The sequence below is a fragment of the Actinoplanes sp. NPDC020271 genome (genome assembly GCF_044388125.1).
Taxonomy (GTDB): Bacteria; Actinomycetota; Actinomycetes; order Mycobacteriales; family Micromonosporaceae; genus Actinoplanes.
Genome location: NZ_JBIRWQ010000008.1, coordinates 276,779 through 321,053, shown reverse-complemented (window position 1 = coordinate 321,053; position 44,275 = coordinate 276,779). Strand labels below are relative to the sequence as shown.

Below are 44,275 nucleotides of genomic sequence, written 5' to 3'. Positions count from 1 at the left end.
ACCTGCGCACCCCGCGCGAGACCCGTGTCTGTTACCGTCCACCCATCGCCCTCGCGGCATAAAACCCTGGTGTCCGATCCCGGGGTGGAACCTCAGTGAGCCTCTTCGTTGCCCACTGCTACCCCCGGAAGCACAAGCCGTTTCCAAGATCGACAATTCCCATCGAGTCCGCCGACCCGGCTTCACCTGCCGTCCCGACCGAAACCCCCCACTGCCCGTCACGCTCCGCGAGAGCCAACCCCCACGACGCCTTAACCGCGCGGGCCATTCCACGTTTGACAGCGTCATCCCCGGCGTTCCACATCTCGGCCACCGTCTGCCCCGTGGGCGCGTAGTCGTAACGGTCGGCAACGATCACGAATCCCTCGATACGCGCCTTGATCCTTTTGCGCTCCGCCACCAACCTGTCCAGCTCGTCATCGTCTTCAGTAGCGGAAAGCCGAGCCTGTATCTTACGAAGCCCCGCCTGCAACTCGTCCAGCTCATGCGCGTTTCCCGCCACCCGCTGAAACGCGAGAATGTCAGTCGTGTCGTTGGCGAAGATGCCCGAAACGACGTCCACGATCGGTTGAGCGTCGATGCCCTTGAACGCGCCGCAAGCCACGCGCCGCTTGCCCTGGCCACCACAACGAAGCTTGGGCGTGCGCGGCTTCGGCACCCGAGGCTTACCCGTGCGCGCATCCTTCGCTGGCGTCATGCCGGCATTGAGGAAGATCTTCCCTGCGCATCCAGGGCAATCGAGGATGCCGGAGATCCAGTTAGCTGGCGACGCGACGGGCCGACCGCCCTTGTTCGTGCGGCTCTCGGTCAGGTTCGCGTCCAACACCTTGTTCGCGCGCCACCACAGCGCGGACTCGACAACCGCCTCAACCTGGTGCGCCCACGTCTCGGTCTGACCCTCATGCGTGTAAGAGCACTCGATCACTCCCGTGTGGTTGGGCGCGAACCGGATGAGGTTCTTGATTGAGTTCGGGTAAAGGTCGTACGCGCGCCCGACCGCGGCAAGTGACTCGTTGCTGGCGACACGCTTGTAGATGTCCACCACGGCCCCAGGGTTCTCGCACCACGCCTGCTTGGCATACCGAACACCCTTCGTCGCCCAGAACGCGGGCAGCGGCCCATGATGCGCCTTGTTGTCGCGGATCATCATGATGCCGCGATACGTATTACTCTTAACCTCCTTGGATTTCGCAGCGTTCATGTACTGCGCCGCGAGCGTCACGATTCGACCCGCGAAGTCCGTCTGTCCGAACTGCGGCTCACTGATCGAAATGATGTCGCCTCCAGCGGCCCGGATGGCCAGCAGGATCTCAGCCTGAGCGTCCAGGTCCTCCCGTCGGTCAAGCCGGGACGACTCGGTAACCATCAACGTCGAGTAGTCGCCACGTTCAATCTCCGCAATCGCCTCGCGCAACGCTGGCTCCTGCGTCCCATGGCTCGCCGAGTAGCCATGCAGCCGAAACCAGCGGACGATCGTGATACCACGCCGTGCGGCATCAGCCGTGATCACCTTGATCTGAGACGCCTCATCCTGACTACCGGTGCTGACTCGTACGAATCCTGCTCCAAGTGCCACGCGTCGATCCCTTCAGGAAACCAATCACGTGTGCATACTACCCAATATTGATTGACCATTTCCGCAGTACGTCGTTGAGCGCCGACCTGGCGATCGTCTCGCCTTACCTGCGCACGCGCCAGACGGCCGAACTGGCCCTGGACGGTCTCGGCGACCCGCTGGTCGTCGACGAGCGGCTGCGCGACCGTGAACTGGGCATCCTCGACCTGCTGACCAACGCCGGCGTGCACGCCCGCCACCCGGAGGAGGCGCTGCGCCGCTCCCACCAGGGCAAGTACTACTACCGTCCGCCGGGCGGCGAGAGCTGGGCCGACGTGCTGCTGCGCCTGCGCGCGCTGCTGCGGGAGGTGCGCGAGGACCACCCGGGCGGCCGCGTGCTGCTCTTCGCCCACGAGGCCACGGTCTGGCTGGTCCGTTCGCTGGCCGAGAGCGTGCCGGAGCCGGAGCTGATGACGCTCGCGCGCGCCGAGGCGATCACGAACTGCTCGATCAGTTCGTGGTCCGGCGACGGCGGACGCCTGGTTCCGGAGCGTTTCAATGACGCCGGGCACCTCGAGGACCACGGTGCTCCCGCGACCGAACAGGAGGAAGTCCGTGCCGAACCGGCCTGACGAACGTGTCATCACCCCGCAGGTGCTGCGCGACTGGCCGCTGCCCGACCCGGGTGACAGCAAGCTGTCCCGCGGCACGGTCCTGGTGATCGGCGGTTCCCGCTTCAACCCGGGCGCCGTGCTGCTGGCCGGGGAGGCGGCACTGCGCGCGGGTGCCGGGCGGCTGCAACTGGCGGTCACCGACGAGACCGCGATCCCGCTGAGCATCGCCGTGCCCGAGGCGAAGGTGGTCGGCTTCCCGTCCGGCGGATCGCTGCCCGGCCAGGTGACCGAGCTCGCGGCGGACGCCGACGTGATCCTGATCGGTCCGGGGCTGGACGACATCGGGGAGACCACCGAGCTGATGCGTCAGGTGCTCGGCGTGGCGGACGCGGACACGGGGGTGGTGCTCGACGCGTACGCGCTGGGGGCTCTGAGCAAGGACCCGGGGCTGCTGCCGCGCACGCGCGCCGTCCTCACCCCGAACATCACCGAGGCCGGCCACCTGCTGGGGCGCGAGCCGGGCGACGACCTGGCCGGGGCCAGCCGCGCGCTGGCTGATCGTTATCGGGCGGTCGTCTCGCTCTACGGCCGGATCGCCGACCCGGACGGCCGGGTGTGGCGGGAGGAGAGCGGCGACGCCGGGCTCGGCACCTCGGGCAGCGGCGACGTGCGCGCCGGAATCGTCGCCGGCCTGCTCGGACGCGGTGCCGAGCCGGCCCAGGCGGCGTGCTGGGCGGCCTACGCGCACGCGGTCAGCGGTCAGCGCCTGATCCCGCGCCGGGGACGCACCGGCTTCCTCGCGCGCGAGCTGGTCGACCAGGTCGCGGACACCCTGGCGACGGTGTGAGGGAAACGGATTACCCGCATCCCACGAACATATTCCGGCCACTCGAATACATCGGCAAAAAAGCTCCGAACTCATTTTCTCCGACCATTCGAATGCTCTACTGAATGGGTCCGAACCCGAATACGGAAGAAGTGGGAAAATGAGTAGGTCGAAAGTATTGGCGCTGGTAGTCGGTCTGTGCACGCTGGCCGGACCGACCCCGGCGGCCAATGCCGCACCCCAGCCGCCGCGCGATTTCGACACGATCGGGTACTTCCCCGCGCCGCGCGACTGCCAGTGGGTCGGCGAAACCGGGCGCCAGCAGCGCCAATGGGCACGATTCGACTGTGACCGGGCCGGCGGCGCGTATCGCGGGCTGTGGCAGCTCACCGTCCAGCGCTACGGCGCGACCCGGTGGCCGGGCGGCCCCGGACGCCCCGACTGGCCGCACGGCCCCGGCCCGCGTCCGCGCTGACCAGAAACAGTCGAAGACGTGGACGAGTAGCGCGAGGGGGATATCGGCACGCACCGGGCTTCCACTCCGCCCGGCCGCGGCCCGATCCGCCATCGACGCCGTCGCGGCCTGAACACCCCGCCGGTCCTCGGCCGGCTGCCACAGGCGCCGCACCGCCCTCGATGCACCTCTGACGCCCGGCCGGCCGCTCCCGCTGGGCGTCAGGGGTGCCCAACCTGCAGGCACACCTGGGAACCAACCGACCGCTCGTCGCCGGCACTCGCGATCAGTCGATCAGAGGGCGATCAGGCCGGCCGGGGTGGTCCGGAAACCACACTGGTCCAGGTAGAAGTGCTCCAGGTGCGGCTCGAAGTCGACGTGCAGCCACTCGCAGCCGGCGTCACGGGCCGCGGCGGCGGCAGCTCGCACCAGAGCGGTGCCGATCCCCCGGCCCTGCAGGTCCGGGTCGACGGCGGTGTCGAGGATGAACGCGTGCGCCCCGCCGTCCCAGCACACCTGGACGAAACCGGTCAGCCGCGAGCCGTCGAACGCGCCGATCCAGGTGAGCGCGTGCCGTTCCAGGCGCTGCGCCCATGGCCGGACGGCCGCGGGGTCCCCGCCGAACGCGCGGGCGTGCAGCGCGCTCAGCTCACGGTCGTCGACCGGGAAACGCGGAACGAGTTCCATCAGGCGGCGCCCCGGGGGGCGTACATGATGATGGCGACCCCGGCCAGGCAGATGCCGGCGCCGATGAGATCCCACCGATCCGGGCGGAACTTGTCCACGATCACGCCCCAGGCGAGCGAGCCGGCGACGAAGATCCCGCCGTACGCGGCGAGGATGCGCCCGAAGTTCGCATCCGGTTGCAGGGTGGCGACGAACCCGTAGGCGCCGAGCGCGATCACGCCGGCGGCGACCCACCACAGCCCGCGGTTCTCCCGCCAGCCCTGCCAGATGAGCCACGCCCCGCCGATCTCGGCGAGCGCCGCGAGGGCGAAGAGCAGCAACGAGCGTACGACGATCACGCGCCGAACCTACCGTCCGGCCGGTGTCCGCCGGTCAACTGACCACCGTCGCACCGATCGGGCCGGGGCGTCGAGCCGTCGCAATTCATCACAGGCGGGGATTCCTCACCGATCGGCAACAGTGACGGCGACCGATGCCCTCGCGGCCCGTCGGCGGCGAGACTGGGCGGCCCCGTACTCCTGGAGGTCCGGATGTCCCGACCCTTCGCCGCCTCGATCCTCAGCTCGATCATGATTCTCGGCCTGGCCGCCCCCGCCCGCGCCGCCACCGCGCCGGACCGGGCCACCGTGCTGGCGTCGTTCACCCAGCCCACCGTGACCAGCTACAACGCCTGGAACGCGGCTCGCCGGGACCGCGCGAAGTGGGCGTCGTACCACTTCGACTGGGGCACCGACTACTGCTCGGTCAGCCCGGACCGGCCCTTCGGGTTCGACTTCCGGCTCGCCTGCCGGCGGCACGATTTCGGGTACGGCAACTACAAGCTCGCCGGCACGTTCAGCGCGAACAAGAAGCGACTCGACGTCGCCCTCTACGAGGACCTCAAGCGCAAGTGCACCACGTATCCGGCCGCGTCCCGGCCGGTCTGCTACTCCCTGGCCTGGACCTACTATCAGGCGGTGTCGTTTTTCGGCAGTCTCTACGGCATTGATCCGGAGGCCGCCGTGGCCGCCGCCGGGACCGTATCCTGAGGCGGCCCCGACGAGACGGAGAGCCATGGCAGACGACACCGGTGCGCTGCTGGGAGCGGTCGCCACCGGCGACGAGAAAGCCTTCACCCGGCTCTACGACCTCGTCGCACCCCGCGTGTTCGGCCTGGTCAGGCGCGTCCTGCGGGATCCCGCGCAGGCCGAGGAGGTCGCCCAGGAGGTGCTGGTGGAGATCTGGCGCACCGCGGCCCGTTTCGACCCGGCGCGCGGCACGCCCACCGGCTGGATCCTCACGATCGCGCACCGCCGGGCCGTCGACCGGGCCCGCGCCGAGCAGGCCGCGACCGACCGCATCCGATCAGTCGGCGCCGCGTCGCTGGACACGCCTTACGACGCGGTCGCCGACGAGGTCACGGGACGTCTCGAGCGTGAACAGGTCCGCGACTGCCTCGACGGGCTCACCGATCTGCAGCGGCAGGCGGTGACGCTCGCGTACTACCGGGGGCATTCGTACCCGCGGGTGTCACAGCTGCTCGGCGTACCGTTGTCGACGGTCAAGACCCGGATGCGCGACGGTCTGATCCGCCTACGCGACTGCCTGGACGTGGAGGTCGCGGCGTGAACCCGGACATCCACTCGCTCGTCGGGGCGTACGCGCTGGACGCCCTCGACGACCTCGAACGCGCCGCCTTCGACCGCCACCTGCGCGACTGCGAACCCTGCCGGATCGAAGCCGACGAGCTGCGCGAAACGGCAACCCGGCTCGCCGCCGACGCCTGGTCGGTGCCGCCGCCGTCCCTGCGCGACGCCGTCCTGGCCACCGTCGCGGAAACCCGTCAACTCGGTCCGGCCGCCGCGCGGCCCGCCCGCCGCACGCCCCGCCGCCTCTGGTGGGTCGCCGCGGCCGCCGCTGTGCTCGCGGCGGTCGGCGCGGGCACGGTCGTCTGGGCCATTCAAGATCAGCGCGTACGTCGTGAACAGACGCTCGCCGCGATCCTCACCGCCCCGGACGTCACCTGGCACGAACAGTCCCTGCTGAGCGGAGGCCGGGTCCGGGTGGCCACGTCCACCAGCCGCGACGCCGGCGTGATCATGCTGGACGCCGAGCGGGCGCCCGCCGCGGGCAAGGTCTACCAGCTGTGGACGATCCGGTCGGGGGTGCCGGTGTCGGCGGGAGCCCTGGGTGCGGGCCAGTCCGTGTCGACCCAGGTGGTGAACGATCTGCCGACCGCGAACGCGGTGGGGGTGACCGTCGAGCAGGCGCCGGCCGCCGAGACTCCGTCGACGCCGCTGGAAGCCCAGGTCGACCTCACCTGACCCGGCGCTGTTGCCGGCCGGCTCTCCCCGTTGTCGTCCGGCCTGGATGACAACGGTGGGAACCAGCCGGGGCGCGCGCCGGAACGCCTGGGGGCCGGGGATGCGGGGGTCGCGTCGGACCTGTGGTCGTTCGGGGCGATGCTGTACGCCGCGGCGGAGGGCCGCCCACCGTTCGCCCGCGGTGACGCGGCCGCGTCACCGCGGGCGCTGCTGTCCGACCCGCCGGCTCCGCCCCGGCTGGCCGGGCCGTTGACGCCGCTGATCCTGACGTTGCTCGACAAGGATCCGGCCCGCCGACCGTCCGCCGCGGACGTGGAGTCCCGCCTGCGGGCGCTCCTCCGGCCTCGCCGCACCCGGCTGGTCCTGGCCTCGCTCGCCGCCGCAGCCCTCGCCACCACGGTGACCGTTGTCGTTCAGCACGACGACCGACGCCTCCGGTCCACGATGCCGGCCGCCATGCCTCCCGCCTCCGTCCCGGCGTCACCCACGCCGGCCACGATCCGTCACGAACGCCGAGCTCTGATCCCCGCCGCCGACCAGCACTCCTATCTGCTCCGCTGGCGCGTCGCCGGCCCGGACTGGTTCTCGACGGTCGCCGTCCAGCGCGGCCTCGTCGACCGTTTTCGTTCAGTAGCCTGACGCCGGGATCGCAACGTCGACGGCGAGGATCCGGCCGGTTCGCCGGGCGGCGTTGGCGTCGATGTTCTCGAAGCCCTGCCACTCCGTCGCCAGCGCGAACAGCGTGTGGCCGTCAGGGCCGCCGAGCGCGCACGAGAAGATCGGCCGGTCGAACTCGACACGATCCAGAATCACCCCGTTTTCCCGTACGCGGATGAGCGCCCCCGCCGCGGCATCCGGCCCGCCGCCCATCATCTGGATGTCGGGTGACCCGCACCAGACCGCGCCCTCGGCGTCGATGCAGATGCCGTCCGGTCCGACGCCGGACGCCCAGACCCGGCGGTTGACGAGCGAGCCGTCGGGGGCGATGTCGAACGCGGTGATCCGGTGCGCGAACGATTCGCCGACCAGCAGTGTCCCACCGTCCGGGGTGATCACCATGCCGTTGGCGAACTGGAGATCGGTGGCGACGATGCGGGTGGTCTCGTCGGGCGCGATGTGCGCGATCACGCCCGGCCTGGGGGCGGGGGCACCGCCGGTGAGGTCGAACTCGAAGCCGTTCACGTAGACGTCGCCGACGGCGGTGACCACGATCTCGCTCCAGCCGTGGGATGCGACCTCGGCCAGGCGGCCGTACGACGTACCGCCGGGAAGGGTCAGGTCGTCGCCGGTGATGATCAGGCGGCCGTCGGGCAGCCAGTCGAACGACCAGCCGTAGCCGGGCGGCGCGTCGGACACCTTCTCGGTCCGGCCGTCCATGCCGACCGCCACTATTTCGGCCGACGCCCAGTGGGCGACCCAGAGCCGTCCGTCGTGCCAGCGGCCGGATTCGAGCATCGTGAAGCCATCGGCGAGCAGGCGCGGTTCGGCTGTCATACCCCGGATCGTGCCGACTGCGACGGGCTCACGCCACCCCGGTCACAGCTCGTCACGCGGGACGGACATCGGATGGCGCTGGTCGTCGCGGGCGGCGAGGCCTTCGACGGCCCGCCGGTACTGCTGCGGGGTGATCTCCGCGCGGATCAACTGGCTGACCAGAACCCCTTCCAGACTGTCGGGCCGGGTCTGCCCGGCGACGGCCGGATCACCGGCGGGTTCCGGGGTCGCAGTTCTCGTGGAGGGCCAGACCGCCCACACCCCGACGGCGAGCGCGGCCACCCACAGCAGGATCACGATGGCCATCATCGCCGCCTCCCTCACACCGTCGACGTCATTCTCGTCGCCGTGGGACCGCACCCGGCAGGGCCTTTGGTCCCACGCCCGCGGGTGTACCCCCTGCCCGACCATTCTCACGCCGCCGCGGCGCGAGCGACAGGTCCGAAGTGATCGATCACGGAACAAAATCGGTGTATGCATGTACGGGTGACGATCCGGGTGGCGATGTGGTCGGGGCCGCGGAACATCTCGACGGCGATGATGCGTAGTTTCGGCGCGCGGGCGGACACCGTGGTGGTCGACGAGCCGCTCTATGCGTACTACCTCGACGTGACCGGGATCGATCACCCGGGGCGGGAGGCGGTGCTGGCGAGTCAGCCGCGCCGGTGGCAGGACGTGGCGGCGCAGTTGACCGGCCCGCTGCCCGGTGACCCGGCCGTGCAGTACCAGAAGCACATGACGCACCATCTGCTGCCGGGCATCGGCCGGGAGTGGCTGGGCGCCCTCACGCACGCGTTCCTGATCCGGGATCCGGCGCACGTGGTCGCCTCCTACGCGCGGGTCCGGGGTGAGCCGACCCTGGAGGATCTGGGGTTCCCGCAGCAGGCGGAGATCTTCGCGACGTTCGGCGGGCCGGTCGTCGACTCCGCGGACGTGCTGCGTGACCCGGCCGGGACGCTCGGCCGGCTCTGCGCGGAACTGGGTTTCGCCTTCGATCCGGCGATGCTCGCCTGGGCGCCGGGTCCACGCGCGACCGACGGGGTCTGGGCGCCTTTCTGGTACGACGCGGTCAACGCGTCCAGCGGTTTCGCCGCCTATGATCCACGGCCGGCCGTCGTCCCGGACCGCCTCGTGCACCTGGTCGAGGCGGCCCGGCCGTACTACGCCGAACTAGCCCGGCACCGCCTCCGGTAGCACGCGGACCCCGTTGGCCGCCGCGTGCTCCTGGTAACGGCGGGCGATCCGTTGCGTCAACTCCCCCACTTGACCGTTTCCGATCGTCCGCCCGTCGATCGTGGTGACGGCGGCGATCTCGCCCATCGTGCCGGTGCAGAACACCTCGCCGGCGGTGTACGTCTCGGTCAGCGACACGTCCCGCACGACCGCCGGGATGCCGTCGGCCGCGGCCAGTTCCAGAACTGTCTGCCGGGTGATCCCTTCCGGGCACGCGCCCGTCGTCGGTGTCACCAGCCCACCGTCCACCACCGCGAACAGGTGGGTCGCGTTGGTCTCCGCGACGAAGCCGCGCCGGTCGAGCATCAGGGCGTCGTCGGCGCCGGCCACGTTCGCCTCGATCTTGGCGAGGATCGAGTTGAGCAGGTTGTTGTGGTGGATCTTGGGGTCGAGCACGTCCGGGCCGGGGCGGCGCACGCTGGACGTGACCAGGGTCAGCCCGCCGGTGTCGTAGACCGGTGGCTTGTGCTCCGCCAGCACGATCAAAGTCGGACCGTCGACGTTCAGTCGCGGGTCCATGCCGCTGGTCACCTTGCGGCCACGGGTCAGGGTCAGTCGGATGTGCACCCCGTCGTACATCAGATTGGCCTTCAAGGTGTTCTGGATGGCCTCGATGATCTCCTCGTCGGAGGGGATCACGCCGAAGCCGAGGGCGGTCGCCGAGCGGCGCAGGCGGGCCAGGTGCGCGCCGAGCCCGAAGATCGCGCCGCGGTAGAGCCGCAGGCCTTCCCAGACCGCGTCGCCACCCTGGACCACCGAGTCGAAGGGCGAGATGCCCGGCTCGTCCCGGTGCAGGAGCTTGCCGTTCACCCAGTAGCGCAGATCGGCGTTGCGCTCGTCGTATCGCTGGAGCATGTCTAAGTTCTATCCGGTGATCGACACTCATGGCACGCCCTCGCAGGGGTTCCCGCACACCGTCACGTCACTCTCCGCTGATCTGCGCACGCTCGGGCTCGCCGCCGGCCACACCGTTCTGGTGCACTCGTCGGTCCGCTCGGTCGGTTTCGTCGCCGGTCAGGTCCAGGCCATCGTGCAGGCACTGCTGAACGTTCTCGGCCAGGAGGGCACCCTGGTCGTGCCGACGCACACCTCGTTCAACTCGGACCCGGAGCACTGGCGCAACCCACCGGTCCCCGCGTCCTGGTGGCCGACGATCAAGAGCCGGTTTCCCGGGTACGACGTGAGCCGCACGCCCAGCCGGCACATGGGCATCCTCCCGGAGGTGGTCCGCACCTGGCCAGGCGCACGACGCAGTGATCATCCGCAGGTGTCGTTCGCCGCGCTCGGCACCCACGCGGAGACGGTCACCGCGAATCACTCTCTCGAGGACGGGCTCGGCGACGGGTCACCGCTCGGCGCGATCTACCGCCTGAACGGCAAGGTGCTCCTGATCGGCTGCGGACACGAACGCAACACGTCTATGCACCTCGCCGAATGCCGCCAGCCGCACCCGCCGCGGTCGGAGAACGGCGCCGCCATCCGCGACGGCGACGCGGGGTCACGCTGGGTGACCTGGATCGACGCGATCGCCGACGCCTCCGACTTCGGTCTGATCGGCGCCGAGTACGAGACGACCGGAGCCGTCACGATCGGCACCGTCGGCAATGCCACCGCCCGCCTGATGTCCCAACCGGCGGTCGTCGACTTCGCCACCGCATGGATCGCCACCCATCGAGCGGGGTAGGTCAACCGGCCCGACGCGTCCTCCGATCCGCACCGGACCGTCAGGCGGGAACACGAAGCCGCCGCCCGAGATCTCGAGCGGCGGCTTCGTCGTGTCTCAATTGTCCGATGGGCAGTGCTCGTCGCAGTCGCCGAGCGGAATCAGCAGGTCCGCGCTGTCCCGTTCCGGCGGCCAGAACGCGTCGAAGCTCACCGCGATCCAGTCATCGGTCGGAACGCGATCGAAGTCCAGGCGGTACGTCGCGTAATACTGCAACTCCTTGGTGACGCTCCGCTCCCCCGCCGGAACCGGATTCCAGTACTGCACGGCAAGGACGTAACGATCATCACCCGTGCCGGAGAACTCCATCTCGGCCGGTTGCCGTGGGATGCTGATCCATCGGTCGAGTACGATCCCCTCCGGATCAGGCTGATCGAGCGAAGGCGTACCCTCGGTGATCTGCACTTCCGCGAGGCGGTGAGGAAGCTCGCTCGGCTCGAACGGCTTGTCCTCCAGGGTCAGGCCGGTCTGCCACGGCTCGCCCTCGCGGGTCGGCGGCGGAGAGACGACCTGCAGCCGGCGATAGAGGGCCGGGGCCGGGTTGGTCGTCGACAGTTCGACCTTGGCATACGGACGGTCGAGAGGAGCCCCAACCGCGAACCGGAGACCGTGAACACACGCACCGGCCAGCTCAAAGGCCGCCTCACTGACTCCAATACCCGACATGACTGAGTCATCTCCCTGACCGACTATCAACTGCCGACGACAACGGTTGACCGAACGTCGAGAATCGAAGGGTGGCCATACCAGGCATGGCCGACCATCCTCCTCGTCCCGCACCGAGGATCGCGGACGACTTGGCCGCGACCTGGCGGTCGTATCTGCCAGAGCATGCCATCGATCTTCTTCGGACCGTTGAAACTGTCGGCAATCCGCCGATGATCCAACGGGCGGACGCGGTGGTTCTCTTCGCCGATGTCGCCGGTTTCACCACGATGGCGGAGAGCCTGGCGGGGTCAGGAAGCTACGGCACCGAACGCCTCACCTCGGTGATCAACCGCTGGTTCGCAGTCACGGCGGAAGCCATCACCAACGCCGGGGGTAGCGTGGCCGACTTTGCCGGCGACGCGCTGGTCGGCATCTTCCGGCACACTTCGGAGAATGCCCCGGCCGTCGCTCGCCGGGCGATCCACTGCGCTGAACTGATCCGGGAGGCCACTTCGTCGGTGATCCCGGTTCCGACGCCGAACGGCCGGCGAACTCTCGCCATCCGGGTTGGGCTGGCGACGGGGCCGCTGCGCCTGATGGTCCTGGGCAACCCTGCGATCCGGCTCCAACATCTGGTCGCAGGTCCCGCCCTGGACAGCGCGGTCGCTGCCCTTCACCGCGCCGACCGGGGTGAGATCGTCGTCGACCAGGGACTTCTGGACATCGCTGCGCACAGCGCGCCACCTCTGTCCGTACCGCCGGAGGAGTCGATCGCGGACATCGAGAAGCTCCTTACTCCCTTTCTTCATCCGGCGATCCGGGCACGCCTGAGATCAGGGCGGGCCGAACTGGTCAATGAGCTCCGCAAGGTGACTACGGCGTTCGTCCGTCTGCCGGACCTCGCCGTGGACGATCCGACGACGATCGAGGCTCTGCAGCAGTACCTTCATGCAGGCGTGGCGATCATAGATCGATACGGCGGGCATCTTCGTCATCTGATGGCGGACGACAAGGGAACCGTCCTGGTGGCCGTATTCGGAACCCCCGTAAGTCACGAGGACGACGAGGAACGCGCGCTGCGGTGTTGCCTGGAGCTTCTGGCTCTGCCCGGCGGACCGTATCGCGGTGGCGTGTCCACCGGTCAGGTGTACTGCGGCGAAGTGGGATCAGACATCCGTCGCGAGTACGCCGTCGTCGGGGACACGGTCAACCTGGCCGCCCGCTTGATGCAGGCCGCTCCGCCCGGGCATCTCATCATCGATCAGGCCACCAACGATCGGGTCCGTGACATCGTCCTTGACGGACGTCCCGCCGCAGTCAGCGCGAAGGGTAAAGCGCGGCCGGTACCAGTCTGGATTGTCCGCGAGGTGCGAGAGGTCGGACCTCCGGCGACCCGGGCCGCGTCGCTCCCGGGACCGCTGGTCGGCCGGGATCCGGAGCTGGGTCTCTTGGAAGCCTTCGCGCAGCACGTACGGACGGGAAGAGGACAATTCATCTGGTTGCACGGAGAGGCCGGCATCGGCAAGACACGACTCGCCGACGAAGTCTGCCGAGTGACTCGAGAACTGGGCTTCGTTGAGCACACTGGCGGTTGCCGATCACAGGGTCGGAGCACCAGCTACCTGGTCTGGCGTTCCATCTGGCGAGAATTGCTGAGAATCGACCGGGACCTGCCGATCCTCGCTCAGCGAACGGAGCTCACCGAGCGCGCGGCACGCTACGGGGGTTCCGGCCAGCGAGCACCTCTGCTCGCCGCCGTGATCAACCTGCCCATGCCCGACAGCGATCTCACGGCTCAGCTGGAACCCGCCGGGCGGGAAGAACTACTGCGCTCCACATTGCTTGCCTGTTTGCGCGACCACACTGCCGGCAACCCGTTGATCTTGAGGCTGGAGGACTGCCACTGGATCGATCCTGCATCGCTGGCACTGCTCGAATACCTGATCCACCACATCGAGGACCTGCCGGTGCTGGTGGTGGCAACCTCGCGAGAGCCCATGCCGCAGAGGCTGCACGGCCCGGACCATGTTGCTGATCTACGTCTGGATCAGATGTCCAGAAATGATGCCGAGCAACTCGCCGCACTGCGCTTACGCGAGCGATACGGCAAGGACGTCGGGATCTCGTCCGAGGTACTCCAGCAGATCTCGGATCAGGCCGGCGGTAACGCGTTCTACATCGAGGAGTTGGTCAGCTACCTGCACGGTCGCGCCATCGACCCGAGCGACCCTCGGGAGCTGGCTGCCGTGCGAGTGCCAGACAGCCTGCAGCGACTGGTCATGGCCCGAATCGACCAGCTGAGCGACGACGAGAAGGCGACCATCAAGGTGGCAAGCGTGATCGGCCGGCGGTTCCAGCCGTCGTGGATCACGACGGTGTACCCGGCAGCCGGAACGAGCGCTCAAGTGGCCGATCATCTCGACCGGCTCCAGGCTCTGGATCTGACGCCTCGCGTGCTCACCGAGGCTGAGCCCGAATACGAGTTCAAGCATCCGGTTACTCAGGAAGCCGCCTATCAGAGCATCACCTACGACACCCGGTCCGCGCTGCACGAACGCATCGGCCGGTTCATCGAGGAGGTCTTCGCCGACCGCCTCTCCCAGTACGTCGATGTGCTCGCTCACCACTACGCGAGGACGGAGCAGGCGGACAAGCAACGCACCTGGTTCCGTGCCGCCGGCGATCGCGCCAAGGAGATCTTCGCCAACGAGACGGCGACCTTCTACTACGGCTTGTTGCTCCCGCTGCTGACACAAGCAGAGAGTGCGGAGCTGCATGTCGAGATCGGCACCGTGAACCAGCACACCGGGCAGTGGGCCGAGGCCGAGGATCACTACCTCCAGGCGATGCGGCTCGCGCGGGTCACCGGACGGCGGGACGTCCTGGCCAGTGCGCAGCGCCAACTCGGAGACCTGCTGTTGTACACGCGCTCCGACGAGGAACCGGTCGCCTGGTTGCAGCGTGCCCTCGCCGAGTTCGAACGGCTTGGTGACTTACCGGGGCAGGCTCGGACGATGGATCGGATCACCTTCGCGTTGTATCGCCAAGGCTCCTACGCCGAGGCTCTCACCATGGCCGAGCAGCATCTCACCATGGCCCAGGACCGCAGCGATCTCGCGGCCATGAGCGTCGCTCTCGGTCACATCGGCCTGGTGTACATCAATCTGGGTCGGCTTGACGAGGCGCGGGACATCTTGCGACGAGCGCTGACGACTGCCGAGGAGGCAGGTGACCGGCAGAGCATGCTTCTGAGCTCCGCGAACCTCGGACTTGCGTTGATGAGAGGGTCCGATCACGCACAGTCCGTGGCGTCCTACCGATACGCGCTCGAGGTCGCACGCGATATCGGCGCGGGGCACACGGGCACCATCATCGTGGGCAACATGGGTGAGGTCTACCGATTCCAAGGCGATTTCCAGCGTGCCAGGATCTGCGCTGTTCACGCGCTTCGCGTCGGGGCCGAACTCGGCGATTATCTGATCGTCGCCGACCAGCTCTCCAACCTGGGCGCGATCGCCGACGCACAAGGGGACGCCGAGGAGGCGAAACATCTGCTGGAACGCGCTGTCGCACTGGCCCGCCGGCTCAGCGCTCCTTACTACCTGTGCAACTGGCTGCACCGAATGGCGAAGCTTCGCCTGTCCGCGGGGTGGGCCGATGAGGCCGAGAGGCTCAACGCGGAGGCGTTGCGGATCGCTGAGGAGCACGACGAGCAGGATGCCCGGGTGAGCGCCTACATCCTCTCCGTCCGCCTTCAGGCACGGGCCGGGCGGCTCGATCCGCGCGAGGCCACTGACCTGCTACGGAAGGCCTCGGAGGACTGGAATGAGCCGCACGAGGTCGCCTCTCTGCTGGACGCCGTCCATCAGCTCGACCCACGGGACGAGGATGCCCGGACGACCGCGGCCGGAATCTACCGGAAGCTGTACGAACGGGCACCGAGCGTCGAGTACCGTCGCGCCTATCAGCGACTGACCGGCGAGCTGTTGCCACCGGGACCGCCGCTGCCGGAGCTGCCGGACTGGATCGCTGCTGAAAGTGGTGGTGACCTCGACGAGCTGTTGCGGCGGATTGACCGCTCGGAGCCGGAGCCCCGAGCGGCCTGACGGTGTCAGCCGCCGACGATGGTGTCGCCGGCCAGGAGGTGGAGGGTTCGCCGGGACGGGGCGAACGCGTACACCGCGCCGGTCGTCGTGACGAAGCCGCCGAAGGCTGCGGCGGGGATGCCGCGGACCACGTCGGGGGCCAGGGTTTCCGACGCGACCTGCGAGTTGGCGCCGAGGATCGGGTCGAGGCCGTCGACTCCGGGCGTGGACCGGCCGTACGCGGAAAGGGTTGTGGCCGGGAAACCCGGGTTGGTGGCCCACCGGCGCTGCACGTATTCGAACTGGTCCTCGATGCTGGCCATGTACGCGTTGAACAGCATGCCGCGTTCCTGACCGTCGTCGGACGCATCGCGCTGCAGGCGGCAGCCGAACGGGATGCCGCGGCGCAGCATCTTGTGGCCGCGGTCGCGGAAGACGCCGTCCTCGCGCGGGTTGACCTTGCGGATGTGGGCGTAGCGCGGGGTGCGGGTGCCGTCGTCGTCGCCGTGGTAGGTGAACTCGTTGAGTTCGCCGTCGTGGACGGGCGCGGCGAGCGGGCGGCCGTCGAGGTGCCGGCCGAGGGCGCGGGCGGCGGCGTCCTCCCGGTTGTCGTCGAGCGTCGCCATGTGCTCCCACCAGCCGGCGACGTCCTGCCGCAGGCGCCGGAAGACCTGGAACGACCCGTCCCGCATCCACGGCGCGGGGGTGGGCCGCGGCGTCCAGGACGGCGGCCGCCGCTCCCCCGGGTAGCCGAGGACGAACTCGCCGGGGGCGATGACCGCGGCGCCGGGCCGGACGGTTTCCGGGAAGCCGCGCACACCGGGCTGGGAGATGCCGTCGGCGAACCCGAAGTGCTCGATGCGCTTGCCCTCGTCGTTGCGCAGCACGTCGCCCCACTGGACGAGCAGGACTTCGAGGCCGTGCCGGGCGGCTTCACGGACCTCGCCCGCGACCGCGTCCTGCAGCGTACCCGCGTCGTGCGCGGCGACGGTGAGCAGCGCGTCGACCGGGCGCCCGGGGCCGCCGACCACCCACTGCGACGGGTCGCCGGGGCCGAGGTCGCCGAGCAGTGCCGGGGCGGTGGTGACCGCGCCGGCGTCGTCGAGGCGGGTGCCGAGCGGCCCCTGCCAGAACGCGGTGTGCCCGACCAGGTCGCCGGAGACCTCCGGGTGCAGCAGGACCAGGCCGGACGCGGTGAATCCCACGTTCAGCAGCGTGCCCGGGGTCGCGCCGTCCACCGCGGGGCGGCCCTGTGGCACGTCGTCGTGGCCGGTGGCGCGGGTGGCCGCCGCGGCCAGCCAGGCCCGCGCGCCGCCCCGGTCGCTGCGGAAGGACAGGAAGAGAAAGGCCTGGTGGTCGCCACGGAACGGCCGCAGGACGTTGCCCTGGATCTGCGAGGTGTCGGACAGCGGGGATGCCATCGTCGGAACGTCTCCTGCTTCGGTTCGAGGGGTCGCGCAGTAATTGCCTTCGGACGATCCACCGTGGCGGCTGATCCGGCACCCCTCCTGTCAAGAATCCGATCAAGAACACCAATCAAGATCAAATTCTTGCTTGGGTACGGGCACAGCGGCGCCTACGGGCCCGCACGGTTCCCGCGGATCCGGCCGCATTCCGGGTCCCTGCGACGACGGCACGGTTCAGTTCATCGGCATCACGCGTCCCGCCGCTGGAGGGTGATCGCCCCGGCGAGCAGCGCGGCGAAGGTCCACAGCGCCAGCACACCGAGTCCCTTCCACGGGCCGATCAGCGGGTCGGACGCCGTGGACTGGACCGCTAGACCTGCGCTGACCGGCGCATACTTCACCAGGCGGTCGTGCCAGGTCGGGTCGGTGATCACGGCGACGACGACGGGCACGGCGTAGAGCAGGGCGAGCACCGTGCCGATCGCGGCGGCCGGGCTGCGGACGGCGGTGGCCAGGCCCAGGCTCAGCAGCGCGATCAGCACCAGATAGAGCACCGCGCCGACGGCCGGCCGCAGCGTGGCGTGGTATCCGGGGAGCAGCGCCTCCCCGGCCAGGACCGAGCCGGCCACCGCCACAGCCGCGGCGGCGGCCACCGCGACGGCGACCACGACCGCCTTGCCGAGCAGGACCGGGAACCGCCGGGGCACGGCGGCCAGGGTCACGCTGATCATGCCGGTGCTGTACTCGTTGCCGACCACCAGCACCGCGAGGATCGCCACCACCGTGTGCCCGAGCTGGACGCCGGTCAGGGCCACATCCGCGCCGCAGGCCGCCCCGGAGCAGGCGGCGGCGACGGTCGCGCTGAGCCCGGCGGTGGCCGCGACGAGGGTGAGCAGCAGGCCCGCCGTGCCCGGCGACGTGCGCAGCTTCGTCCACTCGGCATGCAACGCCCTCATGCGTCCCTCCGGTGCAGGAACACCGCGGCGGCCCCGAGGATCAGGGCGGTCCAGCCGAGCAGGACGGCGAGACCGGCCCACGGTGCGAGCGGGAAGTAGCCGACGGACGGCGCATACAGATCGTCGACCTGCGGATACTGCTTGACCGCCTGCTGCAACGCGAACGCCGCGGCCGGGGTGAAGGTCAGCAACCGGCGGGCCGCCTCGACCGGAAGCACGGTCACGGCCAGCAGATACGGCAGGACGATGATGACGATGGCGACGGTCACGGCGGTCACGCTGCGTTTGAAGAGGGCGCCGAGACCGAGTGCCAGCACCGCGGAGACCGCGAGCAGCGCGCCCGTCCCGGCCACGACCCGCAGCTCGGTCTGCGGGGAGCTGTCCAGGAGCGCGACTCCGTTGTCACGCAGGATCCGCTGACCGAAAACGACCACGATGGCGGCCGCGACAACACCGACGCCGAATGCGACGCCACCGATCACGGCAGCCTTCGCGGCGAGCACCCGCAGGCGGTGTGGACTCGCGGCGAAGGTGGTGCGGATCAGGCCGCGCCGGTATTCCGTGCTCATCGCGACGGCGCCGAGCACGACCACGACGATCAGGCCGGTGAACGTCCCGACCAGGGTCTGCGTCACCGACACCCCGGCCCCCGCCGGCCCGACGTCGCCGGAGCCGGAGACCCGGAACCCGGAACCCTGCCGGGCCGGCTCGGGCAGATCCGCCCAGTCCGGCCGGCCGCCGACCCAATCGGTGTGCCAGGCCGAGCCGGCCCAGCCGTCACCCGCGGTGAGCTGCTCGAACGTGCCGGTCGCCTGACTCGGGCCGCCCTGGGAGCCGTTGAGCAGCCCCTCGTGCATCTCCGTGCTGAACTGCGGGGCGGTGACGAACAGGCCCACCTCGGCGGTGGCCGGCAACCCGGCGAGGCGGGCGGAGCCGGCATCCGTCCAGGTGACGCCGTCGGCCGAGGCTGCGGTCGTGACGGTCGCCCCCGTACGGGAAAGGCGGAGCCATGGTGTCGCGGTGACCGCCGGACCCTGCTCGTCGTGCGTGTAATCCCACTGCGTGCGAACCCCGTGCGAGCCGGTGAGCAGGACGGCCGCGTATGTCGATCCGGGTGTGACCCCGGATTTGATCATCAGACCGGCCTTGGCCCAGGGGGCGAGCCCGGGGCGGTCGGCGCCCGGACCGTCGAAGATCGACCCGGTCAGCGACGCCACCCGGACGGTGACGCTCCCGTCGCCGGTCAGCGGCTGGTGCACGAACGTGAAGTGGTCGTTCACCTGCTCACCGCCGGGACCGATGGTGGGGGTGCACGCGGAGGCCGGCCCATGTTTCCCGCACGACCCGGACATGCCCGGCGCCAGCCCCAGCAGCATGATCAACCCGCCCGCGGCGACCAGCCCGAGAACCCAGCCACGCACGGTGCGAAATTTCGTCCACTCGGCATGCAGCGCGCTCATCGCGGATCCTCCGCGCGGTAGTCGACGGCGTCGCGGGTCAGCTCCAGATAGGCGTCCTCGAGGGTGGCGCGGTGGGCGGCGAGCTCGGAGAACGCCACGTTGTGCCGCTGCAGGACGCCGGCGATCGACTCCGCCGGCAGGCCGGCGATCGAGAGGCCGCCGTCGCCGGTGGGCACGACCGCTGCGCCGGCGGCGGCAAGGATTTCCGGCGCCTCCGGCGCTTGCGTGCGTACGGTGATGCGGCCGCCGGACGCCGAATCCAGCAGCTCGGCCACGGTCGCGTCGGCGATCACCCGGCCGCGTCCGATCACGACCACGTGATCGGCGGTGCCCTGCAACTCCCCCATCAGGTGACTGGAGACCAGCACGGCGCGGCCCTGGGCGGCCAGTGATCGCAGGAAGTCGCGCATCCAGATGATGCCCTCGGGGTCCATCCCGTTGAACGGCTCGTCCAGCATCAGCCCCGGCGGGTCGCCGAGCAGCGCGGCCGCGATGCCGAGTCGCTGTCGCATGCCCAGCGAGAAGCCGCCGGCGCGGCGCCGGGCGACGTCGCCGAGCCCGGTCCGTTCCAGCACCTCGTCGACGCGGCGGGCGCCGAGCCCCTGCGAGTGGGCGAGCCACAGCAGATGGTTGCGGGCCGTGCGGCTGGGCTGCAGCGCGCCGGCATCGAGCAGCGAACCCAGGTGCCGCATCGGATCGGCCAGCACCCGATACCTCTTACCCTGCACGAGGGCCTCGCCGGCGTCGGGCGCGTCGAGACCGAGGATGACGCGCATGGTGGTGGACTTGCCGGCGCCGTTGGGCCCGACGAAGCCGGTGACCTGGCCGGCCCGCACGTCGAAGGTCATGCCGTCCAGCGCGACGGCGCTGCCGTACCGCTTTCGCACTCCGCTCACGGAAATCATGGCTGCCGTTCTACGCGGCGGGCGGTGTCAGCAAGGTATCGACGGCTGACACCTGTTTGACACCTTCGTGCTGGCATCGTGGTGGCATGCGAGTTTTGGTGGTCGAGGACTACGCACTGCTGACCGAGACGATCGGGAAGGGGCTGCGCCTCGAGGGCATGGCCGTAGACCTGGCGTTCGACGGTGACCAGGCCCTCGACCGGCTGGCCGTGAACCGGTACGACGTGGTCGTGCTGGACCGCGACCTGCCGGGCACACACGGCGACGAGGTCTGCCGGCGGATCGTCACCGACCACCAGAGCAGTCGCGTGCTGATGCTCACCGCGTCCGGCACCCTTCAGGACCGGATCGAGGGCCTGAGCCTGGGCGCCGACGACTATCTGCCGAAACCGTTCGAGTTCCCGGAGCTGGTCGCGCGGATCCGGGCGCTCGCCCGCCGCCCGACCACACTGGTGCCACCGGTGCTGCGCTCGGGTGACCTGATGGTGGACAGTGCGATGCGGGTCGCGGTCCGCGGCGGGCGCCGGCTCGACCTGAGCCCGAAGGAGTTCGGTGTCCTCGAGTGCCTGCTCGCGGCCGGCACCCGCCCGGTCCCGGCGGAAGAGCTGCTGGAGCGGGTGTGGGACGAGGCGGCCAACCCGTTCACCACGACGGTGAAGACGACCGTCCGGCGGCTGCGGGCCAAGCTCGGCAACCCGCCGATCGTGCAGACCGTCCGCGAGGGCGGCTACCGGATCAGTACGCCATGAGACTGCGGACGCGGCTGATGCTGCTCTACTCGGTGCCGTTCTTCGTGGTCGGGTCGCTGCTGGTGACCGTGCCGCTGCTCGGCGCGCGGCAGTCGTCGCCGGTCGGCAGCGGGCCGGATCCCCACCCGCGGCCGGAGATCACCGCGTTCCCGGTCGGCACCTGGTTGCTCGCCCTGGCCGGGCTGGTGCTGATCTCGGCCGGGCTGGGCTGGATGGTGTCGGGTCGGTTCCTGCGCCCGCTGCGGGTGATGACCGAGACCGCGCGGGACATCTCGGCGACCAATCTGCACCGCCGGCTGAGTGTCCCGCGGCGCGGCCGGGACGAGCTGGCCGAGCTGGCGGCGACGCTGGACCAGCTGTTCGAGCGGCTGGAGGCGTCGTTCACCTCACAACGGCACTTCGTGGCGAACGCGTCGCACGAGCTACGCACGCCGCTGACCGCGGAGAAGGCGCTGCTCCAGGTTGCGCTCGCCGACCCGGCGGCCTCGGTGGAGTCGCTGCGCGAGGCGTGCCGGCAGGTGCTGGCGCTCAGCGACACTCAGGAGCGGCTGATCGCGGCCCTGTTCGCGCTGGCCAACGGTCAGCAGGGGGTGGAGCGGCCGACCGAGCTGGACCTGGCCGAGATCGCCGGGTCGGTCCTGGCCGGGCGGTCGGCCGACGGGGTGACCGTGCGGTCCGCACTGACGCCGTCGCCGGTCCGGGGCGATCCGCAGCTGGCCGAGAGCCTCATCGCCAACCTGGTGGAGAACGCGTTGCAGCACAACGTGCCGGGCGGCTGGGTCGAGGTGATCACCGAGCCGTTCGATCCCAGTCTCATCGCCCCGGGCGTCTACGCGGTCAACCGGCGCGCCCCGGGCGGCCGGCTCGACGGGCGGATCATCGTGCGCAACACCGGCCCGGTGATTCCGCCGGACGAGTTGGACCGGCTGTTCGAGCCGTTCCAGCGGATGCGCCCCGCCCGCCTGCACCACGGCGACGGGCACGGGCTCGGGCTGGCCATCGTGCAGGCCATCGCGGACGTCCACGGTGCACAGGTCGACGCGTGGACCCGGCCGGAAGGGGGGTTGGACGTCACGATCACATTCCGAGCAGACGCGTTCCCACGCAGCTGACGCCACGAACAAGCGGGCAGGCCGCAACGCGGGCGCGACGCGAGCAACGCGGGCGGGCGGTGGCTGGGCGGGCGCGACGCGGACAACGCGGGCGGGCGGTGGCTGGGCGGGCGCGACGCGGACAACGCGGGCGGGCGGTGGCTGGGCGGGCGCGACGCGGACAACGCGGGCGCGACGGCAGGTTGCGTAGGCGGCTGCGACGACCCGGGCGGGCGGTGGCCGGGCGGGCGGCGGCCGGGCGGGCGCCGCGCGGCCGGGTGGCGGGAGAAAGGGCCGGGTCAGGAGGTGTGTTCGGCTCGGATGAGGGCCTGGGCGGCGGCGACGGCTCGGGCGGCGGTGGTGTCGATCGACAGGGCGCCCCGGTTGAAGAAGCCGTCGGTGAACAGCGACGTGTACCCGTGCGCGACCGCGATGATCGCCTCCACCAGGGCGACCGCTTGCTGGTAGGACGGCACGTCGGCGGTGAACGCCAGGTCCAGCACGGTTTCCATCAGCGCGCGCGTATGCTCGCGGCGGTCGTCGTCCGGGACGGTGTACAACTCCTGGGCGTAGATGACGTGCAGGCCCGCGCCGGTGGTCACGACGTACCGGAAATAGGCTCCTGCGACTGACGCCAGCCGGGCGGCCGGGTCGTCGCCGGCGGCGTCGGCGGCGGTGAGGATCGCCGCGCGCAGGTGGCGGGCGGCGGCGGCGGAGACGGCGGAGAGCAGGTGGTCACGGTCGGGAAAGTGCCGGTACGGCGCGGCGGAGCTGACGCCCAGCCGGCGGGCGACCGCGGCCACCGAGAAGCGGCGCAACCCGACCTCGGCGAGCTGCTCGAAACTGGCGGTGATGAGGGCTGCTCGCAGGTCACCGTGGTGGTAACCCCGATCCCGCTCGCCCATGCCGACCCCTCACCCCGGTGTAAGTTGCCTCTTACATTACCAAGCGGCAAACATCAGCCAGCACCGCGACGGGACCACCCGGCCGGACATCGATGAGGTTTGGCAACCGCACCTAGACTGGCCGTGCGGTCGGGGCACAGTGGCCCCGTGCACCACCCGCATCTCGGTGGAGGTGCATGTCGATTGCCTCAGCCCCTTCGGCCCGGCGACAAGGAGCGTCTGCACACCATCACGGCCGGCGTCCTGGCCCTGGTGATCGCCGGCGTCGCTCAGTACGTTCTTCAGCGCGCCGACAACACGGCGCTGCTGCTGTTCTCCGCGATGATCCTGGCCGGGGTCAGCCTCTGGTCGCTTGCCTTCCTCTCGTCCATCGCCTGGCTGGTCGGCGGATGTGTCCTGCTGGTCAAGAAGATGCCGAGGCGGGCGAAGATCTTCGTGGCCGCGGGGATGGGTGTCGTCCTGCTCGCCGGCGCGGCGGTCACCTTCGTCCGGCTGTCCGGCGACAATTCCTGCCCGCAGGCCTTGGAGCTGCGCATTCTCGCCTCGCCGGACGGCCTGCAGGTGGCCGGTGAGCTGGCGCAGGCGTACGCCCGGTTCACCGCCCACGACGCCGGCGGCTGCCCGGCGGTGTTCCCGTTCGTGTACGCCGCCAGCACCCCGGCGGTCAGCGGCGCCCTGGCCCGCAAGTGGTCCGACACCAACCAGGAGCGCCCGCTCGAACAGATCGGCCCGCGCCCGGACGTCTGGTTGCCCGATTCGATGCTCGACGTGCGCCAGGTCCGTGACATCGTCGTCAAGGGCACCCTCCCGACCCCGTTGCAGCAGGTCACCTCGATCGCGTCGTCGCCGATCGTGCTGGCCGGCACGGATGTCGCCGCGATGCCGCACACGGACGCCGATCAACTGCCGAAGCTGGTGTCGGCGCTGCTGGCCCGGCGGCTGCCCGGCCCGTCGCTGTCGGCGGCCGATCCGGTCGCGTCGACGGCGGGACTGCTGGCCGCCGACGTCTACCTGCGTGACGCCGAGGGCGAGATGGTCACCCCGGACGAGGCCCGCAAGCGGGAGCAGATCGTCTCGGAGTCCACCACCTCGGTCACCGACGAGGTCAGCCTGCTGTGCGGTTTCCAGCGGGAGAAGAAGGTGCCGGCCGCCGTGCTGGTGAGCTTGCGGTCGTGGCAGCGGTTCGCGACCGGCCGGGCGCTGGGCGGTGGCTGCCCGGCCGCGGTCGCCCCGGTGCCGGATGCGCCGGATCCGGTGGTGGTCACGTCCGCCCCGGCGCTGGACCATCCGTTCGTCCAGTTCACCTGGTCCCGTGGTCCGCAGTTGCGGGCGGTCGAGCGGTTCCGCGACTGGCTGCGCAGCGAGGACGCCGGCGCGGTGCTGCACGGTTCGGGTCTGGGCCAGCCGCTGGCCGCCTGCTCCGAGCTGGACCGCAACGCCTGCCTGCCCGATGAGCCGCGCCGCACGCTGAACCTCTACGAGCAGGCCAAACGCCCGGGGCGGGTGCTCCTGGCGGTGGACACGTCCGGGTCGATGGGCCAACCGGCCGGGTCCGCGGCCACGAGCCGGTTCACGGTGGCGGCCCGGGGTGTGGGCGAGGCGCTCGGTCAGCTCGGCCCGGAGGACGAGTTCGGGTTGTGGGCGTTCCCGATCAGTGGCGGACGTAAGTCGTACGAGCTGGTGGGTGTCGCGGCCGGGTCGGCGCAGCATCGGACCGCTGTCGTCGACGCGCTGCGGGCGGTGAAGCCGAGCGGGTCGACGCCGCTCTACGCCACGGTCGTCGCCGGGCTGGGGGCGCTGTCCGGGGCGGTCGACGACACGCGCGTGCAGGCACTGGTGGTGCTGACCGACGGCGAGGACACCAGCACCACCCCGGGCCTGGACGCCACGCTGGAGCAGGTGACGCGCGCGGCCGGGACGAACGTCCGGCTGTACGTGATCGCCACCGGTGAGGCTCGCTGTGAGGGGCCGTTGTACCAGCTGGTCCGCGCCGGGCGCGGCCAGTGCCTGGCCGCCGGTCCGGAGGAGGTTCCCGAAACCATGGCTCAGCTCTTCGAGACCCTGTGGAGCGGACGTTGACAGAGAACGACAACCCGCGCAGCTGGTGGCCGCGGCGGTCACCGTGGCGTTCGCTCGCCTGGTTCACCTCCGGGGTGCTCATCATGGTCGCCGCGACGAGCGCCCGCGAGCTGCTCGACGATCCGCCGGGTCCCGCGGCGCAGACCGGGCCGGCCGAGCTGGTGATCTACTCCGGGGTGGACGAGAGCACCGGTGGGCAGCGGCAGAAGCTGATCGAGGAGTGGAACGGCCTGCACCCGGACACGCCGGCGCGGCTGGTGAGCCTGTCGCGCAGCGCGGACGCGCAGCACAGCGAGATGCGCGCGACGGCCCAGTCCGACACCCCGGACGCCGACATCTACAACCTGGACACCACGTGGACGGCGGCGTTCGCCTCGGCCGGTTTCATCCTGCCGCTGGCACCGACGACCGACACGAACGGTTTCCTGGCCGCGCCGCTGGAGACGTGCAAGTTCGGCGGCAAGTTGTGGGCGCTGCCGTTCAACACCGACGCCGGGCTGCTCTACTACCGCACGGAGGTGCCGGCCAGCGCGCTGCCGTCGGCGTTGCCGCCGAGTGCGAACGACGTGCGGGCGCTCAGCGGTGCGGTCCGCGGCATCGAGGCGGGGTTCGTCACGCCGCTGGACAGCTACGAGGGGTTGACGGTCAGCGCGCTGGAGGCCATCTGGGCCGAGGGCGGCGAAGTCTACGACGCGAAGAACGACCTGGTCGTGATCGACAGCCAGAGAACCCGGGCGGCGCTGCGCAAACTGGCCCAGTCGATGCAGCCGGTCGACGGGGTCGCGCCGGCCGTCCACCCGCAGGCGTTGCGGTTGCGGGAGGACACCAGCCGGGAGACGTTCCGCGCCGGCAAGGTCGCGTTGATGCGCAACTGGCCGGTCGCCTACAGTCAGCTGCGAGCCGGCGACCAACCCATGACCGATTTCGGCGTACGGACCCTGCCCGGCCCCAGCGTGCTCGGCGGACAGAACCTCGCCGTGGCCAGCAGCACCGACAACCCGGCGGCGGCGCAACAGTTGATCGCGTTTCTGACCAGCGAGGACAGTGAGCTGCGCCTGTTCCGTGACGGCGGGCTGGCCGCCACCCGCACGGCGGCTTACACGAACCCGTCGGTCCTGAGCCGGCAGCCGTACGCGCCGATTCTGAAGCAGGCGCTGGACAATGCGCGGCCACGGCCCGAGACCACCCACTACGAGCTGTTCAGCAGCACGTTCCAGGAGATCGTCGCGCAGACGCTCAGTAACGGGGGCACTCTGCCCGACGACGCGGTGGCGCGGTTGACCAAGGCGCTGCAGGGGCGGCTCGACTGAGCGGGCGCTGATCGGCCGTACGCGCAGCTCGGGTTTTGTTAGCTTTCAATTGAGAACCATGCATGTTTCGATCTGATGGCACGCCGGACGTCACGCCCCCCAGCGAGGGCGTCCGGTTCCGCAGTTCATCCCCTCCGAAAGGAAGCTGCGCCATGAGATCCTTGTACAAGGCCGCGGTCGTCGCGACGATCGCCACGGTCGGCCTCGCCCTGGTGGCCGCCCCGGCGTCGGCGGCGACGGTCGTCGTCAGCACCGTGACCGACCTGTCCAACGCGATCAAGAACGCCACCGCCGGCACGGTCATCCAGGTCCGCGGCGGCACCTACTATCCGACGGCGACGCTGCAGTCGACGGCGAACGGGACCTCCGGCTCGCCGATCACGCTCACCGCGTACGGATCGGAAACGGTCAAGATCAGTGGGACCAGCCTCCCCAGCGGCTCCTGGATCTTCAAGCTGACCGCCGACTACTGGAACGTCTCCAACCTCACCTTCCAGAACTCGCCGGACAGTGCCGTGGTCTGCCAGTCCTGCACCGGCACCAGCTGGAACAACATCAAGACGATCAACGGCGGTGACTCCGGCTTCACCCTGACCGGGGACGGGACCTCGAACAACACGGTGCGGAACCTCGACTCGTACGGCAATTACGACGCCGCCGAACACGGGGAGAACGCCGACGGGGTGGCGATCAAATTCGGCTCCGGCACCGGGAACCTGGTCACCGGCGCCCGGCTCTACAACAACTCCGACGACGGGATCGACCTGTGGTCGTTCTCCTCACCGGTGACGATCGAGCACACCTGGTCGTTCGGCAACGGCAAGAACCGCTGGAGCGACTCGGCCTTCGCCGGTGACGGCAACGGCTACAAGCTGGGCGGTGACGGCGAGACCGTGGCCCACGTCGTCAACAACTCCGCGGCCTGGGACAACACCGGCAACGGCTTCACCGAGAACTCCAACAAGGGCGCGATCGTCATCAACCGGACCACGGCCTACGCCAACGGCAACTGGGGCTACTACTTCGCGACCAGCTCGGCCAAACTCGGCAAGAACCTCGCCGTCGGCAACGGCAGCGGCCTGGTGTCGAAGGGCTCCTCGGTCACCTCGTCCGGCAACAACTGGGACAGCGGCATCAGCACACCGTCGTTCGTCTCGACCAACGCCACGACCTGCTACAACGCGCGCAGTTCGAGCGGCACGCTGCCGGCCACCACGTTCCTGACGACCGGCAGCAGCACGATCGGCGCCACGATGAACTGAGCACCCCCCCGGCGACCGCGCCCACGACGAGCGGTCGCCGGGGACCGAGAACAATCACCATCAAGAACTTCATGTCCTACCTCCGCCGTGGTCCATCGCCGCCGCTCCCGCGGGGACCCTCCCGGGCCCCGCAGGGCCGCGGGCGGCCCAGAACGCGAGACCCGGCAGGGCGGCCTCCGTGGCGGGTCGGGCTCAGGGCACAAAACCCGTTGGCGGAGCCGTTTCGACTTCGGTAGCCTCTCGGAAGCCGTGCCATCGCGAGGAGGTGAGACCCATGACGCTGTACGCACGTGGGTGCTCCCCACTGTCCTCACGGCAAGGCGGTTGACGTAGGAACCGCCGGGAGCGCCTGACCCTCATGGCACTCCCGAAAGGCATTCCCGTGCAACCTCTGCGATTCACCTCGAAGACCTCGTCGGACGGTGTCGTCGAACAGGAGTTCGTTCTCGACGGCATCACCGGGGTGCTGTGGTCCCCGGAACGCCACACTGACCGCGCGTCCCTGGTGCTGATGGGTCACGGTGGTGGCCTGCACAAGAAGACTCCGGGCCTCGTCGCGCGGGCCCATGAGTCCGTGACGAGCTGGGGCTTCACCGTCGTTGCCATCGATGCGCCCGGGCACGGCGGCCGTGAGCGTACGGCCGAGGACGAGCAGGCGCGTGCCGAGATCCGCCAGGCCGTGACGGCGGGCGACACCGATCGGTTCGCCTCGGTGAGCATGCGCTACATGGACTCGCTGGCGGAACGCGGCGTACCGGAGTGGCAGGCGGTCCTGGACGCGTTGCAGGACGTGCCGGAGATCGGCACCGACGCGCCGATCGGTTACGGCGGTGGCATGTCGCTGGGCAGCGCCATCGGGGTGCCGCTGGTGGCGGCCGAACCTCGGATCACCGCTGCCGTCTTCGGTGGCGGGTTCTTCGTATCCGAGGCAGTGCTCGATGCGGCGAGACGGATCACCGTTCCGATCCAGTTCTTGCTCCCGCTGGACGAAGAGTACGTGGATCGCCGGTCCGTCCTGGCGTTGTTCGACGCCTTCGCGTCGGAGGACAAGACGTTGCTCGCCAACCCGGGCACGCATCGCGCGATGCGGTGGGTGGGCGTCGACAAGGAGTTCCTGGCCCGGCAGTTCAGCCGGATCGGCACCGCCCCGGTGTGACCCGACCGGCACCGGCGCCCGGTGGTACACCGGACGCCGGTGCCGATGTCGCTCGCACGCCGGTCGCAAGTCCCGCAGGCCGGATTCCGCGGGCCGGGCGGCTGGTCACGGCCGCGGCGCGCCCGTGCATCAGGCTGACGCACAGGGCCCGCGCAACGGCCGGCCGAGGGCTCAGCCGAGGCGGAATCGCTGGGCGGTGCTGCCGTTGCAGTCCCAGATCTGCAGCAGGTCACCGGCCTGCTGTTTGTTGCCGGTGTCGTCGAGGCAGCGCCCGGACTGCGCGTTGTACAGGGTGCCGTCGCCGCGGCTGACCCACTTCTGCGAGCCGCTGCCGTTGCAGTCGAACAGCTGGACCGCGGTGCCGTTGGCGGTTCCGGCGTTGCTGACGTCGAGGCACTTGCCGAACACCCGGATGCTCGCGTCCCCCGGCGTGGACCAGCGCTGGGCGTCGGTGCCGTTGCAGGTGAACAGTTGCGCCGCGGAGGCCGAGGACGGGTCGGCGTCGACGATGTCGGCGCACAGCCCACCGGGCCCGGTGACCGGGCCGGGCGGCAGCTGCCACACCTGTCCGTCGGTGCCGGCACAGTCGTAGAGCTGCAGCTGCACGGCCCCGGGCGTGCGGTTGGAGTCGGGCACGTCCAGGCAGCGCCCGGACGCCGGGTTGAGCAGGCTGCCGTCGGCCCGGCGGGTCCATTGCTGGCCGGTGGCGCCGGTGCAGGCCGCGATGGTGACCGCCGCGGCGTTGCCGGTCCCGGCCGCGGTCAGGCAGCGGCTGAGCACCCGAACGGTGTTGTCGCCGGCGTATCCGACCTGCTGGGCCGCGCTGTGGTTGCAGGTGTAGACCTGCACCGGCCGGCCGTCGGCAGCCACTCCCCCGCGCACGTCCAGGCACAGCCCGCCGACGCCGAGGACCTCACCGGTGGCCGGGTTGTCGGCGGCCGAGCCGCTCAGCGTGACGGTGTGCGCCGAGCCCGCCGCGAGGCTCGCCGTGGTGACGGTGACGGTCCGGCTGTTCCGGTTGTACGCCCACGCCGTCTCCGGCACCTGCACCCCGTCGACCAGGACCGCGGCCGGAGCTGCGCTGTTGGTGACCCGCAGTGTCCAGGCCCGGGCCGCCGGCGCGCCGGGGAAGCTGCCGCCGGTGGCGCCGACGGTGAACGTGCGACTGCCGTCGGCCCAGGACAACGGGGTGTTCGTGGACGGGCCGCTGCCCTCACCGGCGTCGGCGTACAGGGAGAACGTCCCGTCGGCGCCGGCCGCGACCGTGACGGTGAGCTCGGTGGCGACGCTGTCCTTCTGGCTGTGCACGTAGTCGGTGCGGGCCGGCACCAGGCCACCCGATTTCACGAGCACCGGCATCCGGGACAGCGGTGCGCTCATCGTGACGGTGGTCGGCCCGGTCCAGGTGGCGCCGGTGAACCAGTCGGTCCACGTGCCCGGCGGCACCCACACCGACACCGAGCCGCTCGGCGACACGATCGGCGCCACCAGCAGGTTGTCGCCGTAGAGGTACTCCCCGCCCGCGGTGTAGGCGGCTTCCTGCGCCGGATATTCGAGGTACATCGGTCGTACGATCGGAAGGCCGTTCTGACCGGCCTGACGCGCCGTCGTGTAGGTGTAGGGCACCAGCGCCTCCCGCAGCCGCAGGAACTTCTGCGCGCTGGCCTGGGCCGCTCCCGGGTAGTCCCACGGCAGCCGGTCGCCGTGGTCGGAGTGCATCCGGTCGACCGGCTGGAACGCGCCGAACTGCATCCACCGCGCGTACAGGTCGTCGGCGAGGTGCCCACCGTGGAAGCCGCCCAGGTCGTGGGTGACGTTGGACAGGCCCGCGGCTGCTTCGGCGGCGGTGAAGCCCACCTCGTAGGCCAGGGTCTCCCACGTCGAGTAGGTGTCGCCGGTGAACGCCAGGGTGTTGCGCCGTTCCGACCAGGGGCCGAGCGCGAAGTTGCTGGCGTCGAGGCTGCCGTGCTCGGTCCCGCCGATCCGGCTGAACGCGAAACCGCGCAGCCCGCGGGCGGTGTCGTGGTCGGCGTAGGCCTGGTTGACCAGGTTGTCCGGGGCGACGTGCGGGTTCGACGCGATGGACGAGCCGCAGCCGCCGCAGTAGTCCAGCCACCAGTTGCGGACGCCCTGCTGCTCGAACGGGGTGTGCAGGCTCTGATAGGCGCTCAGGTGCGCGGGATTCGACCAGTCGAAGTAGTGGGTGTGCCCGTCCGACTGCACCGGCAGCCCGCCGGCCGCCGCGTTCGCCGCCGGGAAACGCGGGTCGGTGGCGTCGATCTCCGGGTGGACGTTGAAGCTGGTGTCGAGGTTCATCTGCTTCGTCCACGTCAGGAACGCCTGCGGGTCGGGGAACAGGTCGGTGTTCCAGTTCCAGCCGTCCCACTCCACCGGCTTCTTCCAGTCGGTGTCCACCACCAGCCAGTCCAGCGGTGTGAAGGTGCGGCGGAACGCCGGCAGCAACGTGTTCTGGTAGTCCGAAGTGCGGTAACCCCAGAATCGTGAGAACCAGACGCCGTACGCGGTCTGGGGCAGCAGATCCGCCGGCCCGGTCAGCGCGTTGAGGTCGCTCAGCGCCTGCTTGTAGTTCTGCCCGTATCCGAAGAAGTAGCCGTCCTGATAGGGCTGGGTCCCGTGCCCAGGCCGGTCGCTGACCGTGTGGTTCGCGCTCAGCAACGCGGTCCGGGTGTCGTCGAGCAGGTACCAGCCGCCTCGGTTGAGCACGCCCGGGTGCAGCGCGTTCGCATCGGGCAGCCCGTTCGGCAGGTTGTCCAGCGAGCGGTACCAGCCGCCCAGCTGGCTCGCCGGACCCGCCCCGTACCCGGTGGTGCGCAGGTCCGTGGCCGCTCCCGGGTAGGTCGTGCTCCCGCTCGGCAGGACGGCGAGGCTGTCGACGTTGACCCGCCCCGAGTCGGCGGCGTCCCGGGCCACGTCGATCGTGTTCACCCCCGCCCGCAGGGTCACCGTGACCGAACCGGTCGACCAGGTGTCCCACGAGCCGGTCGGCGGCAGGCTGAACCGCGCGCCGGTCGTGCCGTTGACGTGCGCGGTCAGCGTCCGGGTGGTGGACTGGTTGTCGCTGCCGACGGCGTTGGCGTATCGCACGGCGAGCCGCCACGTGCCGGCCGTGGGCACGTCCACGTCGTACCGTACGCCGCTGCCGGTGCTCTCGAACCCGCCGGCGAACCCGGTGCCGGTGTGGCCCGGATGGTCGTACGCCGGGGTCACCCCACCGGTGAACAGCGCGTTCTCTCCCTCGCAGGCGGTCGAGGCCGGGCAGTAGGACGGATAGACCGGGCGTGCCGTGGCACCCGTGGCGGTGATCGCCACGCTCAGGTTGGCCGGGGTGAACGGGCCGCTGTTCTGCTTGTACCGCAGGGTCAGCGCACTGGTCCGGACCTCCCGGAAGCCGTCGGCGGTCACCGACGTGGTCCAGGCGGGCGGTGTGAACGAGCGATTGACCGCGTTGAACGTCGTCGCATCGGTGAAAGCGCCGTCACCGGCGTACTGCATGCGGATCAGCGTCGGGGTCAGCACCTCGAACCGCGCGGCGCCGTCGGTGACCGCCGCGGCCGTGACCGCGGTCGCGGGTGCCGCAGGGGCCACGACCGCGATCGTGGCGACCAGTGCCAGGCCGAGCATCGAAGTCCGCATGCCCGCATCAAATCACCGTCGTCGATATTTGTAAATAATGCTTACGGCTGGGCGGCCGGCCCGAAAAAGATCACGTCTTCCTTGCGGTCCGGCAAGTACTTTCCGCATTGGAAAGTACTTGCTACTTTCTAAAGTAGAAAGTACATTCGAGGAGGCCGAGATGGACACTGATCCCACACCGGACGAGGCACGCGAGGCTCTGCTGCAGGTGGAACGCCGCCGGGCACAGACCGCGGCGGCGGCCGGCTGGCCACGCTGGTCCTGGATCGCGGCCGGAGCCCTGATCGTGGCGTACGGGGTGCTGGCCGACCAGCAGCCGGACTTCCTGCGGAACTGGGGCAGCGTGCTGGTCCTCGTCCTGCTGCTGCTCGCGGCGCTCACCACCACCCGGCGCGGCTCGGCCCTGATCGGGCGGCCGGTGCGGTCCCGGACCCGGCTGGACACCACCACCGCCCTCTGGGGCCTGGCAATTCTGGTCACCGTGGTCGGCGGCGGGACCCTCGCGAGCGTCACGGATGTGCCGCACGTCGCGCTCTGGTTCGGCATCGCGGCCGGGATCCTGCTGGCCGCCGGCGGCCCCTGGTGGCAGCACCGGGTGCTGACCCGCGGGGCACGCCGGTGACCGAGCCACAGCTGGACCCGGTCTTGCTGGAGCCGACCCGGCTGGCCATCCTGGCGCTGCTGGCCGGCACCGAGTGGGCCGAGTTCTCGTTCGTCCGCGACGCCGTCGAGGTCAGCGACTCGGTCCTGTCCAAGCGGATCTCGGCGCTGGCCGACGGCGGGTACGTCGAGGTCCGCAAGGGCTATGTCGGCAAGCGCCCGCGGACCTGGATCAACCTGTCCGCGACCGGCCGGTCAACACTGAGCCGGCACATCGCCGCCCTGCAGGAGATCGCCACCCGGGCCGCCCGGCCCTCCCCGCCGGCCGGAGACGGGGTCACCCGGCAGGGGTGATTCCCCGGGCTCCCCGGGGCTGAGACTCTGGCCCGGCCGGAACGGCCCGAGGGGAAGAGGCTCACATGAACGGTTGGCTGCTGTAGGGGCTCTTCCTTCCCCTGCTGCTGGTGGTCGCGGGCATCATCACCCTCCGGCGCAAGCGCAACGGTCCGCGCTGAGATGCGCGCCGGCCTCGGGGCTCCGAGAGCCTGAAGCTGGCCGGCTTCTGGACCGGCCCGGTCGACGGCGTGTGGGCCGACGAGCTGAGCGCGCCCCTGACGTCGTTCCCGAGGGCGCTGGGCGTGGAGCCGGCCAAAACCGTGGACGCCGCGACGGTCGCCGCCGTCGACCGGCCCCGCAGCTGCGCTCCGCCAGCCGGTCACCTCGCCGAGCGGCTGAGGGGGGATTCGCCGGTTCCGGGCCCTTGCTCGCGTGTAAGTTGACTCTTACATTACGGGGTGAGAGACCTCTTACATGAAACTGGGGACCGCATGACCATCCGGCTCGGCTATCAGATCCCGAATTTCACCTACCCGGGAGTCCCGGACGAGCAGCTGTTCGACACGGTCGCGGCGCAGGCCAAGGAGGCCGAGGCCGCCGGCTTCGACACCGTTCTGGTGATGGACCATTTCTACCAGTTGCCCGGTATCGGCACGCCGGACCAGAACATGCTGGAGTCCTACACGACGCTGGCGGCGCTCTCCGCCGTCACGTCGACGATCCAGCTGTCGACGCTGGTCACCGGTGTGACGTACCGTAATCCGGCCTTTCTCGCCAAGACCGTGACCACCCTCGACGTGGTCTCCAAGGGCCGTGCCGTCCTCGGCATCGGAGCCGGCTGGTTCGAACGGGAACACCACGACCTGGGCTTCGAGTTCGGGACGTTCGGGCAGCGCTTCGAGCGGCTCGAGGAGGCCCTGAACATCATCACGCCGATGCTCAAGGGCGAGCCGGCGACGTTCGAGGGCAAGTGGTACGTGGCGCGTGGCGCGATGAACAACCCGCGGGTCCGGCCGACCATCCCGATCATGCTGGGCGGCTCCGGCGAGCAGAAGACGTTCCGCCTCGCGGCCCGGTTCGCCGACCACATGAACATCATCTGCGACGTGGACGACGTGGCCCGCAAGGTGCAGGTGCTGCGCGAGCGCTGCGAGGAGGTCGGCCGGGACCCGTCCACGCTGGCCACCAGCTTCCTGGTGATGGGCATGGTCGGCGAGACCGAGCAGGAGGTGAAGGAGCTCGGCGCGACGATCCCGGAGGACCGCCGCAACCGGGCCTTCCTGGGTACGGCCGAGCAGGTCGCCGAGCAGCTGCACGAGAAGGTGATCGGGGCGGGCATCGACGGCATCACCATCAACCTGGTGCGCAATGGACACCGGCCGGGCCTGGTCACGAAGGTCGCCGAGGCACTGAAGCCGATCGTCAAGGCATGACCGGTGCCGCGGCTCGGCGCGGGGACTGCGTCGTTGCCGGGCCGCGGCTTCCCGTCGTACGGAAAAAATCGGCGGTGAGACGGACCGGCGCGCCCGGCCTCCGCCGCGCGTGGTTTTGCCGGCCGGTGGCGGTAGCGTCGCGGGCATGGAAAATGCGCGGGTTCTGGTCGTGGGCGGGCACGGGAAGGTGGCGCTGCTGTTGCTGCCGCTGCTGGTCGGGGCCGGTCATCAGGTGAGCGCGGTGTTCCGCAACCCCGAGCACACGCCCGAGATCGCCGGGACCGGTGCGGATCCGCTGGTCGCCGACGTGGAGCGGCTCGACGTCGGCGAGCTGGCCGAGCTGTTCGGCGGGCACGACGCGATCGTGTGGTCGGCCGGCGCCGGTGGCGGCAGCCCCGAGCGGACCTATGCGGTGGACCGCGACGCCGCGATCCGTTCGATGGAGGCCGCGGCGCTGGCCGGCATCCGGCGCTACGTGATGGTCTCCTACTTCGGGTCGCAGATCGATCACGGCATTCCGGAGGACAGTGGCTTCTTCCCCTACGCCGAGGCGAAGGCCGCCGCCGACGCTCACCTGGAGCGAACCGATCTGGACTGGACGATCCTCGGGCCCAGCCGGTTGACGCTCGACCCGCCGACCGGGCGGATCGAGACCGCGGGCCAGGGCGCGACGGCCGGTTCGGTGAGCCGGGCCGATGTCGCGGCGGTGATCGCACGGACGCTGGAGGAGCCGGCCACCATCCGGCGGACGATCCGGTTCAACGCGGGCGCGACCGCGATCGCCGACGCGCTCGGGGAGGACAACCTGACCTGACGTTTTGGGCGGCAGGTGCCCGGGTAACTCGATCTTGAGCCTCGTCCCGCTGCGGGACGAGGCCCGCACAGAATGGGGGCACCGATGCCGATCGAGCGACTGCCGTCCGACCCGGACCGCTACCCGCCGCTGGACCCCGGGGCGCCGATTCCCGACGACCCCGGCGAACTGGACCCCCACAACCCGGATCTGCCGCCGGCCCCGGCCGAGCCGATGCCGCCGATCTCGCCGGTGCCGGCCCAGCCCGAACCCGCCACCGATCCGGAACCCGAACCCGCCTGACATCCCGGCCGCGACATGGCGCCGGGTGATCGGGATCGGTCAGGTCCAGAATCCGGCGTGGACCTCGGTGGCCGAGGCGAGCGGGAACGGCCCGGCCACCTCGATCGCCCGGCCGCCGCGCGCGAACACCGCACGGCACGACAGGTGCAGCGGTGGGATGCCTGACTCCGGGTCGCCTGGCTCCGGGTCGGCCATCGCGGCCGGCTCCTCGCCGGAGAGCGCGAACACCACCCGCCCGATCCCCGACCAGTAGACCGCCCCCGGGCACATCGCGCACGGCGCGGTGCTGGTGAACAGGGTGCTCCCGGCGAGCACGCCCCGCGGCAGCCGACCGGCGAGCCGCACCAGGTCGGCCTCCGCGTGCCCGGTCGGGTCGGCCTCGGTGACCACCGAGTTCACGGCCTCCAGAACGGGCCGTCGCCGGCGACGAGAAGCGTCCCGAACGGATGGTCGCCGCGCCGCCGAGCCGCCCGGGCGAGCGCGACGGCCCGTTCGAGGTGGGCCAAGTCTCCAAGGTCATCGGATGACCTTTCCCGCGGATTCGCAGCAGTCAAGCCGCGAAGGAAGCCTACGACGGACTGACTGTGCGACTTCGGGAACATCAATTCGGCGAGTCGAGTAGCCGATAAACGCACCCCTCCGAAGTTGACCTTCGGCGGCCTGACCTGCGCTAAGCGCCCTCGAAAGCCGATCTTCGAGGCATCGGTGGCCGCAGATATCGGCTATCCGGTAATCGACCGGCGACTACCTGCCGTGGCCGTCGGCGATTACGGTGCGAGAAAACCGCCTCGCCTTTTGCCGAAGGATGTTCGATGGCGTCATTGATCAATCGCGCGGCACCGCCGCGCCGTAATGCCGGGCTCTCGCCGGTGATGGCCGGGTGAGATGGCGTGGACTGTCCGGAGTTCTGAGTTCGCAGGCCTGCACGCTCTCCGCGAACCGCCTGCTCACCGTCGCCGTCCCGTGGCTGGTCCTGGACCGCACCGGCAGCGCCGCGCAGACCGGCCTGGTGGTCGCCTGCCAGGTGCTGCCGTACGCGTTCACGCAGTGGCTCGCCGGCCCCCTGCTGGACCGCGTCGGCCCACGCCGGATCAGCGCGGCCGGGGACGTCATCTCGGCGTCCGTGCTGGTCGTCCCGGCCCTGTTCGGCACTCCCCCGCTCTGGCTGCTCACCCTGATGCTCCTGGTCGTCGGCTGCGCGGACGGGCCCGCCAGCGCCGCCAAGCGGCTGCTGGTGCCGTTCGCCGCCGCCGACGCCGGTCAGTCCACCGCGCGCGGTGTCGGCCTGGCCACGGCCGTCGAGAGGACGGCCACCGCGGTCGGCACGGCGATGGCCGGCTGGCTCGTCGCCACCCTCGGTGGCGATCGTGCACTCTGGGTAGCCGCATCAATGCTGGGAGTAGCCACACTCATCGTGACGATGACGGTCACCGACCCGGTGCGGGACCGCGGGCGCGACGACCAGTCCTACTTCGAGCGGCTGCGGATCGGGACGACGTTCCTGCGCGCCCACCCGCCGCTGCGCGCGCTGACCGCGATGTTCGTGGTCACCAACCTGCTCGACCAGGCGCTGATGGCGGTACTGCTGCCGGTCTGGGCCCGCGCCGGCGGCCACGACGCGACCGTCGTCGGGCTCGCGCTGAGCACGGTCGGGCTCGCCTCGATCGCGTCCGCGCTGGCCTCGGCCGGGTTCGGGACCCGGCTGCCACGCCGCGCCACATACCTGATCGGGGTGCTGAGCAGCGGCCCGACCCGGATCATCGTGCTCGCGCTCGGGCTGCCACCGGAGGCGGTGATCGCCGTCTACGCCCTCGCCGGCATCGGATCCGGCCTGTTCAACCCGCTGCTGGAGACGATCCAGGTGGAGCAGATCCCGGCCGCGCTGCGCGGGCGCGTGCAGACCCTGATCAACGCGTGGGCCTGGGCCGGCATCCCGGTCGGTGGCCTGATCGGCGCGGTCCTGCTCAACCTCGGCGGACTCGACACGGCGCTGTGGGTGTGCGGCATCGCCTACCTCGCCGCCGTGCTGCGCCCGGCCTGGCGCATGGACTGGTCACTTCCGGTCACGCCGGCGCCGCTCCGGCCGTTGACGATCACCCTTCCACCGGTCCCGCTGCACCGGCGGGTTCCGGCCCAGCGACGATGAGAACCGATTGGCGCGTACGGCGGGGAGCCGCTCCGTCGTACGCGCCAATCGGTTGGCTTGTCGTTCAACCGGTTCGGCGGGGCTTGCCGTGCTCGGCCGGCCGACCGCCCTCAGGGCTGTAGACCCTTGCCGGCGTAGGCCGGCGTAGCACTCGGCCGGCCGACCGCCTTCAGGGTTGTAGATCCTTACCGGCGTAGGCTGGCGTAGCACTCGGTCGGAGCGCGTCCGGCCCAGGATCTCCACCGGCAGGTCCCGTAGCAGCCAGGCGATACACGGGGCTTCGTAACCTGCGTCGAGCACGATCAGGATGTCGCGGTCGCCGGGCTGCCACTGTCCGGCTTCGGTGAGGCGGTCGACCAACTGGCGGGGATCATGCGGTGTTCGTCCCTGCCGCCGCCGTAGGTGTGGCAGAACGAGCGCTGCGGACCGCAGTTGCCGTCCGGCCGCAGCCACGGCAAGACGTCCACCGTTAGCACCGGACGCCCGTCCGCCGCCCGCGGCAACGGAGTCCCGGCCAGCTGCCGGCGCAGCGACTCGACCTCGATGCGACCGTGATTCAGCGCGTCATACAACGCACCGTGGCCACGCCGATGCTCCGGAGCCAGCGACAACCCGACCAGCGTCTTGACCGGGTCCTCGGTGCACAACAGCGCATCGACCAGCTCGAACAACGCATCCGGCCGCCGAGTCTCGCATCGGTAGAGCTGCTCACGAAACCGGCCAACACATCGACCGCTTCTACTCGGTCAGCCATGCCCGCCATAACGACCATCGATAGACGCCGGACACGGCTGGCATGCTTCAGCATGCCGAAGCGTCACTTACCGAAGCGCCGGATGACGCCCAGTCACAAGCCAGCCGATGAGAGACGAGCCCATCAAGTGCGCGGATCTGCCGAGTTGAGTGCCTCGCCGAGAAATCGGTGGCTGGTGATGGCCATCATGGTCGAGGCTGCTCGGATGACAAGCAGCGACCTCTGGGAGGCCGAGACGGCTGAGCGTTACGACGAGACGTCCGCCTTCATGTTCACCCCCGAAGTGCTCGATCCTGCGGTCGATTTTCTCGCCGACCTGGCAGGCGACGGTCCCGCACTAGAATTCGCGATCGGTACCGGGCGGGTGGCTATACCTTTGACGGAACGTGGCGTGTCGGTATCCGGCATCGAGCTTTCGCAGCCTATGGTTGACCAGCTGCAAAAGAAGCGGGCAGACATTCCCGTTGTGGTCGGCGACATGGCGACCAGCACGATGCCCGGGCAGTTTTCGCTCGTATACCTGGTCTGGAACAGCATCGGAAACCTGCGCACCCAGGCTGAGCAGGTCGCTTGCTTCCGCAACGCTGCTCGTCACCTCGCTCTGGGCGGACGGTTCGTCATCGAGTTGTGGGTTCCCGGCATCCGGCGTTTTCCGCCCGGGCAGGCGGCAGTGCCCTTCCACGTCGGCCGGCACCACGTCGGCTTCGACACCTATGACATGGCCACTCAACAAGGCACGTCGCATCACTACCGACGACACTCCGATGGCACAGTGACCTATGGCGAGAGCAATTTCCGCTACCTCTGGCCAGCCGAATGCGACCTGATGGCACAGCTCGCCGGGATGCATCTCGAGCAACGTGTCGCCGACTGGAACGGCGGCCCCTTCACGAACGACTCCGAGAGCCACGTTTCTACATGGCGCAAGCCGGCGTGATCCCCTCGGCGTCCGGATCTGCCGAAAGTAGCCCTCCGCCTGGCAGCGTCGAGTGGCTCCTACAGCCGGCTGTGGTCAGGGTTTGAGCCCGCGGCTGGCGATAAACTCAAGGAAGTCTCCGGCGACGATTTCCTCGTTGCCGGCGTCGTGGAAGTGGAACCAGACCTGCTCGCTGCACCGGCCGTCGTTCACCGGGAAACCCCAGTGGTCGCCGGTGCCGACCGGGGCGACGGCTACAAAGCTGCGGCTGGGAAACTCCCGGTCGTTGATGGTGCGGAGGTCCTCAGCCGCCGAGGACACAGGTGCGACCGGGAACAACTCCACAAAGCCAAAGACACCGCCGCCGTAGCGCATCATGAACGATTTGTACTTGTCCGGGAGAGCCACCGCTATTTCGCACTCGACGCTTCTGATCTCTTCAGCAGCGACGGTATGGCCTTCAACAAGGGCGAACCCGTACTCGGCTTGGTCCGCGGCCGACTTCTGTAGCAATGGTTCCGCCAGCGCCTCGAACTCTGCAAGATCCATGCGCGGATCCTACGCATCGCCTTACCCGCCACCGACTTACTCAACTGCCGCGATCCGCACAATCAGGAAGCCATGGCGGCGGCCGCCACTGATGGCTCTGCTGCCCTACTCGCTAGGCTCAACTGATGATCAATATGGCGGTGCGCGGTGACAGCGGGAACGTCGTGGCTCGCGCCGAGGCCGGCGTGGAGTGGACGGCCGGATTCGCCAGTCTGGACCCGGCAGGGTTCCCGATGCTCCGGGCCCTGACACCGTATGGGGATGCGGTCTTCAATCAGCGGCAGGTACCGCTGCTGATGACGGAGCTCGACCGGCTTCCTGCCGACCTGGGGGGTGACTGGGTCACTCAAGCCCGTGAGCTGTGCCAACTCGTTGAACGCGGGCTGCACCTGTATCTGTGGTTCATCGGCGACTGACTCAGGTTGCCGCCTGACACCCGAGGTCCATGATCGAGCGCGCGGGTCTGCCGCCATCCGCGCTCGAAGCGACCCGCGTAGTTACATTGAGTCACTCACACTGCACGGCTGATGTCCGGATCTGCCCGATGAGCGCTCGTCATGCTCAGGCAGTGCCGCCCGGCGTGAATCGTGAGTGACGGTCGACAGCGGCAAGCCACTTGCTCAACGCGCGCTCGCGCCACGCAGTCAGAAGACGACGGGTGGAACGGCCGGTCGGCTGAGTCACGGTCCACCGCAGCAGTGTGCTTTCCGCTTCGGGCACGAGTTCGGCGCACTGAACTCCGGCGTACTGGCTCGCTCGATCGACCTCGGCCACCCATCTCGTCTGCGGGATCGCTTCGCGGACCACGTAGTGAAAGCGCGCCTGCACGAGACCGGCACGAACGCGGAGGACGTACTCCGATCCGACGCCACCATGACCCGTTGTCGACCTGGATGACGCAGCGGATTGGTCCGCGCGGACGCCAGGTTGGAGCCGGAGGTCAACCGACGGGCTCATCGCATGGTGTTCGCGGCGACGAAGGTGGCGATGGACGCGGCGAGCATCAGTGCGTGCAGGACCATGTGTTCCAGATTCGGGCGCGGGCGCTCGCCGATGCGCGGCAGGACGATGACCGTGCTCGCATAGGTGCGCGCGTGCAGTTCCGGCCAGGTCGTCCCGGTGCCCGCGGTTGCCCACGGCATCGTGACCCCGGCCAGGTAGGGCGACCACCAGAGCAGCAGGCCGCCGAGCACCGCGAGCAGCTCGATCACCCCACCGGCGTAGCCGAGCCACGGCAGCCCGGTCGCTGCCCCGGCGCCGAGCAGAATCGCGGGCAACGCCATCACCGGCGCGTTCACGGCCACCTCGGTGAGCTGCTCCGAGCGTTTGGCACCGCGCACGTTGTTGAACGGATACAGATCGACCAGCGTCATGACGGCGTGGTACGCGACGGCGGCCAGGACGACGGTCAGGGCAAGCGCGATCATCACGATCTCCCAGCATGTTTACGGTGTAAGCAAACTCCTTGGGCTAGGATGGCTTACGCCGTAAGCATCGTCAAGAGAGGCATCATGAAAGCTGGCCTGAGCAGGGAGAAAATTCTCGACGCGGCGCTCGACTACATCGACGCGCACGGCCTCCCGGCGCTGTCGATGCGCAAACTCGGGGCGGCGCTGGGCGTCGAGGCGATGTCGCTCTACCGGCACGTGCCGAACAAGGACGCGCTGCTCGACGGCCTGGTCGACCGGGTGATGGAGACCGCATTCGGCAACCTCGGCGAACCGACCGGCGACGACTGGACGGCCTGGCTGCGAGACTTCGCGCACGCGCTGCGGGCCGCGCTGCTGGCCCACCCGGGCGTGCTGCCGCTCGCCGCGACCCGGCCGGTCAACTCGCCTGACGCGCTGCGGATGTCGGAACGGTGGCTGGCGGCGATGCGCGCGGCCGGGCTGCCCCTGGGCCGGGCCCTCGACGTGGTGAACGTGATTGCCACGTTCACCATCGGTCACACCCTGGCCGAGGCCGGGCAGACCCCGGGCCACGAGGGCACCGAGCCGGATCTGGACCAGCGCTCCGGCGAACTGGACCCGGCCGAGTTCCCGAACCTCGTCGAGGTGATCCGGACGCGGGCCGGTCTCGACTTCGACTCCCGGTTCACGCAGGCCGTCGACATCCTGATCGCCGGGTATGCGGCGCTGGGCCGCGGTTGACGGGCACTACCGGCGCCCCGGCAGCGGGTGGCGACCCGGCCGGGATCAGGCGGGCCGACCTCACCGGCGCCGAACTTCCCGATTCCTGCACCAGTGTGAGAACCGGCGAAGACGGCACCCCGCGGGTCCAGCTGCCGGTCAGCCGGCGGTGCGCCGCTCGACCCAGGTCAGCAGGGCCCCGAATGCCGGTGACATCGACGTGTCGGCGCTGGTCAGCGTCACCGAGTGCGGGCCGTCGTCAACCGTGATCGTGTACGTCATGACGTCGCGTGCGCGCGACCCCGGACGCGCGCCGCCCGGGTTCTCGGTCGCGGCGGCGACCAGGCGACGCAGCTCCCGGGCGTCAGTGTCCGGGAGCCGGTCGGTGTCGAGCACGCGGGGCGGCAGCCGCCGGACGATCGGGGCTGCCAGCCCGCCGTGCGTCGTGAGGGAAACCCGCATCTAGCCGCGACCGACCAGGGTCGGTGTCGTGGTGATCGAGATGCCCACCTGCGCCCACGCCTCCTTCACGGCCTGCTGCTGGCTGCTGCCCGCGCCGAAGAGCTCCGCGGCCTTGGCGAACGTCGTGTCGGCGAAGCCCTGGAAGTCGGTGGTCGGCGTCGACGCCCGCATCGATTCATACCAGATGTGCCCGGGAGCCTCCCAGGAGTTCCCGCCGATCCCGGTCGCCACCAGATAGAACGCCTTGTTCGGGATGCCCGAGTTGACGTGCACCCCGCCGTTGTCGCCGTCCTCGGTGTCCGGCAGCTCGACGAAATGGTCCATGTGAGCGGGCTGCGGGTCCTTGCCGAACAGCTTGTTGTCGAACGCGGTGCCCGGTGCCTTCATCGAGCGCAACGCGTCCGCGTCGATCGACGGGGTGAAGATCTCGGAGCCGATCAGCCAGTCGGCCTGGTCCGCGGTCTGCTTCAGCGACCACTGCTTGATCATCGAGCCGGCCACGTCGGAGAGCGACTCGTTCAGCGCGCCGGACTGGTTGCGGTACTCCAGGCCGGCGGTGTGCTCGGTGACACCGTGCGCGAGTTCGTGCCCGATCACGACGAGCGAGCCGGTGAGCCCGGAGAACACCTGGCCGTCCCCGTCGCCGAAGACCATCTGCTGACCGTCCCAGAACGCGTTGTTGTAGTGGGTGCCGCGGTGCACGTAGCCCTGCAACCGCATCCCGCGGTCGTCGATCGAGTCACGCTGGAAGACCTCACGGTAGAACGTGCGGGTGGCGCCGAAACCGTCGAACGCCTGGTTGATCGCCGCGTCCTTGACCGGCTCGTCGTCCTCCGAGCGCATCATCCTCGCCGAGGGCAGGATCGTGGAGTGCTTGCAGTCGTAGATGCTGCGGCGGCCGTCGCCGGGCACGGCGAGCACGCGGGCGATCAGGTTGCGAACGGTCCGCTCACCACGCAGCTGCGCAGTCGTGAGCAGGGTGGAGAGGGCCGCCTTGCGGATGTCCGCGTTGTCGCTGTCGAGCAGCCGGGTCAGGATGAACGGCGGCATGATGCAGTTGAGTCGCGTGGTGGACGTCATGGTCAACCTCGAATCCGGTCGAAGCGTTGTCGAAGAAGGAGATGCGCCGCCGGCCAGCGCAGATACATTCCGGGCGGGCGTTTGCCGTCAGTCAGGTCGCAAATACTGAAAGTGATCAACTGGGGCGTCGAGGGCTTCGTCCCTGATCAGACAGTCCGGATCGCCCGGGCGGCGGCTTGAACACGAACCGGGAAACGGGTCCTGGCGAAAAGTGTCGGT

43 protein-coding genes and 1 pseudogene are annotated in these 44,275 nt (G+C 69.8%); 25 read left to right on the top strand and 19 right to left on the bottom strand.

Annotated features, from left to right (window positions below; translation table 11 throughout):
- Positions 1–118: 118 nt before the first annotated feature.
- Entirely contained in the window at positions 119–1,576 is a 1,458-nt protein-coding gene (locus ACH442_RS20770) for a recombinase family protein (protein ID WP_396339688.1), read from the bottom strand.
- Positions 1,577–1,623: 47 nt separating this feature from the next.
- Between ACH442_RS20770 and ACH442_RS20765 the strand changes: the two genes are divergently transcribed.
- The 3 genes from ACH442_RS20765 (at position 1,624) to ACH442_RS20755 (ending at position 3,470) form a co-directional block, all read left to right on the top strand.
- Positions 1,624–2,187, top strand: coding sequence for a histidine phosphatase family protein (locus ACH442_RS20765; RefSeq protein ID WP_396339687.1), 564 nt, complete (start codon positions 1,624–1,626; stop codon positions 2,185–2,187).
- Positions 2,171–3,016 carry an NAD(P)H-hydrate dehydratase gene (locus tag ACH442_RS20760; RefSeq protein ID WP_396339686.1) on the top strand — a complete coding sequence of 282 codons (846 nt, stop codon included), beginning with the start codon at positions 2,171–2,173 and terminating at the stop codon, positions 3,014–3,016. Before ACH442_RS20765 ends, ACH442_RS20760 begins: the two co-directional genes overlap by 17 nt.
- A 139-nt stretch (positions 3,017–3,155) precedes the next feature.
- Positions 3,156–3,470: a hypothetical protein gene (locus ACH442_RS20755; RefSeq protein WP_396339685.1), complete on the top strand. Its 315-nt coding sequence runs from the start codon at positions 3,156–3,158 to the stop codon at positions 3,468–3,470.
- A gap of 273 nt (positions 3,471–3,743) precedes the next feature.
- On the opposite strand, the gene ACH442_RS20750 is transcribed toward ACH442_RS20755, so the two are convergent.
- Positions 3,744–4,136, bottom strand: a complete 393-nt coding sequence (locus ACH442_RS20750; protein WP_396339684.1) for a GNAT family N-acetyltransferase — start codon at positions 4,134–4,136, stop codon at positions 3,744–3,746.
- Positions 4,136–4,474 (bottom strand): YnfA family protein, encoded by a 339-nt coding sequence (locus ACH442_RS20745; RefSeq protein ID WP_396339683.1) that lies wholly within the window; start codon positions 4,472–4,474, stop codon positions 4,136–4,138. Before ACH442_RS20745 ends, ACH442_RS20750 begins: the two co-directional genes overlap by 1 nt.
- A 192-nt stretch (positions 4,475–4,666) precedes the next feature.
- Here ACH442_RS20745 and ACH442_RS20740 point away from each other — a divergent pair, with 192 nt between their 5' ends.
- The 4 genes from ACH442_RS20740 to ACH442_RS20725 are packed head-to-tail and all read left to right on the top strand — an operon-like array spanning position 4,667 to position 7,078.
- Positions 4,667–5,164: a phospholipase gene (locus ACH442_RS20740; RefSeq protein WP_396339682.1), complete on the top strand. Its 498-nt coding sequence runs from the start codon at positions 4,667–4,669 to the stop codon at positions 5,162–5,164.
- The gene (gene sigK / locus ACH442_RS20735; RefSeq protein ID WP_396339681.1) at positions 5,121–5,744 is read left to right on the top strand and encodes an ECF RNA polymerase sigma factor SigK; all 624 of its coding nucleotides are present in this window, start codon (positions 5,121–5,123) and stop codon (positions 5,742–5,744) included. Before ACH442_RS20740 ends, sigK begins: the two co-directional genes overlap by 44 nt.
- The gene (locus tag ACH442_RS20730) at positions 5,741–6,439 is read left to right on the top strand and encodes an anti-sigma factor domain-containing protein (RefSeq protein WP_396339680.1); all 699 of its coding nucleotides are present in this window, start codon (positions 5,741–5,743) and stop codon (positions 6,437–6,439) included. Before sigK ends, ACH442_RS20730 begins: the two co-directional genes overlap by 4 nt.
- Before the next feature lie 30 nt (positions 6,440–6,469).
- Positions 6,470–7,078, top strand: a complete 609-nt coding sequence (locus ACH442_RS20725; protein WP_396339679.1) for a hypothetical protein — start codon at positions 6,470–6,472, stop codon at positions 7,076–7,078.
- Here the strand turns inward: ACH442_RS20725 and ACH442_RS20720 are convergent.
- Both ACH442_RS20720 and ACH442_RS20715 read right to left on the bottom strand, forming a co-directional pair.
- Positions 7,067–7,933, bottom strand: coding sequence for an SMP-30/gluconolactonase/LRE family protein (locus ACH442_RS20720; RefSeq protein WP_396339678.1), 867 nt, complete (start codon positions 7,931–7,933; stop codon positions 7,067–7,069). The two genes, ACH442_RS20725 and ACH442_RS20720, sit on opposite strands and share 12 nt — an antisense overlap.
- A 42-nt stretch (positions 7,934–7,975) precedes the next feature.
- Positions 7,976–8,242 (bottom strand): hypothetical protein, encoded by a 267-nt coding sequence (locus tag ACH442_RS20715; RefSeq protein WP_396339677.1) that lies wholly within the window; start codon positions 8,240–8,242, stop codon positions 7,976–7,978.
- A gap of 165 nt (positions 8,243–8,407) precedes the next feature.
- Between ACH442_RS20715 and ACH442_RS20710 the strand changes: the two genes are divergently transcribed.
- Entirely contained in the window at positions 8,408–9,127 is a 720-nt protein-coding gene (locus ACH442_RS20710) for an HAD family hydrolase (RefSeq protein ID WP_396339676.1), read from the top strand.
- Here the strand turns inward: ACH442_RS20710 and ACH442_RS20705 are convergent.
- Positions 9,104–10,021 (bottom strand): aminotransferase class IV, encoded by a 918-nt coding sequence (locus ACH442_RS20705; protein ID WP_396339675.1) that lies wholly within the window; start codon positions 10,019–10,021, stop codon positions 9,104–9,106. The genes ACH442_RS20710 and ACH442_RS20705 overlap by 24 nt on opposite strands.
- Here ACH442_RS20705 and ACH442_RS20700 point away from each other — a divergent pair.
- Complete coding sequence (locus ACH442_RS20700; RefSeq protein ID WP_396339674.1) at positions 10,020–10,850, top strand: aminoglycoside N(3)-acetyltransferase; 831 nt, start codon at positions 10,020–10,022, stop codon at positions 10,848–10,850. The genes ACH442_RS20705 and ACH442_RS20700 overlap by 2 nt on opposite strands.
- A 96-nt stretch (positions 10,851–10,946) precedes the next feature.
- Here ACH442_RS20700 and ACH442_RS20695 read toward each other — a convergent pair whose 3' ends face one another.
- Complete coding sequence (locus ACH442_RS20695) at positions 10,947–11,669, bottom strand: hypothetical protein (RefSeq protein ID WP_396339673.1); 723 nt, start codon at positions 11,667–11,669, stop codon at positions 10,947–10,949.
- 17 nt (positions 11,670–11,686) lie between these two features.
- Here ACH442_RS20695 and ACH442_RS20690 point away from each other — a divergent pair, with 17 nt between their 5' ends.
- Positions 11,687–15,643, top strand: coding sequence for a tetratricopeptide repeat protein (locus ACH442_RS20690; RefSeq protein WP_396339672.1), 3,957 nt, complete (start codon positions 11,687–11,689; stop codon positions 15,641–15,643).
- Positions 15,644–15,648: 5 nt separating this feature from the next.
- Here ACH442_RS20690 and ACH442_RS20685 read toward each other — a convergent pair whose 3' ends face one another.
- The 4 genes from ACH442_RS20685 to ACH442_RS20670 form a co-directional block, all read right to left on the bottom strand.
- On the bottom strand, positions 15,649–17,043 hold the full coding sequence (locus ACH442_RS20685) for a Dyp-type peroxidase (protein ID WP_396339671.1): 1,395 nt from the start codon (positions 17,041–17,043) through the stop codon (positions 15,649–15,651).
- Between the two features lie 233 nt (positions 17,044–17,276).
- Complete coding sequence (locus ACH442_RS20680; protein WP_396339670.1) at positions 17,277–17,984, bottom strand: ABC transporter permease; 708 nt, start codon at positions 17,982–17,984, stop codon at positions 17,277–17,279.
- Positions 17,981–19,444: an ABC transporter permease subunit gene (locus tag ACH442_RS20675; protein ID WP_396339669.1), complete on the bottom strand. Its 1,464-nt coding sequence runs from the start codon at positions 19,442–19,444 to the stop codon at positions 17,981–17,983. The genes ACH442_RS20680 and ACH442_RS20675 overlap by 4 nt, the downstream gene beginning before the upstream one ends.
- Positions 19,441–20,349, bottom strand: coding sequence for an ATP-binding cassette domain-containing protein (locus ACH442_RS20670; RefSeq protein ID WP_396339668.1), 909 nt, complete (start codon positions 20,347–20,349; stop codon positions 19,441–19,443). The genes ACH442_RS20675 and ACH442_RS20670 overlap by 4 nt, the downstream gene beginning before the upstream one ends.
- A gap of 86 nt (positions 20,350–20,435) precedes the next feature.
- Here ACH442_RS20670 and ACH442_RS20665 point away from each other — a divergent pair, with 86 nt between their 5' ends.
- Both ACH442_RS20665 and ACH442_RS20660 read left to right on the top strand, forming a co-directional pair.
- The gene (locus ACH442_RS20665; protein ID WP_396339667.1) at positions 20,436–21,098 is read left to right on the top strand and encodes a response regulator transcription factor; all 663 of its coding nucleotides are present in this window, start codon (positions 20,436–20,438) and stop codon (positions 21,096–21,098) included.
- Entirely contained in the window at positions 21,095–22,210 is a 1,116-nt protein-coding gene (locus ACH442_RS20660; RefSeq protein ID WP_396339666.1) for a sensor histidine kinase, read from the top strand. Before ACH442_RS20665 ends, ACH442_RS20660 begins: the two co-directional genes overlap by 4 nt.
- A gap of 278 nt (positions 22,211–22,488) precedes the next feature.
- Here ACH442_RS20660 and ACH442_RS20655 read toward each other — a convergent pair whose 3' ends face one another.
- Complete coding sequence (locus ACH442_RS20655) at positions 22,489–23,094, bottom strand: TetR/AcrR family transcriptional regulator (protein WP_396339665.1); 606 nt, start codon at positions 23,092–23,094, stop codon at positions 22,489–22,491.
- 183 nt (positions 23,095–23,277) lie between these two features.
- Here ACH442_RS20655 and ACH442_RS20650 point away from each other — a divergent pair, with 183 nt between their 5' ends.
- From ACH442_RS20650 to ACH442_RS20635, 4 genes are all read left to right on the top strand, one after another.
- Complete coding sequence (locus ACH442_RS20650) at positions 23,278–25,173, top strand: substrate-binding domain-containing protein (RefSeq protein WP_396339664.1); 1,896 nt, start codon at positions 23,278–23,280, stop codon at positions 25,171–25,173.
- A complete protein-coding gene (locus ACH442_RS20645) occupies positions 25,170–26,483 on the top strand; it encodes an extracellular solute-binding protein (RefSeq protein WP_396339663.1) in 1,314 nt (437 codons plus the stop codon). The genes ACH442_RS20650 and ACH442_RS20645 overlap by 4 nt, the downstream gene beginning before the upstream one ends.
- 152 nt (positions 26,484–26,635) lie before the next feature.
- Positions 26,636–27,745, top strand: a complete 1,110-nt coding sequence (locus ACH442_RS20640; RefSeq protein ID WP_396339662.1) for a chondroitinase-B domain-containing protein — start codon at positions 26,636–26,638, stop codon at positions 27,743–27,745.
- Positions 27,746–28,127: 382 nt separating this feature from the next.
- The gene (locus ACH442_RS20635) at positions 28,128–28,901 is read left to right on the top strand and encodes an alpha/beta hydrolase (protein ID WP_396339661.1); all 774 of its coding nucleotides are present in this window, start codon (positions 28,128–28,130) and stop codon (positions 28,899–28,901) included.
- 171 nt (positions 28,902–29,072) lie between these two features.
- Here ACH442_RS20635 and ACH442_RS20630 read toward each other — a convergent pair whose 3' ends face one another.
- Positions 29,073–32,555 (bottom strand): ricin-type beta-trefoil lectin domain protein, encoded by a 3,483-nt coding sequence (locus tag ACH442_RS20630; RefSeq protein ID WP_396339660.1) that lies wholly within the window; start codon positions 32,553–32,555, stop codon positions 29,073–29,075.
- 160 nt (positions 32,556–32,715) lie between these two features.
- On the opposite strand from ACH442_RS20630, the gene ACH442_RS20625 reads away from it, so the two are divergent.
- From ACH442_RS20625 to ACH442_RS20605, 5 genes are all read left to right on the top strand, one after another.
- Positions 32,716–33,177 carry a hypothetical protein gene (locus ACH442_RS20625; protein WP_396339659.1) on the top strand — a complete coding sequence of 154 codons (462 nt, stop codon included), beginning with the start codon at positions 32,716–32,718 and terminating at the stop codon, positions 33,175–33,177.
- Positions 33,174–33,509 (top strand): winged helix-turn-helix domain-containing protein, encoded by a 336-nt coding sequence (locus ACH442_RS20620; RefSeq protein WP_396339658.1) that lies wholly within the window; start codon positions 33,174–33,176, stop codon positions 33,507–33,509. The genes ACH442_RS20625 and ACH442_RS20620 overlap by 4 nt, the downstream gene beginning before the upstream one ends.
- Before the next feature lie 473 nt (positions 33,510–33,982).
- A complete protein-coding gene (locus tag ACH442_RS20615) occupies positions 33,983–34,924 on the top strand; it encodes an LLM class F420-dependent oxidoreductase (RefSeq protein WP_396339657.1) in 942 nt (313 codons plus the stop codon).
- A gap of 145 nt (positions 34,925–35,069) precedes the next feature.
- Complete coding sequence (locus ACH442_RS20610; RefSeq protein WP_396339656.1) at positions 35,070–35,738, top strand: SDR family oxidoreductase; 669 nt, start codon at positions 35,070–35,072, stop codon at positions 35,736–35,738.
- Positions 35,739–35,822: 84 nt separating this feature from the next.
- Positions 35,823–36,020: a hypothetical protein gene (locus ACH442_RS20605; RefSeq protein ID WP_396339655.1), complete on the top strand. Its 198-nt coding sequence runs from the start codon at positions 35,823–35,825 to the stop codon at positions 36,018–36,020.
- Positions 36,021–36,059: 39 nt separating this feature from the next.
- Here ACH442_RS20605 and ACH442_RS20600 read toward each other — a convergent pair whose 3' ends face one another.
- On the bottom strand, positions 36,060–36,419 hold the full coding sequence (locus ACH442_RS20600) for a deaminase (protein ID WP_396339654.1): 360 nt from the start codon (positions 36,417–36,419) through the stop codon (positions 36,060–36,062).
- A 481-nt stretch (positions 36,420–36,900) separates the two neighbouring features.
- On the opposite strand from ACH442_RS20600, the gene ACH442_RS20595 reads away from it, so the two are divergent.
- The gene (locus tag ACH442_RS20595; RefSeq protein ID WP_396339653.1) at positions 36,901–38,166 is read left to right on the top strand and encodes an MFS transporter; all 1,266 of its coding nucleotides are present in this window, start codon (positions 36,901–36,903) and stop codon (positions 38,164–38,166) included.
- Here the strand turns inward: ACH442_RS20595 and ACH442_RS20590 are convergent.
- Positions 38,074–38,813: pseudogene (locus ACH442_RS20590) on the bottom strand (transposase). The gene ACH442_RS20595 and the pseudogene ACH442_RS20590 overlap by 93 nt on opposite strands.
- A gap of 285 nt (positions 38,814–39,098) precedes the next feature.
- On the opposite strand from ACH442_RS20590, the gene ACH442_RS20585 reads away from it, so the two are divergent.
- On the top strand, positions 39,099–39,857 hold the full coding sequence (locus tag ACH442_RS20585; protein WP_396339652.1) for a class I SAM-dependent DNA methyltransferase: 759 nt from the start codon (positions 39,099–39,101) through the stop codon (positions 39,855–39,857).
- Positions 39,858–39,932: 75 nt separating this feature from the next.
- On the opposite strand, the gene ACH442_RS20580 is transcribed toward ACH442_RS20585, so the two are convergent.
- Positions 39,933–40,385, bottom strand: a complete 453-nt coding sequence (locus ACH442_RS20580) for an SMI1/KNR4 family protein (protein ID WP_396339651.1) — start codon at positions 40,383–40,385, stop codon at positions 39,933–39,935.
- Between the two features lie 125 nt (positions 40,386–40,510).
- Here ACH442_RS20580 and ACH442_RS20575 point away from each other — a divergent pair, with 125 nt between their 5' ends.
- Entirely contained in the window at positions 40,511–40,801 is a 291-nt protein-coding gene (locus ACH442_RS20575) for a hypothetical protein (RefSeq protein WP_396339650.1), read from the top strand.
- Positions 40,802–41,338: 537 nt separating this feature from the next.
- Here ACH442_RS20575 and ACH442_RS20570 read toward each other — a convergent pair.
- Positions 41,339–41,812, bottom strand: a complete 474-nt coding sequence (locus tag ACH442_RS20570) for a hypothetical protein (protein ID WP_396339649.1) — start codon at positions 41,810–41,812, stop codon at positions 41,339–41,341.
- 84 nt (positions 41,813–41,896) lie between these two features.
- Here ACH442_RS20570 and ACH442_RS20565 point away from each other — a divergent pair, with 84 nt between their 5' ends.
- Positions 41,897–42,535, top strand: coding sequence for a TetR/AcrR family transcriptional regulator C-terminal domain-containing protein (locus ACH442_RS20565; RefSeq protein ID WP_396339648.1), 639 nt, complete (start codon positions 41,897–41,899; stop codon positions 42,533–42,535).
- Positions 42,536–42,673: 138 nt separating this feature from the next.
- On the opposite strand, the gene ACH442_RS20560 is transcribed toward ACH442_RS20565, so the two are convergent.
- The gene (locus ACH442_RS20560; protein ID WP_396339647.1) at positions 42,674–42,976 is read right to left on the bottom strand and encodes a protealysin inhibitor emfourin; all 303 of its coding nucleotides are present in this window, start codon (positions 42,974–42,976) and stop codon (positions 42,674–42,676) included.
- On the bottom strand, positions 42,977–44,056 hold the full coding sequence (locus ACH442_RS20555) for a M4 family metallopeptidase (RefSeq protein WP_396339646.1): 1,080 nt from the start codon (positions 44,054–44,056) through the stop codon (positions 42,977–42,979).
- Positions 44,057–44,275 lie beyond the last annotated feature (219 nt).

Bases quoted from the DNA above. Each gene is read 5' to 3' on its own strand.
- ACH442_RS20755 (WP_396339685.1), top strand. From the start codon at position 3,156: ATGAGTAGGTCGAAAGTATTGGCGCTGGTAGTCGGTCTGTGCACGCTG.
- ACH442_RS20560 (WP_396339647.1), bottom strand. From the start codon at position 42,976: ATGCGGGTTTCCCTCACGACGCACGGCGGGCTGGCAGCCCCGATCGTC.
- ACH442_RS20700 (WP_396339674.1), top strand. From the start codon at position 10,020: ATGTCTAAGTTCTATCCGGTGATCGACACTCATGGCACGCCCTCGCAG.
- ACH442_RS20630 (WP_396339660.1), bottom strand. From the start codon at position 32,555: ATGCGGACTTCGATGCTCGGCCTGGCACTGGTCGCCACGATCGCGGTC.
- ACH442_RS20625 (WP_396339659.1), top strand. From the start codon at position 32,716: ATGGACACTGATCCCACACCGGACGAGGCACGCGAGGCTCTGCTGCAG.
- ACH442_RS20675 (WP_396339669.1), bottom strand. From the start codon at position 19,444: ATGAGCGCGCTGCATGCCGAGTGGACGAAATTTCGCACCGTGCGTGGC.
- ACH442_RS20640 (WP_396339662.1), top strand. From the start codon at position 26,636: ATGAGATCCTTGTACAAGGCCGCGGTCGTCGCGACGATCGCCACGGTC.
- ACH442_RS20565 (WP_396339648.1), top strand. From the start codon at position 41,897: ATGAAAGCTGGCCTGAGCAGGGAGAAAATTCTCGACGCGGCGCTCGAC.
- ACH442_RS20710 (WP_396339676.1), top strand. From the start codon at position 8,408: ATGCATGTACGGGTGACGATCCGGGTGGCGATGTGGTCGGGGCCGCGG.
- ACH442_RS20555 (WP_396339646.1), bottom strand. From the start codon at position 44,056: ATGACGTCCACCACGCGACTCAACTGCATCATGCCGCCGTTCATCCTG.
- ACH442_RS20705 (WP_396339675.1), bottom strand. From the start codon at position 10,021: ATGCTCCAGCGATACGACGAGCGCAACGCCGATCTGCGCTACTGGGTG.
- ACH442_RS20665 (WP_396339667.1), top strand. From the start codon at position 20,436: ATGCGAGTTTTGGTGGTCGAGGACTACGCACTGCTGACCGAGACGATC.
- ACH442_RS20660 (WP_396339666.1), top strand. From the start codon at position 21,095: ATGAGACTGCGGACGCGGCTGATGCTGCTCTACTCGGTGCCGTTCTTC.
- ACH442_RS20585 (WP_396339652.1), top strand. From the start codon at position 39,099: ATGGCCATCATGGTCGAGGCTGCTCGGATGACAAGCAGCGACCTCTGG.
- ACH442_RS20670 (WP_396339668.1), bottom strand. From the start codon at position 20,349: ATGATTTCCGTGAGCGGAGTGCGAAAGCGGTACGGCAGCGCCGTCGCG.
- ACH442_RS20680 (WP_396339670.1), bottom strand. From the start codon at position 17,984: ATGAGGGCGTTGCATGCCGAGTGGACGAAGCTGCGCACGTCGCCGGGC.
- ACH442_RS20570 (WP_396339649.1), bottom strand. From the start codon at position 41,812: ATGATCGCGCTTGCCCTGACCGTCGTCCTGGCCGCCGTCGCGTACCAC.
- ACH442_RS20750 (WP_396339684.1), bottom strand. From the start codon at position 4,136: ATGGAACTCGTTCCGCGTTTCCCGGTCGACGACCGTGAGCTGAGCGCG.
- ACH442_RS20610 (WP_396339656.1), top strand. From the start codon at position 35,070: ATGGAAAATGCGCGGGTTCTGGTCGTGGGCGGGCACGGGAAGGTGGCG.
- ACH442_RS20720 (WP_396339678.1), bottom strand. From the start codon at position 7,933: ATGACAGCCGAACCGCGCCTGCTCGCCGATGGCTTCACGATGCTCGAA.
- ACH442_RS20655 (WP_396339665.1), bottom strand. From the start codon at position 23,094: ATGGGCGAGCGGGATCGGGGTTACCACCACGGTGACCTGCGAGCAGCC.
- ACH442_RS20580 (WP_396339651.1), bottom strand. From the start codon at position 40,385: ATGGATCTTGCAGAGTTCGAGGCGCTGGCGGAACCATTGCTACAGAAG.
- ACH442_RS20715 (WP_396339677.1), bottom strand. From the start codon at position 8,242: ATGATGGCCATCGTGATCCTGCTGTGGGTGGCCGCGCTCGCCGTCGGG.
- ACH442_RS20740 (WP_396339682.1), top strand. From the start codon at position 4,667: ATGTCCCGACCCTTCGCCGCCTCGATCCTCAGCTCGATCATGATTCTC.
- ACH442_RS20605 (WP_396339655.1), top strand. From the start codon at position 35,823: ATGCCGATCGAGCGACTGCCGTCCGACCCGGACCGCTACCCGCCGCTG.
- ACH442_RS20615 (WP_396339657.1), top strand. From the start codon at position 33,983: ATGACCATCCGGCTCGGCTATCAGATCCCGAATTTCACCTACCCGGGA.
- ACH442_RS20575 (WP_396339650.1), top strand. From the start codon at position 40,511: ATGATCAATATGGCGGTGCGCGGTGACAGCGGGAACGTCGTGGCTCGC.
- ACH442_RS20685 (WP_396339671.1), bottom strand. From the start codon at position 17,043: ATGGCATCCCCGCTGTCCGACACCTCGCAGATCCAGGGCAACGTCCTG.